The 55,644-nt window shown below is 65.9% G+C and carries 52 protein-coding genes, 1 tRNA gene and 2 pseudogenes (1 of these 55 only partly in view); 37 read left to right on the top strand and 18 right to left on the bottom strand.

Going from position 1 to position 55,644, the window contains the following annotated elements:
• Positions 1-110: 110 nt before the first annotated feature.
• Both HNP46_RS18205 and HNP46_RS18210 read right to left on the bottom strand, forming a co-directional pair.
• Positions 111-374 carry a hypothetical protein gene (locus HNP46_RS18205; RefSeq protein WP_260403200.1) on the bottom strand — a complete coding sequence of 88 codons (264 nt, stop codon included), beginning with the start codon at positions 372-374 and terminating at the stop codon, positions 111-113.
• 209 nt (positions 375-583) lie between these two features.
• Positions 584-671, bottom strand: a tRNA-Ser gene (locus HNP46_RS18210).
• Positions 672-805: 134 nt separating this feature from the next.
• Here HNP46_RS18210 and HNP46_RS18215 point away from each other — a divergent pair.
• The 7 genes from HNP46_RS18215 (at position 806) to HNP46_RS18245 (ending at position 5,055) form a co-directional block, all read left to right on the top strand.
• A complete protein-coding gene (locus HNP46_RS18215) occupies positions 806-1,471 on the top strand; it encodes a Bax inhibitor-1/YccA family protein (protein WP_184591584.1) in 666 nt (221 codons plus the stop codon).
• A gap of 113 nt (positions 1,472-1,584) precedes the next feature.
• Entirely contained in the window at positions 1,585-1,977 is a 393-nt protein-coding gene (tusD, locus tag HNP46_RS18220) for a sulfurtransferase complex subunit TusD (RefSeq protein ID WP_184591587.1), read from the top strand.
• A complete protein-coding gene (gene tusC, locus HNP46_RS18225) occupies positions 1,977-2,336 on the top strand; it encodes a sulfurtransferase complex subunit TusC (protein ID WP_184591589.1) in 360 nt (119 codons plus the stop codon). Before tusD ends, tusC begins: the two co-directional genes overlap by 1 nt.
• The gene (gene tusB / locus HNP46_RS18230; RefSeq protein ID WP_184591601.1) at positions 2,336-2,638 is read left to right on the top strand and encodes a sulfurtransferase complex subunit TusB; all 303 of its coding nucleotides are present in this window, start codon (positions 2,336-2,338) and stop codon (positions 2,636-2,638) included. Before tusC ends, tusB begins: the two co-directional genes overlap by 1 nt.
• Entirely contained in the window at positions 2,635-2,970 is a 336-nt protein-coding gene (locus tag HNP46_RS18235; protein WP_184591604.1) for a TusE/DsrC/DsvC family sulfur relay protein, read from the top strand. Before tusB ends, HNP46_RS18235 begins: the two co-directional genes overlap by 4 nt.
• A complete protein-coding gene (locus tag HNP46_RS18240) occupies positions 2,967-3,965 on the top strand; it encodes a glycosyl transferase family protein (protein WP_184591606.1) in 999 nt (332 codons plus the stop codon). Before HNP46_RS18235 ends, HNP46_RS18240 begins: the two co-directional genes overlap by 4 nt.
• 88 nt (positions 3,966-4,053) lie before the next feature.
• Positions 4,054-5,055: a glutathione S-transferase family protein gene (locus HNP46_RS18245; RefSeq protein ID WP_184591608.1), complete on the top strand. Its 1,002-nt coding sequence runs from the start codon at positions 4,054-4,056 to the stop codon at positions 5,053-5,055.
• A gap of 94 nt (positions 5,056-5,149) precedes the next feature.
• Here HNP46_RS18245 and HNP46_RS18250 read toward each other — a convergent pair whose 3' ends face one another.
• Positions 5,150-5,356 carry a hypothetical protein gene (locus HNP46_RS18250; RefSeq protein WP_184591610.1) on the bottom strand — a complete coding sequence of 69 codons (207 nt, stop codon included), beginning with the start codon at positions 5,354-5,356 and terminating at the stop codon, positions 5,150-5,152.
• A gap of 413 nt (positions 5,357-5,769) precedes the next feature.
• Between HNP46_RS18250 and paaA the strand changes: the two genes are divergently transcribed.
• From paaA to HNP46_RS36215, 14 genes and pseudogenes are all read left to right on the top strand, one after another.
• Positions 5,770-6,762, top strand: a complete 993-nt coding sequence (gene paaA, locus HNP46_RS18255; protein ID WP_184591612.1) for a 1,2-phenylacetyl-CoA epoxidase subunit PaaA — start codon at positions 5,770-5,772, stop codon at positions 6,760-6,762.
• A gap of 20 nt (positions 6,763-6,782) precedes the next feature.
• Positions 6,783-7,064 (top strand): 1,2-phenylacetyl-CoA epoxidase subunit PaaB, encoded by a 282-nt coding sequence (gene paaB, locus HNP46_RS18260; protein ID WP_017520939.1) that lies wholly within the window; start codon positions 6,783-6,785, stop codon positions 7,062-7,064.
• Between the two features lie 10 nt (positions 7,065-7,074).
• Positions 7,075-7,836: a 1,2-phenylacetyl-CoA epoxidase subunit PaaC gene (paaC, locus tag HNP46_RS18265; protein WP_184591615.1), complete on the top strand. Its 762-nt coding sequence runs from the start codon at positions 7,075-7,077 to the stop codon at positions 7,834-7,836.
• Positions 7,823-8,356 carry a 1,2-phenylacetyl-CoA epoxidase subunit PaaD gene (gene paaD / locus HNP46_RS18270; RefSeq protein WP_184591617.1) on the top strand — a complete coding sequence of 178 codons (534 nt, stop codon included), beginning with the start codon at positions 7,823-7,825 and terminating at the stop codon, positions 8,354-8,356. Before paaC ends, paaD begins: the two co-directional genes overlap by 14 nt.
• A gap of 25 nt (positions 8,357-8,381) precedes the next feature.
• Positions 8,382-9,458: a 1,2-phenylacetyl-CoA epoxidase subunit PaaE gene (gene paaE, locus HNP46_RS18275; RefSeq protein ID WP_184591619.1), complete on the top strand. Its 1,077-nt coding sequence runs from the start codon at positions 8,382-8,384 to the stop codon at positions 9,456-9,458.
• Positions 9,459-9,773: 315 nt separating this feature from the next.
• Entirely contained in the window at positions 9,774-11,825 is a 2,052-nt protein-coding gene (gene paaZ / locus HNP46_RS18280; RefSeq protein WP_184591621.1) for a phenylacetic acid degradation bifunctional protein PaaZ, read from the top strand.
• A gap of 912 nt (positions 11,826-12,737) precedes the next feature.
• Positions 12,738-13,460, top strand: a pseudogene (locus HNP46_RS35890) (amino acid permease); the annotation flags it as partial.
• Between the two features lie 136 nt (positions 13,461-13,596).
• Positions 13,597-14,076, top strand: coding sequence for an amino acid permease (locus HNP46_RS35895; protein WP_311771821.1), 480 nt, complete (start codon positions 13,597-13,599; stop codon positions 14,074-14,076).
• Entirely contained in the window at positions 14,069-15,343 is a 1,275-nt protein-coding gene (locus HNP46_RS18290; protein WP_184591623.1) for an aspartate aminotransferase family protein, read from the top strand. The genes HNP46_RS35895 and HNP46_RS18290 overlap by 8 nt, the downstream gene beginning before the upstream one ends.
• Positions 15,344-15,352: 9 nt before the next feature.
• Positions 15,353-16,387, top strand: a complete 1,035-nt coding sequence (locus HNP46_RS18295) for a phosphotransferase enzyme family protein (protein WP_184591625.1) — start codon at positions 15,353-15,355, stop codon at positions 16,385-16,387.
• 92 nt (positions 16,388-16,479) lie between these two features.
• Positions 16,480-17,427 carry a helix-turn-helix domain-containing protein gene (locus HNP46_RS18300; RefSeq protein WP_184591627.1) on the top strand — a complete coding sequence of 316 codons (948 nt, stop codon included), beginning with the start codon at positions 16,480-16,482 and terminating at the stop codon, positions 17,425-17,427.
• A 277-nt stretch (positions 17,428-17,704) separates the two neighbouring features.
• Entirely contained in the window at positions 17,705-19,042 is a 1,338-nt protein-coding gene (locus HNP46_RS18305) for a hypothetical protein (protein WP_184591629.1), read from the top strand.
• Between the two features lie 1,123 nt (positions 19,043-20,165).
• Positions 20,166-20,330 (top strand): annotated as a pseudogene (locus HNP46_RS36210) (HAMP domain-containing protein); the annotation flags it as partial.
• A gap of 129 nt (positions 20,331-20,459) precedes the next feature.
• Positions 20,460-21,188 carry a methyl-accepting chemotaxis protein gene (locus HNP46_RS36215; protein WP_409372444.1) on the top strand — a complete coding sequence of 243 codons (729 nt, stop codon included), beginning with the start codon at positions 20,460-20,462 and terminating at the stop codon, positions 21,186-21,188.
• Position 21,189: 1 nt separating this feature from the next.
• Here the strand turns inward: HNP46_RS36215 and HNP46_RS18315 are convergent, their stop codons facing one another.
• Positions 21,190-21,432, bottom strand: a complete 243-nt coding sequence (locus tag HNP46_RS18315) for a DUF2790 domain-containing protein (RefSeq protein WP_184591634.1) — start codon at positions 21,430-21,432, stop codon at positions 21,190-21,192.
• A gap of 260 nt (positions 21,433-21,692) precedes the next feature.
• On the opposite strand from HNP46_RS18315, the gene HNP46_RS18320 reads away from it, so the two are divergent.
• Positions 21,693-22,655, top strand: a complete 963-nt coding sequence (locus HNP46_RS18320; RefSeq protein ID WP_184591636.1) for a GlxA family transcriptional regulator — start codon at positions 21,693-21,695, stop codon at positions 22,653-22,655.
• 552 nt (positions 22,656-23,207) lie between these two features.
• On the opposite strand, the gene catA is transcribed toward HNP46_RS18320, so the two are convergent.
• Together catA and hpaC are read right to left on the bottom strand one after the other, a co-directional pair.
• Positions 23,208-24,140 (bottom strand): catechol 1,2-dioxygenase, encoded by a 933-nt coding sequence (gene catA, locus HNP46_RS18325; protein WP_184591638.1) that lies wholly within the window; start codon positions 24,138-24,140, stop codon positions 23,208-23,210.
• Positions 24,141-24,174: 34 nt separating this feature from the next.
• A complete protein-coding gene (hpaC, locus tag HNP46_RS18330) occupies positions 24,175-24,696 on the bottom strand; it encodes a 4-hydroxyphenylacetate 3-monooxygenase, reductase component (protein ID WP_184591640.1) in 522 nt (173 codons plus the stop codon).
• 266 nt (positions 24,697-24,962) lie between these two features.
• Here hpaC and HNP46_RS18335 point away from each other — a divergent pair, with 266 nt between their 5' ends.
• The gene (locus tag HNP46_RS18335; protein ID WP_184591643.1) at positions 24,963-25,589 is read left to right on the top strand and encodes a response regulator transcription factor; all 627 of its coding nucleotides are present in this window, start codon (positions 24,963-24,965) and stop codon (positions 25,587-25,589) included.
• Between the two features lie 21 nt (positions 25,590-25,610).
• Here HNP46_RS18335 and HNP46_RS18340 read toward each other — a convergent pair whose 3' ends face one another.
• Positions 25,611-26,600: an asparaginase gene (locus HNP46_RS18340; protein WP_184591645.1), complete on the bottom strand. Its 990-nt coding sequence runs from the start codon at positions 26,598-26,600 to the stop codon at positions 25,611-25,613.
• A 90-nt stretch (positions 26,601-26,690) separates the two neighbouring features.
• Positions 26,691-28,133, bottom strand: coding sequence for an alanine/glycine:cation symporter family protein (locus HNP46_RS18345; protein WP_184591647.1), 1,443 nt, complete (start codon positions 28,131-28,133; stop codon positions 26,691-26,693).
• A gap of 169 nt (positions 28,134-28,302) precedes the next feature.
• On the opposite strand from HNP46_RS18345, the gene HNP46_RS18350 reads away from it, so the two are divergent.
• Positions 28,303-29,121 (top strand): helix-turn-helix domain-containing protein, encoded by an 819-nt coding sequence (locus HNP46_RS18350; RefSeq protein WP_184591649.1) that lies wholly within the window; start codon positions 28,303-28,305, stop codon positions 29,119-29,121.
• A gap of 107 nt (positions 29,122-29,228) precedes the next feature.
• Here the strand turns inward: HNP46_RS18350 and HNP46_RS18355 are convergent, their stop codons facing one another.
• The gene (locus HNP46_RS18355; RefSeq protein ID WP_184591651.1) at positions 29,229-30,113 is read right to left on the bottom strand and encodes a DMT family transporter; all 885 of its coding nucleotides are present in this window, start codon (positions 30,111-30,113) and stop codon (positions 29,229-29,231) included.
• A 546-nt stretch (positions 30,114-30,659) separates the two neighbouring features.
• Here HNP46_RS18355 and HNP46_RS18360 point away from each other — a divergent pair.
• Positions 30,660-31,910 carry an OprD family porin gene (locus tag HNP46_RS18360; protein WP_184591653.1) on the top strand — a complete coding sequence of 417 codons (1,251 nt, stop codon included), beginning with the start codon at positions 30,660-30,662 and terminating at the stop codon, positions 31,908-31,910.
• 301 nt (positions 31,911-32,211) lie between these two features.
• Here the strand turns inward: HNP46_RS18360 and HNP46_RS18365 are convergent, their stop codons facing one another.
• Positions 32,212-33,441, bottom strand: a complete 1,230-nt coding sequence (locus HNP46_RS18365; protein ID WP_184591655.1) for a PilT/PilU family type 4a pilus ATPase — start codon at positions 33,439-33,441, stop codon at positions 32,212-32,214.
• 188 nt (positions 33,442-33,629) lie between these two features.
• Here HNP46_RS18365 and HNP46_RS18370 point away from each other — a divergent pair, with 188 nt between their 5' ends.
• From HNP46_RS18370 to HNP46_RS18390, 5 genes are all read left to right on the top strand, one after another.
• A complete protein-coding gene (locus HNP46_RS18370) occupies positions 33,630-33,908 on the top strand; it encodes a peptidylprolyl isomerase (protein WP_184591657.1) in 279 nt (92 codons plus the stop codon).
• Between the two features lie 6 nt (positions 33,909-33,914).
• Entirely contained in the window at positions 33,915-34,277 is a 363-nt protein-coding gene (locus tag HNP46_RS18375) for an MmcQ/YjbR family DNA-binding protein (RefSeq protein WP_184591659.1), read from the top strand.
• Complete coding sequence (locus tag HNP46_RS18380; protein WP_184591661.1) at positions 34,277-34,831, top strand: putative glycolipid-binding domain-containing protein; 555 nt, start codon at positions 34,277-34,279, stop codon at positions 34,829-34,831. The genes HNP46_RS18375 and HNP46_RS18380 overlap by 1 nt, the downstream gene beginning before the upstream one ends.
• A 320-nt stretch (positions 34,832-35,151) precedes the next feature.
• Complete coding sequence (locus tag HNP46_RS18385; RefSeq protein ID WP_184591663.1) at positions 35,152-36,324, top strand: MFS transporter; 1,173 nt, start codon at positions 35,152-35,154, stop codon at positions 36,322-36,324.
• Positions 36,325-36,615: 291 nt separating this feature from the next.
• On the top strand, positions 36,616-37,893 hold the full coding sequence (locus tag HNP46_RS18390; protein ID WP_184591665.1) for an OprD family porin: 1,278 nt from the start codon (positions 36,616-36,618) through the stop codon (positions 37,891-37,893).
• A gap of 71 nt (positions 37,894-37,964) precedes the next feature.
• Here the strand turns inward: HNP46_RS18390 and HNP46_RS18395 are convergent, their stop codons facing one another.
• Positions 37,965-38,246: a hypothetical protein gene (locus HNP46_RS18395; protein WP_184591667.1), complete on the bottom strand. Its 282-nt coding sequence runs from the start codon at positions 38,244-38,246 to the stop codon at positions 37,965-37,967.
• A gap of 155 nt (positions 38,247-38,401) precedes the next feature.
• Positions 38,402-39,352, bottom strand: a complete 951-nt coding sequence (locus tag HNP46_RS18400) for a phospholipase D family protein (RefSeq protein ID WP_184591669.1) — start codon at positions 39,350-39,352, stop codon at positions 38,402-38,404.
• 235 nt (positions 39,353-39,587) lie between these two features.
• On the opposite strand from HNP46_RS18400, the gene HNP46_RS18405 reads away from it, so the two are divergent.
• A complete protein-coding gene (locus HNP46_RS18405) occupies positions 39,588-41,177 on the top strand; it encodes an ABC-F family ATPase (protein WP_221455031.1) in 1,590 nt (529 codons plus the stop codon).
• Between the two features lie 242 nt (positions 41,178-41,419).
• On the opposite strand, the gene HNP46_RS18410 is transcribed toward HNP46_RS18405, so the two are convergent.
• Complete coding sequence (locus tag HNP46_RS18410) at positions 41,420-41,881, bottom strand: Lrp/AsnC family transcriptional regulator (RefSeq protein WP_015477328.1); 462 nt, start codon at positions 41,879-41,881, stop codon at positions 41,420-41,422.
• A 272-nt stretch (positions 41,882-42,153) separates the two neighbouring features.
• Here HNP46_RS18410 and HNP46_RS18415 point away from each other — a divergent pair, with 272 nt between their 5' ends.
• From HNP46_RS18415 to HNP46_RS18440, 6 genes are all read left to right on the top strand, one after another.
• Positions 42,154-43,386, top strand: a complete 1,233-nt coding sequence (locus HNP46_RS18415) for a 3-methyl-2-oxobutanoate dehydrogenase (2-methylpropanoyl-transferring) subunit alpha (RefSeq protein ID WP_184591673.1) — start codon at positions 42,154-42,156, stop codon at positions 43,384-43,386.
• Positions 43,383-44,435 carry an alpha-ketoacid dehydrogenase subunit beta gene (locus HNP46_RS18420; RefSeq protein ID WP_017518320.1) on the top strand — a complete coding sequence of 351 codons (1,053 nt, stop codon included), beginning with the start codon at positions 43,383-43,385 and terminating at the stop codon, positions 44,433-44,435. Before HNP46_RS18415 ends, HNP46_RS18420 begins: the two co-directional genes overlap by 4 nt.
• The gene (locus tag HNP46_RS18425) at positions 44,436-45,722 is read left to right on the top strand and encodes a dihydrolipoamide acetyltransferase family protein (RefSeq protein WP_184591675.1); all 1,287 of its coding nucleotides are present in this window, start codon (positions 44,436-44,438) and stop codon (positions 45,720-45,722) included. It abuts the gene before it with no gap.
• Positions 45,723-45,737: 15 nt separating this feature from the next.
• On the top strand, positions 45,738-47,144 hold the full coding sequence (gene lpdA / locus HNP46_RS18430) for a dihydrolipoyl dehydrogenase (protein ID WP_184591677.1): 1,407 nt from the start codon (positions 45,738-45,740) through the stop codon (positions 47,142-47,144).
• Between the two features lie 466 nt (positions 47,145-47,610).
• Complete coding sequence (gene aroQ / locus HNP46_RS18435) at positions 47,611-48,051, top strand: type II 3-dehydroquinate dehydratase (protein ID WP_184591679.1); 441 nt, start codon at positions 47,611-47,613, stop codon at positions 48,049-48,051.
• A gap of 5 nt (positions 48,052-48,056) precedes the next feature.
• Positions 48,057-48,905, top strand: a complete 849-nt coding sequence (locus HNP46_RS18440) for a shikimate dehydrogenase (RefSeq protein ID WP_184591682.1) — start codon at positions 48,057-48,059, stop codon at positions 48,903-48,905.
• Positions 48,906-49,011: 106 nt separating this feature from the next.
• On the opposite strand, the gene HNP46_RS18445 is transcribed toward HNP46_RS18440, so the two are convergent.
• From HNP46_RS18445 to HNP46_RS18465, 5 genes are all read right to left on the bottom strand, one after another.
• Positions 49,012-49,413: a DUF2501 domain-containing protein gene (locus HNP46_RS18445; RefSeq protein ID WP_184591686.1), complete on the bottom strand. Its 402-nt coding sequence runs from the start codon at positions 49,411-49,413 to the stop codon at positions 49,012-49,014.
• A gap of 70 nt (positions 49,414-49,483) precedes the next feature.
• Positions 49,484-50,572 (bottom strand): glycerophosphodiester phosphodiesterase, encoded by a 1,089-nt coding sequence (locus HNP46_RS18450; RefSeq protein ID WP_184591689.1) that lies wholly within the window; start codon positions 50,570-50,572, stop codon positions 49,484-49,486.
• Between the two features lie 221 nt (positions 50,573-50,793).
• A complete protein-coding gene (gene katG, locus HNP46_RS18455; protein ID WP_184591697.1) occupies positions 50,794-52,986 on the bottom strand; it encodes a catalase/peroxidase HPI in 2,193 nt (730 codons plus the stop codon).
• Positions 52,987-53,405: 419 nt separating this feature from the next.
• A complete protein-coding gene (locus HNP46_RS18460) occupies positions 53,406-55,259 on the bottom strand; it encodes an amidohydrolase (protein WP_184591700.1) in 1,854 nt (617 codons plus the stop codon).
• A gap of 11 nt (positions 55,260-55,270) precedes the next feature.
• Positions 55,271-55,644 carry the end of an alpha/beta fold hydrolase gene (locus tag HNP46_RS18465; RefSeq protein WP_184591703.1) on the bottom strand. 445 nt of this gene lie beyond the right edge of the window, so the window shows 374 of its 819 coding nt (coding positions 446-819); its start codon lies beyond the right edge, outside the window — the gene reads right to left on this strand; its stop codon occupies positions 55,271-55,273.

Raw genomic sequence — 55,644 nt, forward strand, 5'->3', positions numbered from 1 at the left:
AATGATCGGAAGAAAAGAAGGACTTTGTTTGCACGGTTCCCGAAATCAGCGTCGGCCATTCGAGACCGCCATCTGTTGCGAACCCGCCAGACTTTGTCCGCCCTGGCGACTCAGGCCTCGATGGCATCCAGCAGGACCCAGGGCTTGTAGCCCTCGGCACGCGCGGCCTTTTCCGCCTCCAGGATCGCCTCGGTACGGCTCAGCGAGCGCGAGCGGTGCTCGAAGCGAAAGGCCGGGCCGCTGTTGCCCCGTACGCTCAGGACGACCAGATAGCCGCGCATGGGGTTGCTGGCTTCCCGCACACTTTTTACTTTTTTGGGAGCGACACCCAGCGCTTCGCGCATCTGCCGCTCGAGATCTTCGACTTGGTTCATTAAGAGTTTTCCGGGTAGTAGGACGAAAAGTCTAACTGAGAGGATCAACGCCCTACAGAATCATCCATCGGGATGAGTGACATTTCGTGGACTTGTTCAAATTGCGCCGTCATCGGTTAACCGGCCGCCGCCAACTTGGCGACTTTGCCCGCAGCCTTGCCGCAGAAACGCGAAAGCCCCGCATTGCGGGGCTTTCAACGTTGTAATAGTGGCGGAAGCGTAGAGATTCGAACTCTAGGACAGTTGCCCGTCGACGGTTTTCAAGACCGTTGCCTTAAACCACTCGGCCACGCTTCCACATGAGCGGGCGGCAATAGTACCGGATCGCAACACACTGTCAAACTCTGATGATTCAGCACGCTTTTCCCTCTGTTATGATGCGTCCCACTACGGCCATGGATCCGTATCCCGCTTAACAGGAGTGTCTCGACATGCAAGAACGGCAATATCTCGACTCCACAGCCGTGGAGCAGAAAGAGGTCAGCGGTGTCCTGCGCAATACCTACGGCCTGCTGGCACTGACCCTCGCCTTCAGCGGCGTGGTCGCCTACGCCTCGCAGCAGCTGCGCCTGCCCTACCTCGGGCCGATCGTTACCCTGCTGGGCTTCTACGGTCTGTTCTTCCTCACCGTGAAGCTGCGCAACAGCGGCTGGGGTCTGATCAGCACCTTCGCCCTGACCGGTTTCATGGGCTACAGCCTCGGCCCGATCCTGAACATGTACCTGGGCATGGCCAATGGCGCGAGCGTGATCTCGTCGGCCTTCTTCATGACCGCCCTGGTGTTCTTCGGCCTGTCCGCCTACGTGCTGACCACCCGCAAGGACATGAGCTTCCTGTCCGGCTTCATCACCGCAGGCTTCTTCGTCCTGCTGGGCGCCGTACTGGTCTCGCTGTTCTTCCAGATCAGCGGCCTGCAACTGGCCATCAGCGCCGGTTTCGTGCTGTTCTCCTCGGCGATGATCCTGTTCCAGACCAGCGCGATCATCCACGGTGGCGAGCGCAACTACATCATGGCCACCATCAGCCTGTATGTGTCGATCTACAACCTGTTCATCAGCTTGCTGCAGATCTTCGGCATCATGAGCAGCGACGACTGATCGCCGCACTCTCCGGAAAAGCCCGTTTCGACGGGCTTTTTTCATTTCCGGCGGGGCAAAGAAGGCACGGTGCCGTATCATTTGCGCGATACACCGCCGCTCGAAGCCCAATCATGAAGTTCGTCATCGCCCTTTTCTCACAGCCGCACTCCCCGGCCGCCCGACGCGCCCTGCGCTTCGCCGAGGCGGTGCTGGCCGGCGGCCATGAAATCTCCCGGCTGTTCTTCTACCAGGATGGCGTGCACAGCGCCTCGGCCAATGCCGTCTCCGGCCAGGACGAACTGGATGTCGCCGCCGCCTGGACGCGCTTCGTCAGCGACAACCGGCTGGACGGCGTGGTCTGCATCGCCGCCGCCCTGCGCCGCGGCGTACTGAACGCGGAAGAAGCCAACCGCTACGCGCGCCCGGCCGCCAACCTTGTCGCGCCCTGGGAGCTTTCCGGTCTCGGACAGCTGCATGAGGCCGTGCAACTGGCGGACCGCCTCGTCTGCTTTGGAGGCGATTGATGGCCAAGTCCCTGCTCATCATCAGCCGCCAGGCGCCCTGGGCCGGCCCCGCTGCGCGCGAGGCGCTGGATATCGCCCTCGCCGGCGGCGCCTTCGATCTGCCGATTTCGCTGCTGTTCCTCGATGATGGCGTGTTCCAGCTCGCCCCCGGCCAACGCCCGGCCAGCATCGAACAAAAGGACCTGCAGGCCAATCTGCAAGCACTGCCGCTGTTCGGCGTGGAGTCGCTCTATGCCAGCGCCCTCAGCCTTGCCGAGCGAGGCCTGGACGCCGCCAGCCTGACCCTGCCGGCCCAGGCACTGGACACCGCGGCCCTGCGCAGCCTGCTGCAAACCCACGACCAGGTGATCACGATCTGATGGCTACTCTCCACCTGCTCTCGCACTCCCCGTTCAACGATGGCCGTTTCGAAAGTTGCCTGCTCCTGCTCGGAGATGACGACGGCATCCTGCTGTCCGGCGATGCCACCCATGCCCTGCAGCCCGGCAGCACTCCCGCCCAGGCACTGCTGGCACTGTCCGCCGGCAACGCCCTGTTCGCCCTGCAGGAAGACCTGCAGGCACGCGGGCTGGACGATCTCCCCAGCCGCGTGGTCGCCGTGGACTATCCCGGCTTCGTCGACCTCTGCACCCGCTTCGACAAGGTGAACGCCTGGCTATGAACACTCTACTGGTCAACGGCCAGGCCCTGCCGCTGGACAAGGACGGCTACCTGGTCGAGCTCAGCGACTGGAGCGATGCCGCCGCCGAAGCCCTGGCGTACAACGAAGGCATCCACCTGACTCCCGAACACTGGGAAATCCTCCTGCTGCTGCGCGAGTTTCATGGCGAATTCCAGCTGTCGCCGGCCAACCGCCCGCTGATCAAGTACGTGGCCCAGAAGCTGGGCGCGGAAAAAGGCAGCAGCCTGCACCTCAACCTCCTGTTCAAGGGCACCCCGGCCAAGCTTGCCGCCAAGCTCGCCGGCCTGCCGAAGCCGACCAATTGCCTATGACCGCCGCCCCGCTCGTCCTGCAGACACCCGCCGAACATCCCTTCGCCCAGTTCGTCCGCATCCTCGGCAAGGGCAAGCGCGGCGCCCGCGGTCTGACCCGTGAGGAGGCGCGCGAAGCACTGGGCATGATCCTCGACGACAAGGTCGAGGAAGCCCAGCTCGGCGCTTTCCTGATGCTGCTGCGGCACAAGGAGGAAAGCGCGGAAGAACTGGCCGGCTTCACCGAAGCGGTGCGCCAGCGCCTGCAGGCGCCGAAGATTGCCGTGGACCTGGACTGGCCCAGCTACGCCGGCAAGAAGCGCCACCTGCCCTGGTACCTGCTGGCCGCCAAATGCCTGGGCGGCAGTGGCACGCGCATCCTGCTGCACGGCGGCGGCGCGCATACCGCCGGCCGGGTGTACAGCGAACAGTTGCTGGAACAACTCGGCTTGCCGCTGTGCCGTGACTGGAACTCGGTCAGTGCTGCAATGGATGCCAAGGGCATAGCCTTTGCCCCGCTGGTGGACTGGATGCCGCGCCTGCAGCACATGATCGACCTGCGCAACACCCTGGGCCTGCGCTCCCCCATGCACTCGGCCGTGCGCCTGCTCAACCCGCTGGGCGCCACCTGCGTGCTGCAGAGCATCTTCCACCCCGGCTACCAGGAAGTGCACCGCGAAGGCAGCCGCCTGCTCGGCGATTACGCCATCGTCATCAAGGGCGAAGGCGGCGAGATCGAGATGAATCCGGATGCCACCTCGCATCTCTACGGCTGCCGCTCTGGCGAGGCCTGGGACGAGGAGTGGCCGGCGCTGTCGCCGCTGCGTCACGTCAAGCCGGAAACGCTGGAGCCGGCGCATCTGGTCGCCTTCTGGCGGGGCGAGATCGAGGACGCCTACGGCGCGCTGGCGGTCCGCGCCACCCTGGCGCTCGCCCTGCGCGCCACAGGGCTGCAGCGAGAGGAGGCTTTCGCAGAGGCTGATAGACGCTGGGCTGCGCGGGATAGATCGATTTAATCGATATCTGGAATCCTGTTTTTGCGCTAAACAATCGAGCTGCAGCCGATAGACTGATCCCATCTCCCCCGTTTTCTGGAGCAATCAGATGGGACAGTTGATCGATGGCCGCTGGCATGACCAGTGGTATGACACCAGCAAGGACGGCCGCTTCCAGCGCGAGAACGCCCAGCGCCGCAGCTGGATCACCGCCGATGGCCAGCCCGGCCCCACCGGCGAAGGCGGCTTCCGTGCCGAAGCCGGTCGCTATCACCTCTACGTGTCGCTGGCCTGCCCCTGGGCCCATCGCACGCTGATCTACCGCCAGCTCAAGGGCCTGGAAACGCTGATCGACGTTTCAGTGGTCAGTTGGCTGATGCTGGAAAACGGCTGGACCTTCGACGAGGCGCTCGGCTCCACAGGCGACAAGCTCGATGGCCTGACCTTCCTGCATCAGCGCTACACCCGGGACGATGCGAATTACACCGGCCGCGTAACCGTGCCGGTGCTGTGGGACAAGCACGAGCAGCGCATCGTCAGCAACGAATCGGCGGAGATCATCCGCATGTTCAATAGCGCCTTCGACGGCATCACCGGCAATACCCTGGATCTCTATCCGGAGCCGCTGCGCGCACAGATCGATGAGCTGAACGAGCGCATCTACCCGGCGGTGAACAACGGTGTCTACCGCGCCGGCTTCGCGACGACGCAGGACGCCTACGAAGAGGCCTTCAAGACCCTGTTCAACGAGCTGGACTGGCTGGAAGAACGCCTGGGCCAGCAGCGCTACCTGGCAGGCGAGTACCTGACCGAAGCCGACGTGCGCCTGTTCACCACGCTGATCCGCTTCGACGCGGTCTACCACGGCCACTTCAAGTGCAACCTGCGGCGCCTGGCGGGCTATCCGAACCTGTCCGGCTGGCTGCGCGAGCTGTATCAGCTGGAGGGCGTTGCCGGAACCGTGGACTTCCAGCACATCAAGAACCACTACTACGCCAGCCACCGCACCATCAACCCGACCGGCATCGTGCCGCTGGGCCCGCAGCAGGGCTTCAGCGGGCCACATGGGCGCGATCACCTGCCGGGCAAGGGCATCGCTCGCAAAGCGTAATCCCGGCGCAGGGGCGGACCTGTAGTGGTCCGCCCGCCGCGGGCACCGCCATGGCAGCTGGTAGCCGAATGCCGGCGATGTTGCTGGTAGCAGGTCACTGCGTTTCGTATAGATAGATAGCTGCCGCGCGAACGCCCTGGCAGTCGGCACCCACGCACAACGCTCCCGCCCCTTCAATCGGGCGACCACAAGCTTGCTCGCAGCACTTTTCGAGCGAAGAAAGCCGTGGTTTTTTTGGCGTGCCGCGCTCTTCCTGAGCCCCGTCCACGGCACGCTTCATCTGCGCCAGTTGTTTTTCCAACTCGCTGATCCGCTGAGCATCATCCCTGGAGCTCCGCCCGCGATCGCTCCCCGCCTGCTCCGAAGCCAGCCCACCGCGACGCCTCTCGCCTCAAAACCGCAGCAACGATTGATTCATAAAAACACGTTTCTGTATCACTTATCAGTCTTCCTGATACGCAGTGACGATACTTGGCGGCTCTGCAGCAACAGCCAAACCTCCCCTACACCACTCGCGTTATCGCCGAATTTGTATGCTCAATCTAGAAATACTCGGTTTTCCCGAGCCGTCCGCGACCGCCGAAATCCCGCCAAGCGATACCGAATCCAATTACGACACATCATTTAGTGTTAGACATTCATTTCTGTATCATTTAAAAAGACAGCCATGGCCAAGGCCGTCCCACGAACAAGACAAAAGGCTGGAGACACAGCATGTACGCACAACTGGTTGAGACCGGCGTGAAGCGCATCAAGGCGCTGGATGAGATGTCGCCGGAAGAACGCGCCTTCCAGGAAAAGATCGACGCCGAGGTGAAGATCGAGGCGAAGAACTGGATGCCCGACGCCTACCGCCAGACGCTGATCCGGCAGATTTCCCAGCACGCCCACTCGGAGATCGTCGGCATGCTGCCCGAAGGCAACTGGGTGACCCGCGCGCCGACCTTGAAGCGCAAGCTGCAGCTGATGGCGAAGATCCAGGACGAAGCCGGCCATGGCCTGTACCTCTACAGCGCCATGGAAACCCTGGGCGCCGACCGTGACACCGAGATCGCCAAGCTGCATTCGGGCAAGGCCAAGTACTCGAGCATCTTCAACTACCCGACGCTGAACTGGGCCGACATGGGTGCAGTGGGCTGGCTGGTGGATGGCGCCGCCATCGTCAACCAGGTAGTGCTCCAGCGCACCTCCTACGGCCCCTACTCCCGCGCAATGATCCGCATCTGCAAGGAAGAGAGCTTCCACCAGCGCCAGGGCTACGAAATCCTCCTGACCATGATGCGCCACGGCACCCAGGCGCAGAAGGACATGGTCCAGGACGCTATCAATCGCCTGTGGTGGCCGTCGCTGATGATGTTCGGCCCGAGCGACGCCGACTCTCCCAACAGCGCCCAGTCCATGGCCTGGAAGATCAAGCGGCAGAGCAACGACGAGCTGCGCCAGCGCTTCGTCGACCAGACTGTGCCGCAGCTGGAACTGCTCGGCTGCACCGCCCCGGACCCGCACCTGAAGTGGAACGAGGAACGCGGTCACTACGACTTCGGCGACATCCAGTGGGAAGAATTCTACGAAGTGCTCAAGGGCAACGGCCCGTGCAACACCGAGCGCGTCGCCACCCGCCGCAAAGCCATCGAAGACGGCGCCTGGGTCCGCGAAGCCGCGGTCGCCTACGCCCGCAAACAACAACAGAAGAAAGACGCCGCCTGAGCCGCGAGGAGAGAAAAGTCATGTCCGAGTGGACTTTGTTCGAAGTATTCGTGCGTAGCAAACACGGCCTGAACCACAAGCATGTCGGCAGCGTCCACGCCGCCGACGCCGCGATGGCCATCGAGAACGCCCGCGAGCTGTACACCCGCCGCAACGAAGGCGTGAGCCTGTGGGTGGTGCCCTCCGCGCTGATCACCGCCTCCTCCCCCGACGAGAAGGACCCGCTGTTCGACCCGTCCCAGGACAAGGTCTACCGCCACGCCAGCTTCTACGAGCTGCCGCCCGAAGTCGGCCACATGTGAGACGCGTGCGATGAACCCGAACAACGACAAGATCGAATACCTGCTGCGCCTCGCCGACAGCGCCCTGATCCAGGGCCAGCGCCTGTGCGAATGGTGCGGCCATGCCCCGGCGCTGGAAGAAGAACTGGCGCTGATGAACGTCGGCCTCGACCTCGTGGGCCAGGCGCGCAACTGGTACGAGTACGCCGTGGAACTGCTGGACGACGGCCGCGACGCCGACGCCCTGGCCTTCCGCCGCGACGAGCGGGCCTTCCGCAACCTGCTGCTGGTGGAGCAGCCCAACGGCGACTTCGCCGTGACCATCACCAAGCAGTTCCTCTATGACGCGTGGCACTTCCATGTGCTGCATGCCCTGAGCAGTTCCAGCGACGAGCGCATCTCCGCCATCGCCGCCAAGGGTCTGAAGGAGGTCACCTACCACCTGCGCCGCTCCGGTGAGTGGATGCAGCGCCTGGGCGACGGCACCGAGGAAAGCCGCGCGCGCATGCTCGCGGCGATCCCGCAGGTGTGGCGCTTCACCCTCGAACTTTGCAACGCGGATGACATCGAGCAGCGCCTGTTCGAGGCCGGGGTCGCACCGAACCCGACCGAGCTGGCCAATGCCTGGAAGTCCAAGGTCGCCGACATCTTCGCCGCCGCGACCCTGCCGCTGCCCGAACCCGCGGTGAACTTCTACCTCAGCGGCCGCCGCGGCCTGCACACCGAGCACCTGGGCATCCTCCTGGCCGAGATGCAGTTCCTCCAGCGGGCCTACCCCGATGCGACCTGGTGAGCTGATTACCAGCGACCGCGGCGCACGCGCCGGCACGGCTGACGACCTCAGCCGCGCCTGGCACGTGCTCGGCGCGGTGATGGACCCGGAAGTGCCGGTGGTCAGCGTCGTCGAGCTGGGCATCGTGCGCGGGCTCGACTGGCAGGACGGGCACCTGCACGTGGTGGTCACCCCCACCTACTCCGGCTGCCCGGCCACCGAGGTCATCGAGCAGGACATCCAGCACGCCCTGGAGCACGCCGGCTTCGCCGCGCCGCAACTGGAGCGCCGGCTGAATCCGGCCTGGACCACCGACTGGATCAGCGACAGCGGTCGCGAGGCGCTGCGCGTCTACGGCATCGCCCCGCCGGCCGGCAGCACCAGCAAGCGCAGCCTGCTCGGCGAAAGCCCGGAAGTCTGCTGCCCGCAGTGCGGCAGCGCGCACACCGAGCTGCTCAGCGAGTTCGGCTCCACCGCCTGCAAGGCCCTGTACCGCTGCGTCGATTGCCGCGAGCCGTTCGACTACTTCAAGTGCATCTGAGCGGCACCGCCGCCGGAGAAGAACAATGAGCAAGTTCCACAGCCTGAAAATCAAGGAAGTGCGCACGGAAACCCGTGACGCCGTGTCCATCGCCTTCGACGTCCCGGCGGACCTGGCCGACAGCTTCCGCTTCCAGCACGGCCAGCACCTGGTCATGCGCACCCAGCTGGGTGGCGAGGAAGTGCGCCGCTCCTACTCCATCTGCAGCGGCGTCAACGATGGCGAGCTGCGCGTGGCGATCAAGCGCGTACCGGGCGGGCGTTTCTCCGCCTACGCCAACGAGGCGCTGAAGGTCGGCGCCAGCCTGGAAGTCATGCCGCCGGCCGGCCACTTCAATGTCGAACTGGACCCGGCGCGCCACGGCAACTACCTGGCGGTCGCCGCCGGCAGCGGCATCACGCCGATCCTGTCGATCGTCAAGACCACCCTGGAAACCGAGCCGCACAGCCGCGTCACCCTGCTCTACGGCAATCGTTCGAGCAATGCCGCGATGTTCCGCGAGCAGCTCGAAGACCTGAAGAACCGCTACCTGCAGCGCCTCAACCTGATCTTCGTGTTCAGCCGCGAGCAGCAGGACGTGGACCTCTACAACGGCCGCATCGACGCCGACAAGTGCGGCCAGCTGTTCAGCCGCTGGCTCGACGTGAAGAGCCTCGACGCCGCCTTCATCTGCGGCCCGCAGGCAATGACCGAGACCGTGCGCGACCAGCTCAAGGGCAACGGCATGCCGGCCGAGCGCATCCACTTCGAACTGTTCGCCGCCGCTGGCAGCGAGAGCAAGCGCGAAGCCCGCCAGGCCGCCGCCGCGGTCGACAGCGCGAAGAGCCGGATCACCGTGATCAGCGATGGCCGCGAGCTGTCCTTCGAGCTGGCCCGCAACAGCGTCAGCGTGCTCGACGCCGGCAACGAACAGGGCGCCGAACTACCCTACTCCTGCAAGGCCGGCGTGTGCTCGACCTGCAAGTGCAAGGTGGTCTCCGGCGAGGTGGAGATGGACAGCAACTTCGCCCTGGAAGACTACGAAGTGGCGGCCGGCTACGTGCTCAGCTGCCAGGCGTACCCGATCAGCGACAGCGTGGTGCTGGACTTCGACCAGCTCTGATTTTCGGCTCTTCGTAGGAGCGAGCTTGCTCGCGAACCGCCCCCTGCCGAATCCGGCATGAAGCGGAACCCTGATCGCGGACGGAGTCCGCTCCTACGCGGGGTTCGACATTGGGTAGGAGCGGACTCCGTCCGCGATCGGCCCCGCCCCACGACAGATCGTTCCCGTGTCACCGCCAACTCCTCACAAAGGTATTGGCGGCCCTAATCCGGCGGTCTCGTTCCGCCACTGATCAACGTGCCGCCGACGCCCACCCGGCGCGGCGGTCACCGGCAGCAGCCGGCACCCTTGCGTAGCGATCCGGAGGAAAACAACATGGCCCAAGAGCCAATCCTGCAAAGTTTCATCGGCGGCCGCTGGGTCGGCCAGCACGGCGCCCAGGCGCTGCGTAGCGCGCTCAACGGCCAGACCGTGGCACGCACCCACGAAGAGGCGCTGGACTTCGCCGAAGCCGTGGCCCATGCCCGCGAGCAGGGCCTGAAAGAACTGATGTCCATGGACTTCCAGCAGCGCGCCCAGCGCCTGAAAGCCCTGGCGCTGTACCTGACCGAGCGCAAGGAACAGCTCTACGAGATTTCCCGCCACAGCGGCGCCACCCGCGCCGACAGCTGGATCGACATCGAAGGCGGTGCCGGCACCCTGTTCGCCTACGCCGGCGTCGGCGGTCGCGAGCTGCCCTCGGGCAACGTCGTCCACGAAGGCCCGGCCATCCCCCTGGGGAAGACCGGCAAGTTCGCCGGCAGCCACATCCTGGTGCCGCGCGGCGGCATCGCCGTGCACATCAACGCCTTCAACTTCCCCATCTGGGGAATGCTGGAGAAGTTCGCGCCGAGCTTCCTCGCCGGCATGCCGTGCATCGTCAAACCGGCCACCGCCACCAGCTACATCACCGAAGCCGCGGTGCGCGTGATGCACGAATCCGGCCTGCTGCCGGCCGGCAGCCTGCAACTGATCATCGGCGGCACCGGCGACCTGCTGGACCGCCTGCAGGGCCAGGACGTGGTGACCTTCACCGGCTCCGCCGACACCGCCGCCAAGCTGCGCGTGAACCCCAACCTGATCCGCAACTCGGTGCCGTTCAACGCCGAGGCAGACTCGCTGAACTGCGCCATCCTTGCCCCGGACGTGACCCCGGACGACGAAGAATTCGATCTCTTCGTCAAGGAAGTGGCCCGTGAGATGACCGCCAAGGCCGGGCAGAAATGCACCGCCATCCGCCGCGCCATCGTTCCTGCCAAACACATCGACGCCGTGGCCGAGCGCCTGCGTGAGCGCCTGGCCAAGGTGGTGGTCGGTGACCCGTCGGTGGAAGGCGTGAAGATGGGCGCCCTGGCCTCCCATGCCCAGCAGTCCGACGTCGCCGAACGCGTCGAAGCGCTGCTGAAGTCCAGCGAACTGGTCTTCGGCGCCAAGGATGGTTTCGCCCCGCGTGGCGATGGTGTCAGCGAAGGCGCGTTCTTCGCCCCGACCCTGCTGCGCAGCCGCGACCCGCATGCCGAAGGCGGCGCCCACGACATCGAGGCCTTCGGCCCGGTGAGCACCCTGATGGCCTACGACGACATCGACGAAGCCATCGCCCTCGCCGCCCGCGGCAAAGGCAGCCTGGTGGCCAGCCTGATCACCCGCGACCCACAAGTGGCCGCCAAGGTCGTTCCGGCCATGGGCGCGCTGCACGGCCGCCTGCATATCCTCGACCGCGAATCCGCCGCCGAATCCACCGGCCACGGCTCGCCGCTGCCGGTGCTCAAGCACGGCGGCCCGGGCCGCGCCGGTGGCGGTGAAGAACTGGGCGGCCTGCGCGCGGTGAAGCACTACCTGCAGCGCACCGCCGTGCAGGGTTCGCCGAGCATGCTGATGGCCGTCACAGGCGAATACGTGCGCGGCGCCAAGGTCTACGAGACCGAAGTGCATCCGTTCCGCCGCTACTTCGACGAGCTGAAGATTGGCGAGTCGCTGCTGACCCACCGCCGCACCGTCACCGAAGCCGACCTGGTCAACTTCGGTTGCCTGTCCGGCGACCACTTCTACATGCACTTCGACGAACTGGCTGCCAAGGACTCGCAGTTCGGCAAGCGCATCGCCCACGGCTACTTCGTGCTCTCGGCGGCCGCCGGCCTGTTCGTCTCCCCCGGCGTCGGCCCGGTGCTGGCCAACTACGGCCTGGACACCCTGCGCTTCATCAACCCGGTGGGCATCGGCGACACCATCCAGGCGCGCCTGACCTGCAAGCGCAAGATCGACCAGGGCAAGAAGAGCCCCAAGGGCGAGCCGCAGGGCGTAGTGGCCTGGGACGTAGAGGTCACCAACCAGCTCGGCGAGCTGGTGGCCAGCTACGACATCCTCACCCTGGTGCTCAAGCGCGCGTGATGCGCTGAGCGCTGCGACTCCGGTGTGATTATTCGACCGGCCTTCGGGCCGGTTTTTTTATGCCCGCCGGTACCTGTAGGTGCGGGCCTCGCCCGCGATCCGCCGGCAGGGCCGGCGCCCGCTGGCCGGTTCCGATTTATCCGGTTGCGTAGGAGCGGACTTTGTCCGCGATGTTCTTGCTTGTAGTTGGGTGTTCCAGCGTCGCTTCGGCGTGCGCTGAGAGATTTTGTTTCGCCCCCTCGGGCGACCTACTTTGGAAAGACCCAAAGTAGGCAAAGGTCTCGCCCCTGCCATCCGGCTTTTCGCTTCGCGAAAAGTACCCTCGGTTCCTCGGAGTTCCAGGGGCCCGAACTAGGCGTCCCCCTCGACGGGCCATCCCTGGCCCGACAACGCTCTCGCGACATCCATGTCGCTCGGCCCCTGGAACTCCGATCACCTTCGGCCTCCTGAAAGGGGCACTCCGGCGCGTGCGGATGTTTCACTGGAAGACTTCAAAAGCCAGAGCCAGAGCCGGCGGCAACGTCAACGGCAATCTGCGAACGTAGGGCGCATAACCCGGAACGGGTTATGCGCCGATGCAACAACGGCGGATAACGCTGGCGCGTTATGCACCCTACGAACCTTGCCGGAAAACCTCGTCCGTAGGATGGCGTGGAGCGCAGCGATACCCATGCTGCCCGCACGCCAAATCTCCACCTGACGTCTTTGCGCATTTCTGATATCGCCCCACCCCCGCCCTTCGTACCTTCTCCCTGCCCGCCGCACCTGACGGCGGGCGCGTGCAACCCCCATAAAACAACAAGAAGGGCCGCTCCATGACTCCATTCCCATACCTCCCTTGCCCGTCGCCCACCGGCGCCCGCGGCTGACTGCCGTCCACTCCCCATCACTCACAGGCAAGGGACAACCACCATGCTCAAACAAGGCGTACTCCGCTGGCCCCAGATCGCCGGGCTCGGCATTTCACTGGTCATCGCCGGGCAGTTCTCCGGCTGGAACTACGGGTTGGCCAGCAGCGGCTGGGCCAACATGCTCGTCGCCACCCTGCTGATGGCCGTGCTCTGCGGCGGCCTGGCGCTGTGCGTGTGCGAACTTTCCACCGCGCGGCCCCATGCCGGCGGCGTATTCGCATACGCCCAACTGGCCTTCGGGCCCTTCGTCGGTTATCTGGTCGGCGCCGCCTGCGCGCTGGCGTTGACCATCGGCACCGGCGCGGCCGCCAACTTCCTCGCCGCCTACATGGAGTCGGTGTTCGGCTTCGGCGGCTGGCCAGTGCGCATCGGCCTGTTCGCAGTGATCATCGGCATCCATATCATCGGCGTCGGCGAGGCCCTCGGGCTGACCCTCCTGGCCGGCGCCGTGGCGGCCATCGCCCTGCTGGCCTTCGGCGGCGCCATGCTGCCCCACGTGCACTGGGAAAACCTGCTGGCTACAACCAGCAGCACGCTGCCCGGGGCCGGCAGCGCCCTGCCGGGCGTGAGCGTGGCCGGCGTGTTCGCCTGCGTGCCCTTCGCCATCTGGATGTTCATCTGCCTCGAACAGGTCGCCTCCGCCGCCGAGGAAGCCGCCGAGCCGGGCCGCAGCATGCCGCGCGGGATCATCGCCGCCGTCGGCACCCTGTTGCTGACCGCCCTGACCGTGGTGATCAGCGCGCCCGGCGCCGCCGGTGTGGAAGTGGTCGGCAACGCCGGCGATCCGCTGTACGCCGCCATGACCCACCGGGCTCTACGGCGAGCGCGACTGGCTGCCTCTGCTGGTCGGTTCCGGCGCCGTGTGCGGTCTGCTGGCAACCTTCTTCTCGGTGGTGTTCTCCGCTTCCCGCCAGCTGTTCGCCCTGGCCCGCGACGGTTTCTTCCCCGCCGCGCTGGCCCGCACCAACCGCCGTGGCGCGCCCTACGTCGCGCTGCTGGTGCTGACCGTGATCGGCCTGCCGCTGACCCTGGTACCGCCGGAAAAACTCCTGCTGTGCATCGTCCTGCTGCTGGGCAGCTGCCATCTGGTGCTGTTCGCCGCCTACCTGCGCCTGCACCGCAGCCAGCCGGGCCTGGCCCGTCCGTTCCGCCTGCGCGGCGGTCCGGTGATCGCCAGCGTCGGCATGCTGCTGACCCTGGTGGTGATCGCCGCCTGCTTCCAGCTCGAAGTGGCCATGCTCAGCGCCCTGGCGCTGGTGGTCGCCGTCCTCATCCTCAACTACCTGCTGCGCGCCGCCACCCGCGCCGGCAAGCCCCTGGAGAATGCCGAGAATGTCTGAAGCCACCCTGCTGCAACGCCGCCACCGGGTCATGGGCGACGCCTCGCCGCTGTTCTATGACGAACCGCTGGAACTGGTGAAAGGCGAAGGCGTCTGGCTCATCGACGCCGCCGGCAAGCGCTACCTGGACTGCTACAACAACGTGCCCTGCGTCGGCCACTGCCATCCGCAGGTGGTGGCGGCCATGGCCGAGCAGGCAGCAACGCTGAACATCCACACCCGCTACCTCAACGAGCGCGTGGTGCGCTACGCCGAGAGCCTCACCGCGACCTTCGCCGAGCCCCTGGACAGCCTGATGTTCACCTGCACCGGCAGCGAGGCCAACGAGCTGGCCCTGCGCATGGCGCGCTTCGCCACCGGCAACCAGGGCGTGATCGTCAGCGACTACAACTACCACGGCAACACCACCAGCCTGGCGGCGGTGACCACCGCCCTGCCCAGCTCCGAGCCGTTCTCGGCCCACGCGCGGGCGGTGCCGATCCCTTGCCTCTACCAGGCCGACGGCACGCCCGAGCAGGTCGCCGAGCGTTACGTGGCCAAGGTTGCCGCAGCCATTGCCGAGCTGCAGGCCGCCGGCGTCGGCCTCGCCGCCATGCTCATCGACACCCTGTTCGCCAACGAAGGTATCCCGCGCCTGCCGGCCGGCTACCTGGAGCGTGTGGCGAAGCTGGTGCGCGAGGCCGGCGGCCTGCTGATCACCGACGAGGTGCAGTCGGGCTTCGCCCGCACCGGCGACCACATGTGGGGCCACCAGTCGCATCCGCTGGTGCCGGACATCGTCACCCTCGGCAAACCCATGGGCAACGGCTTCCCCCTGGCCGGCGTGGTCACCAGTCGCGAGCGGGTGGAGACTTTCGGCCGCAGCAACATGTACTTCAACACCTTCGGCGGCTCGCCGGTGGCTGCGGCGGTCGGCCAGGCGGTGCTCGACGTGATCACTGAGCAGGACCTGCAAGGCAACGCCCGGCGCCAGGGCGCAAAGCTCAGCGCCGAGCTGCAGCGCCTCGCCGAGCGCCATTCGATCATCGGTGACGTGCGTGGCCAGGGCCTGTTCTTCGCCGTGGAGCTGGTGCGCGACCGTACCAGCCGCGAGCCGGCCGGCCTGGAAGCGCGGCGCATCGTCAATGCGATGCGCCAGCGCGGCGTGCTGATCAGCAAGATCGGCGGCGCCGACAACATCCTCAAGATCCGCCCGCCGCTGGTGTTCGAGGCCGAGCATGGCGAGCTGTTCATCGACACCCTGGACCAGGTCCTGGGCGAACTCTGAGGAGCCGACATGAACGACTTTTCCAAGGCTTGTTTCGCCGAGCTCGATCACGACCAGCAGATCGCCTGCCTGCGCGAGCTGGCGCTGGACGCCCTGCAGCACTGGGACGGCGATTTCGTCGGCCTGGAGCTGCTCAAGTACCGCGAAAACGCGGTGTTCTGCGCCACCCGCAGCGACGGCACCCGCAGCGCCCTGCGCGTGCACCGCGGCGGCTACCACAGCGAAGCCGCGCTGCGCTCGGAGCTGACCTGGATGGAACAACTGGCCGCCGGCGGCATCGGCGTGCCGAGCATCATCCGCACCCGCAGCGGCGAACACCTGGCCGAGGTGCGCAGCGCCGCGCTGGCAGAATCGCGCTTCGTCGACATGCTCGGCTGGCTCGGCGGCAGCACCCTGGGCTCCGCCGAACAGGGCCTGAGCGCCGACGGCGACATCGAGGCGCTGTTCCAGCAGGCCGGCGCCGTGGCCGCGCGTATCCACCTGAATTCGGCGCAATGGCGCCAGCCCAACGAGTTCACCCGGCACGCCTGGGACGAAGAAGGCCTGGTGGGCGCCAACCCGTTCTGGGGGCACTTCTGGGAGCTGGACCTGCTCAGCGTCGAGCAACGCGAGTTGCTGCAACTGGCCCGCCAGGAGGCGCGTCTGGACCTGCGCCACTACGGTCGCAACCTGGGCAACTTCGGCATGATCCACGCCGACCTGGTGCCGGAGAACCTGCTGCTCGAAGGCGGCGAACTGCAGCTGATCGACTTCGACGACGCCGGCTTCGGCTGGCACATGTTCGAGCTGGCCACCGCACTGTACTTCTGCCTGGACGACCCGCGCCTGGCGCGAATCCAGGCGGCGCTGCTGGCCGGCTACGACTCGGTCAAACCGTTGTCCGCCGCCGACCTTGCCGCGTTGCCGCTGTTCCTCGCCCTGCGCGGCACCACGTACCTGGGCTGGGTGCATACCCGGCGCAACAGCGAGACCGCTCGGGAACTGGCACCCATGCTGATCGAGCGCGCCTGTACACTGGCCGCCGCCTACCTCGCCGGCCGCTGAATCTGGCAGAGCGCCGCAACACCCTGGCGCGCAGGCACAACCCTGCGCGCCAGCACTGACCGATACTCGGCGCACAACCGAGGTGAACCGCAATGACCGGCATCGCCCGCCACCAGGCAACCGACTCCGATGAACTGGCCTGCGCCCTCGCCGGCTGGAGCCAGGACTACACCCAGCTCGGCCATGGCCGCCTGCAGGCGGAGCTGCTGCATGTGCAACTGCCCGATGCCTCGCTGATCTACGAACACTCCAACCTGCACCTGCACGAAAACATGGCGCCGCCCGCCGGCCACCTGGTGATCGGCATTCCCCTGCGCGCCAGTGCCGATTCGCGCTTCAACGGCCAGGCCCTGCACGACGACACCCTGCTGGTGCTCGAAGGCGGCCGCGAGCTGGAAATCTGCGCCGCCGGGGAAATCCACATGCTCGGCCTGACCTTCAGCCAGCCGCAGCTGGAACGCCTGCTCGGCGCCGAGGAGCGCGAACTGTTCGAGCGCGCGCTGGTGCAACGGCGGCTGCAGCTTTCACCGACCGGCGCGGGCGACCTGCGCCGCAGCCTGTGCGACGCCCTGGCCGCCTTCGAAGGCGAACCCTGGCGGGTGGACGATCCGCAGCAGGCCGGCCACGCCGTCGCGCTGGTGCTCAGCCATGTGTTGCAGGCGCTGGAGGAAATCCTTCCCGGCCACGACCGCGAGGGCGCGCCACGCTCGCTGCAGCAACATCGCCGGCTGGTGCTGGCGGCGATCGAGCGGATGCAGGCCGATCTTGCCGAGCCGCTGTCGCTGCTGGAGTTGAGTCAGAGCCTGAATACCAGCCAGCGCACTTTGCAGTACTGCTTCCGGCAGATCTGCCAGAGCACGCCGCAGCAGTTCTTCCTCAGCCTGCGCCTGGCCGAGGCACGCCGCCGGCTCAAGCAGGAGCCGCAGCAGAGCATCACCAATCTGGCGCTGGATTTGGGGTTTGCCAGTTCCAGCCATTTCTCGACCTTGTACAAGCGGCTGTATGCGGAGCAGCCATCGGTGATTTCAAGAGCCCGTTGAGGCTACTGGAAGACGCTCGCACACCCTCTCCCTGAAGGGAGAGGGGACTAGTCCGTGCAGGATGACACCACGTCATCAGCCGGCACGATCGGCTCCCTCTCCCTTCAGGGAGAGGGTCGTTCAGCCCGTACGAATCCTACAAACCGCCTCCCACCCCATCTGGCAACCACACCCAATCACTTGGCAGGGACACGCAACGGCACAGGGCCATCCCTTCCTTAGCATCGGCAGAAGTCACATCCCCTCAATCGACAATAACGAAACGGATGCCTTCGCCATGACCCACGCCGCCGTGCTGCGCCCCACCCTGCTCGCCCTGCTCATCGCCGGGGCCAGTTCCGCCAGCGCCTACGAGCTGTACGCCACCGACGACACCCACCTGAATGCCGATCTCTCGGCGACCTTCGGGCTGTTCCACAGCCAGGAGCGCTACAACATGACCGGCACCCTGGATGAGGGCTCGTCGTCCTGGCAGGAAGGCTTCATCAAGTACGGTCTGAGCGGCGACCAGAAGCTGGGCGGCGCGGGCACCGCCTACGGGGCCTTCAACCTGATCAGCTCCGGCACCTGGGACGACGGCGACGCCGCCGGCTTCAGCGACGGTTCCGAGCGCACCACCAAGATCGAAGACGCCTACTCTGGCTGGCGCTCGGGCGGCCTGTTCCCGGTGCTGGGCGATGACGGCATCGACCTGTCCTTCGGCCGCCAGAACATCGTGGTCGGCGACGGCTTCCTGATCGACGGCGATGCCCTGAACATGGGCAAGGGCCTGGCCGACGGCGAATACAACCGTGGCGGCGCCTACTACCTGGCCGGCCGTCGCGCCTTCGACGAAACCGCCGTGCTGCGCATCGGCGGCAAGGAAGGCTGGCGTGGCGACCTGATGCGCCTGAAGTCCGACAACCGCGCCCAGGCCAACACCGAGCTGTATGCCGCGACCCTGGAGCACGTGACCCCGGAAGCCACCTTCGGCCTGACCTACATCGACGTCACCGATGTCGACGAGCGCTACGCCTCGCCGATCCAGCTCGACCGCAAGGACATGAAGGTCTACAGCCTGCGCGGCACCGGCAACGCCGGCGTGGAGAACCTGTTCCTCTCCGGCGAATACGCCTGGCAGGACAAGCGCGATGCGCAGTACAGCGATGACAAGGAAAATGCCTGGTATCTCGAAGCCGGCTGGACCTTCTCCGACATCGCCTGGAAGCCCTACGTAAGCTACCGCTTCAGCCGCTTCTCCGAAGGCTACGACACCCTCTTCTACGGCTTCAGCCGCGGCTTCGGCACCTGGTTCCAGGGCGAGGTGGCGGGCAACTATGCCGGCCCGTTCAACAGCAACACCCGCGTGCACAACATCGGCGCCAAGGTCACTCCGCTGGAAAACCTCTCCATCGGCGCGCAGTTCTTCGACTTCCACACCCTGGACACCGACCTGGGCAATACCGACGGCCGCGAGCTGGACCTCTACGCCGAATGGGCGATCAACGAGCACCTGGTGATCATCCCGCTGGTGGGCCTGTATCAGCCGAAGAAGAGCGCGGCCGAAGGCGGTACCCAGATCGGCAACGACAACAGCAACCTCTACAGCCAGTTGATGTTCTCCACCACCTTCTGATCGACCCGAAAGCGAGCCCGCCATGCCCAGCCTCCTGACTTCCATCCAGGGCCGAATCACCTGGCTGGCGGGCCTCTGCCTGATCCTCGTCGCCAGCGTGCTGATCGGCCTTTCGCTGTACCAGGCGCGGCAGGACAGCCGCACCATCCAGCACGACAGCGGCGAACTGTTCGCCGTTGCCGCGCGGCACAACCTGGAAACCCAGGGCCAGGTGCAGGCCCTGCTGATCCGCGAACGACTGCAGAACAACCTGCTGCTCGGCGAGGGTCTGCTGCGCAGCGTGCAGACCCTGCGCGCGCAACATCAGCAAGGCGTTCTCGACCCCGCCGCGCTGCGTACCGCGCTCAATCGCACCATGGCCGATACCCTCGGCGCGCACCCGGAGCTGCTCGGCCTGTTCCTGGTGTTCCAGCCCGGAGCACTCGACGCAGCCGACGGACAGTTCGCCGCCCGCGAAGAGCTGGGCAGCAACGAGACCGGCCGCTTTGCCCTCTACCTGCTGCAGAACGGCAAGGACACCCAGCGGGTGATCGGCACCGAGCAGGTCCTTGGCGACACCACGCCCGGCCCCAGCGGCCAGCCGTACAACGCCTTCTTCACCTGCTCCACCGCGCACGCCCGCCCCTGCGTGCTTGATCCGTATTTCGACGACGCCTCGGGTCAGCGCCGACTGGTCACCAGCGTCACCCTGCCCTTGCTGGAGAACGGCAAAGCCATCGCCGCCGTGGGCTTCGATATCGACCTGGCAGCGCTTCAACAAAGCAGCGCGGAAGGCAGCCGCAGCCTGTTCGATGGCCAGGGTCGCATCCGCATCCTCAGCCCCAACGGCCTCATCGCCAGCGACAGCGGCGATGCGTCGAAGCTGGGGCAGAAGTTCGAGGACACGGCCATGCTCGCCGAGATTGCCGCCGGGCGTTCGCAGTCCTTCGATGACGGCGAGTCCATCAGCGTGCTGCACAGCCTGGCGCCAGTGCCGGACGCCGCGCCCTGGGGCATCCTGCTCAGCGTGCCGCGCTCGGTGATGCTCGCCCCGGCGGAACGCCTCAAGGGCACGCTCGATGACCTGCGCTGGAACAGCACCGTGCTGGAGATCGGCTTCGGCATCGCCGCCGGGCTGCTCGGCATGCTGCTGGTGGCACTCACCGCGCTCGGTATCAGCCGGCCGATCCTGCGCCTGGCGCGCATGCTGGAGGACATCGCCGATGGCGAAGGCGACCTCACCCGCCGTCTCGACTACCCGCGCCGCGATGAACTGGGCCGCCTGGCCACCGCCTTCAACCGCTTCCTCGACAAGCTGCAACCGAGCATCGCCGCCGTGCAGTCGTCGACCCGCGAAGCCCACGCAACTGCCGACCGCTCGGCGCAGATCGCCCGGCAAACCAGCGACGGCATGCAGCAGCAGTTCCGCGAAATCGACATGGTGGCCACGGCGCTGCAGGAGATGTCCGCCACCGCCCAGGATTCCGCCCGCAGCGCCGCCCGCGCCGCCGATGCCGCGCGCTCGGCGGAACAGGCCTGCGACGACGGCTTCCGCACCCTCGATGCCACCAACAGCGGCATCGATCAGTTGGCAGCCGGGATGAACCAGGCCATGGTCGAGTTGCAGCAACTGGCGGCGAGCAACGAGCAGATCGGCTCGATCCTCGAAGTCATCTGCGGCATCGCCGCGCAGACCAACCTGCTGGCTCTCAACGCCGCCATCGAAGCAGCGCGTGCCGGGGATGCCGGGCGCAGTTTCGCCGTGGTCGCCGATGAAGTGCGCGGGCTGGCCCGGCGTACCCAGGAGTCGGTGGAAGAGATTCGCGAGGTCATCGAGAACCTGCAGGCGCGCGGCCAGTCGGTGACCAGCGCCATGCAGGGCAGCTTCGCCCAGGCCCAGGGCAACGTCGATCAGGCGCGCCAGGCCATCGATGCGCTGCGCAGGATCGGCGAAGCAGTGAACCTGATCAGCGAGATGAACCTGCAGATTGCCAGCGCGGCGGAGGAACAGAGCAGCGTCGCCGAGGAGATCAACCGCAACATCGCCGGCATCCGCGACGTCACCCAGAGCATTTCCGACCAGGCACAGCAGGCCGCCAGCGCCAGTCGTTCACTGAACGACCTGGCCAGCCGGCAGCAGGGATTGGTGGAGCAGTTCCGCGCCTGACTCAGATGTCGCTGCAGCGCGGGGTCTGGCGCAGGTACTTGACGGTGTGCTGCTGGCCTCGGGAGTCCAGGTAGACCATGGTGGCCTGGCTGACTTCGCAGCGCTCGTTGGGTTGCGAGATGCTCAGCACCTTGGCGACGTCGAGCGGCATGCCGTAGTGGTACACGGCGGCATCGTCGGCGAAGGCGGTGAAGGACAGCAGCAAGGCGGGGATGGCGAAGAGTGCGCTCAGGGTCGATTTCATGGCAGGAACCTCAGGGATCACGCGGGTCGCGTCGATCGTGGCCCACTGCCATAAATCTAGCCGATGGGACCTTTCCCACACAGAGCGACTTCGACAATGCATTTCTGCAGAAGCCGCAACAATGCTGCCTTGCGGGCTTCCCGTGCGTGTGATTGTCTCGCTCGCTGTCGCCTGATTGGCAGCATCCGCACCCTCGAAGCGTTTGCAGCCAGAGCGATCCGCCGCAAGAATGAACGCCATCGATCGGATCGGGAGACGCCATGAAACGCGTAGCCATGCTGCTGTTCCCCGGCGTGCAGGCGCTGGATGTTTCCGGGCCGCTGGACGTGTTCGCCGAGGCCAATGCCTTCGTGCCCGCCGGCCAGGGTTACCAGGTGGTAACGCTGGCGAACCCGCCCTTCCCCTTGCGCGCTTCCAATGGGCAATGGCTCGGCGCTGACTTCAGCCTCGAACAGGGTGATGGCGCGGCCGATATCCTGCTGGTGCCGGGCGGGCCGCAACTCCCGGAAGAATCACCCACGCCTGAGCTGCTCGACTGGCTGCGCAGTGCCTGCGCCCAGGCACCACGCTATGGCTCGATCTGCACCGGCGCCTTCCTGCTCGGCCATGCCGGATTGCTCGATGGCAAGCGCGTGACGACCCACTGGAGCGATGCGCGGCGCCTCGCCGAACTGTTCCCGCAGGCGCTGGTGGAACCTGACCGGATCCATGTGCACGACGGCGCGCTGTGGACCTCGGCGGGCGTGACCGCCGGCATCGACCTGGCGCTGGCACTGGTCGCCGAAGACCACGGCGCGGCGGTGGCGCTGTCGGTGGCAAAGCGTTTGCTGGTGGTCGCGCAGCGTCAGGGCGGGCAGTCGCAATTCAGCCCCTTCCTCCAGGCGCCGGCCGACGAGACTTCGCCGGTGGCGCGCATCCAGCGCTATGTGCAGGAACACCTTGATCAACCCCTGGGCGTACCACAACTGGCCGCCGAAGTAGCGATGAGCCCGCGCAGCTTTGCCCGCACCTTCGTTCGCGAGGCGGGTGTGACACCGGCGGAATTCGTCCAGCGCGCCCGCATCGACGCCGCCCGCGGATTGCTCGAAGGCAGCGATCTGGCGTTGAAGGTCATCGCCTGGCGCTGCGGCTTCGGCAGCCCGGCGCGCCTGCGCCTGGTGTTCGCCCAGCGCCTGGGCGTGACGCCGACGCAGTATCGCGAGCAGTTCCGCCGCGGGGGCTGAGCACCTGGCATGCCTCGCCGTAGGATGGCGTGGAGCGCAGCGATACCGATCGATTCGGCGCACCGGATTCTCGCGAGCACGGTTGGAGGCAGGAGCGGCGGCGAAACGATCGCGGACGAAGTCCGCTCCTACGATCCTGGCGAAAAAGGTGCCGAGGGCGTAGGAGCGGACTCCGTCCGTGATGGCTCCCCGGCCCCGCCGGGGTCTGAGGTGCTCTGCGTAGGATGGCGTGGAGCGGAGCGATACCCATCGGCCCGTGCATCGACAGCATGGGTATCGCTGCGCTCCACCCATCCTACGTCGAGGTTACCGGCAGGGTCGGGAATCAGGCTTCCTGCAGCGCACGAGGCCTGCTCCTACGATCCAGGCGATAAAGGTGCCGGGGCGTAGGAGCGGACTCTGTCCGCGATGGCTCCCCGGCCCCGCCGGGGTCTGAGGTGCTCTGCGTAGGATGGCGTGGAGCGGAGCGATACCCATCGGCCCGTGCATTGACAGCATGGGTATCGCTGCGCTCCACCCATCCTACGTCGGGGTTACCGGTAGGGCCGGGAGTCAGGCTTCCTGCAGCGCGCGAGGACGGCTGCTGCGGTCCTCGGCGCTGGCACTGACCGCCTGCTGCAGCTGGAAATCGAACTCGATCTCGGCGAAGCGCCCTTCCACACCGCGCGCCTTCGCGGCAGTTGCGTCCTCGATGAAACGCACCTCGCCGATCAGCCCGTCGCGGGTGGCATAGGCAAAGTCGTCCCACAGGTATTGATCACCGGCGAGGTTGATCTGCGTGGTCAGATGGCGATGGCCCGGTGCAGAAATGAAGAAGTGGATATGCGCCGGACGCTGGCCGTGGCGACCCAGTTGATCGAGCAGTTCCTGGGTCGGGCCATCCGGCGGGCAGCCATAGCCGCTGGGCACGATGCTGCGGGCTTTGTAGCGGCCCTCAGCGTCGGTGACGATGCGCCGGCGCAGGTTGAACTCCGACTGGGTGCTGTCGAAGTACGAGTAAGTGCCGTTGGTGTTGGCGTGCCAGAGATCGACCACGGCACCGGCCAGCGGCTTGCCGTTGAGGTCGAACACACGGCCGGAGAGGAACATCACGGTGCCCGCATCTTTCCCGTCATCCATGCGCGCTTCGCCTTCGGACAGCGGCGCGCCGGCCACGTACAGCGGGCCTTCGATAGTACGCGGGGTGCCGCCACCGATGCCGGCCGCCGCGTCCTGCGCATCCAGTAGCAGGTCGAGATAGTGCTCGACGCCGAGGCCCGCGACCACCAGTCCGGCCTCCTGGCGAGCGCCGAGCCGGTTGAGGTAGTCCACCGCCTTCCAGAACTCATCGGGGGTGACGTGCATGTCCTCGATGAGCCTGGCGGTGTCCTGCAGGATGCGCAGGACGAGGTTCTTCACCCGTGGGTTGCCCTGGTCATTCAGCGCGCCGCTGGCTTCTTCGAAGAACTTCTGGATATCGGCAGTCTGGGAAATCTTCACGGTCACGGTGAATCACCTCGTTGTTGTTATTGGCAGGACATCAGCTGGCGCAGCGCACGGCCTCGCGCTCGACGCGGTGGAACACGCGGTTGAAGTACACCAGGCTGTCCTGGCGCTCGCGCACGGCGACCTTTTCCAGCTCGACGAACATCACCGTGTGGGAGCCGACTTCCTTGCAGTCGCTGATCCGCCCTTCCAGGCTCACCAGCGCCTGGCGCAGCACCGGCAGGCCGGCGTAGCCGTCGTCCCAGAGGTCACAGGTGAAGCGTTCTTCCATGGACACCTTGGTCATCCCGGCGAAGTGCTTGGCCAGTTCTTCCTGCTCGCCGCACAGCACGTTGACGCACAGGTGGCCGTTGCTGCGGAACACGTCGTGGGTGGCGCTGCCGCGGTTGACGCAGACCAGCACGGTGGGTGGCGAATCGGTGACCGAGCACACCGCGCTGGCGGTGATCCCGCAGCGGCCTTCCGGGCCGTTGGTGGTGATGATGTTCACCGCCGCCGGCAGCTGCGCCATGGCGTTGCGGAAGTCGATCTGGGTCTGGCTGAGGGTGTTGGCCATTGTTTCGCCCCTTGTGCTGGAGTGGCCGGCACGCCCGGCCTTTCTTGTATGGGGCCAGCGTAGGGCAGCGCGGGGGCGCGCCATATTCAGACGATCACCACGCCAGAGGGTGGTGGCCGCTAGTCATCTAGGTGGTTTCTTTATCGTCAGCCCCGGCGACTATGGGTATGCTCCGGGTCATGCCATTGCGACGACCGGGGCGAACATCCGGCGGACGCGGCCTACGTGCAGCTCTACAACGATAAAAAAGAAAGTGGCAACGCCTGATGGATGCTAGAAAACCCGTGGTCTACATCGTCGACGACGACAAGGACCTGCGCACCTCCCTCGCCTGGCTGCTCGACTCGGTCAGCATTCAATCGCTGTGCTACGGCGGCGCCGAAGAGTTCCTGCGCGAATACGATCCCCGCCTTCCCGCCTGCCTGGTGCTCGACGTGCGCATGCCCGAGACCAGCGGCTTCCAGTTGCAGGAAATGCTCAACGACAGGGGCATCGCCCTGCCGACCATCTTCGTCACCGCCCACGGCGATATCCCGATGTCGGTGAAGGCGATGAAGAACGGCGCGCTGGACTTCGTCGAGAAACCCTACAACCCGCAGCAGATGCTCGACCGCATCCAGGCCGCGCTGAAAAGCGCAGTGCAGGTGCACGCCGGCCAGGAGCAGAAGCAGAACCTGCAGCACAAGCTCGACCTGCTCACCGGGCGCGAACGGGAAATCCTGATGATGGTGGTGGACGGCAAGGCCAGCAAGGTCATCGCCCGCGAGCTGAATATCAGCGTCAAGACGGTCGACGTGCACCGCACCAAGATCAAGGAAAAGATGGGTGTCAGCAGTATCGCCATGCTGGTGCGCGAGGTGCTCAACGTACCGCTGGAAGAATCACGCCCCTGAGCGGGGCGTGTTCCTCATCGCTTAACCGACGCGCTCGCCGCACAAGTCGAGGGCGAACAGGCGCTCCACCTCCGCCGGCGGCAGGCCGCAACCCAGCAGGCTGAACAGCTTGCCCAGCGCCGCTTCGCGGGTCATGCCGCCGCCGGAGACCAGGCCGGCATCGCGCAGGCGGCTACCGGCGGCATAGATGTCGAAGACCACATGACCTTGCGGGCACTGGCTGATCGCCGCCAGCACCACACCACGGGCGTGGGCTTCGCGCAGCGCCGCCAGCAGTTCCTCGTTGTCCGAGGGGCCGGTGCCACTGCCATAGCATTCCAGCAACAGGGCCTGCACGCCGCTGCCCAGCAGCGCACGCAGGTGCTCGGCGCGCAGGCCGGGGAACAGCGGCAGCACCGCGAGGTTCACCGCCTGGCGCGGCTGACGATAAGTCAGTTCGACAGGGAGCGCTTCGGCGCGCTCGCCCTGGCGCTCGCGCGGCAGCACGGCGAAAGCATCGAAGGCTTCACTGCGCAGCTTGGTGACGCGGGCGCCATGCATCAGCTCGCCATTGAAGAACAGCCAGACACCCGGCTCGACGCCGGCTTGCAGAGCATTCAACGCGCCCAACAGGTTGCCCGGCGCATCGCTGTCCGGCGCGCCCATGGGCTGCATGGAGCCGGTCAGCACGACCGGGACGTCCAGGCCGAGCAGCAGGAACGACAGCGCAGCGGCGCTGTAGGCCAGGGTATCGGTGCCGTGCAGGACCAGCACGCCATCCTGGCCGCGCTGCTCCACTCCCTCGACGATCGCGTCGCGCATCGCCAGCCAGTTGGCCTGGGTCATGTTGGCGCTGTCGAGCAGCGGTTGCAGCTCGACGAAGGACCAGTCGAGACGGATGTCGCCCTGGCCCTGCAGTTGTTCGCGCATGCGAGCTTCGAAACCGCCAGCCGGGGCCAGGCCTTCGGCGGTCTGCAGCATGCCGATGGTGCCGCCGGTATAGAGGACGAAGAGGTTCTTCACTCGACGCATGCCAGTGCTCTTGTAGGAAAGTTCACAGGATAAACCGCGAGGCCGGGAGAAGTCCCGGCCTCGCGTGTCAGACCTTGGTCCGAGGAAGGATCAGCCCTGGGCGGACAGGCTGCCGTGGGCTGGAGCGGTGGCATTGATCTTGTGCGCGTCGCGCCAGGCATCGTGGTCGATGTCCAGGTCGGCGAACTTGCTGGCGTCGAACACCGGGCGCTCGATGCCGGCGCGGCGCTGCTCGTCGTAGTCGCGCATCACCCGCAGGCCGGTCTTGATCAGCATGGCCAGGGCCACCAGGTTGACGAAGGCCAGGCAGGTCATGGTGATGTCGGCGAAGGCGAACACGGTGCCCAGGTTCTGCATCGAGCCCCAGAGGATCAGGCCCAGGACCAGCACGCGGAAGGCGATCAGCGCGCTGCGGCTACGGCCGACGATGAACTGCAGGGCGTTCTCGCCGAGGTAGTAGTTGTAGGTGATGCAGGTGAACACGAACAGCGACAGTGCGACGCTGACGAAGATGCGGCCCCAGTCACCGACCACCGCGGCCAGCGAGTTCTGCGTCAGGGTGATGCCGTCGCCTTCGAAGCCGGGGGTGTAGAAGCCCGAGAGCAGGATCAGCAGCGCGGTGCAGGTGCAGATGACGAAGGTGTCGAGGAACACGCTGAACGCCTGGACCACGCCCTGGGACGCCGGGTGACGCACGGCGGCGACGGCAGCCACGTTCGGCGCACTGCCCAGGCCCGCTTCGTTGGCGAACACGCCACGCTTCACGCCCATCACGATGGCCGCGCCGAGCAGGCCGGCGAACGCCGGTTCCAGGCCGAAGGCGCTCTTCACGATGGTGGTCAGCATGCCCGGCACCAGCTCGATCTGGGTGACGATCACGTACAGGGTCACGGCGATGTAGGCCAGGGTCTTGACCGGTACCAGCAGGTCCGACACGGCAGCGATGCGCTGGATGCCGCCGAAGAACACCACGGCCAGCAGCACGGCCAGGGCGATGCCCGAGTACAGCACGGGGATGTCGAAGGCGTTCTGCAGCGAGTGGGTCACGGTGAAGGCTTGCAGGCCGTTGAAGGCGAAGCCGTAGGTCACCAGCAGCAGGACCGCGAAGGTCATGGCCATCCAGCGCAGCTTCAGGCCGTGCTGGATGTAGTAGGCCGGGCCGCCACGGTACAGGCCGTTGCCGTCGCTGCGCTTGTAGACCTGGGCCAAAGTGCACTCGAAGAAGCTGCTGGACATGCCCACCAGCGCGGTGACCCACATCCAGAACACGGCGCCCGGACCACCCAGGGTCACGGCGATGCCGACACCGGCGATGTTACCGGCGCCCACGCGACCGGCCAGGGACAGCATCAGCGCCTGGAACGAGCTCAGCTGGCCGGACTGGCCGCGGATCGATTCCTTGAACACGCCGAACATGTGGCCGAAGTGACGGAACTGGACGAAACGGGAGCGGATGGTGAAATACGCGCCGAGTCCTACGATGAGGACGATGAGGACTTTCCCGGAGAGGAAATCGTTGATCGCGTCGAGCATGTGCTGGGGCCTCGATTGTTATTGTGGGGAGCACGGACCTGGGGCTGGCCCGTTCACTGGGGGCGCATGGTTGCGCTCGAAGCCTCTGGAAACAATTTCGCGGCTTGCTACGAATTGATGCTACCTGACGCTATACTGGCGTCACTCGCATCACCCGGATCTGGCACGAATGTCCGATAACCTCGGCCCCAACCTCAAGCTGCTCTGCGCCCACTACCGCTCTATCTCGGAGGTTTGCCGCAAGCTTTCGATCAACCGCGCGCAGTTCAACAAGTACCTGGGCGGCCAGAGCCAACCCACGGCGTACAACCTCAAACGCATCGGCGATTTCTTCGGCGTCGAGGACTACGAGCTGCAATTGCCCCCGGATCAGTTCGCCCGACTGATCGGTGCCCGCGGCATGTCCACCAGCACCGTGCAACGGGATGACCCGGTGCTGGAAATGCTCCGCCCCCTGCGCGAGCACGCCGGCAACCTGTCGCGCTACTGCGGCTACTACTTCGAGTATTCCAACTGCATGTCGGTGCCCGGCTCGATCCTGCTGTCGCTGGTGCACCTGTACGAGCAGGACGGCAACTTCCTCTTCGAGCGCCAGGAACGCCAGGAGCGCTCCAGCAGCACCGATGTGCAGGCCGAGGACTGGGTGCGCTGCCGCTACCTGGGCGCGGCCTTCCAGCTGCAGGACCGGGTGTTCCTGATGGACTACGAGTCGCTCACCGTCAACGAGATGAGCCAGACCATCCTCATCCCCAGCTTCAAGAGCCGCATCACCCGCCTCAACGGCCTGAAGACCGGCGTCTCCAGCGGCGACCGCCGCACCCCGGCGTGCACCCGGGTGGTCTGGGAATACCTGGGCACGGAGATCAACCGCATCAGCGCCTACCGCCAGGTGAAGCTGTACCAGCCGGACGACCCACGCATCGACGATGACGTGCGCGAACGCCTGGCCGCCGGGCCGATCCGCCATGGGTTGTTCGAGATCGAATGACGGGCAGAACATTGTAGGAGCGAGCTTGCTCGCGAATCCGCCCAGCTCCCGAGCCGCCGGCAAATCCCTTCGCGAGCAAGCTCGCTCCTACAGGAAGAGCAACACGTCTATCGCTTGCGGCTCTGCAACCACGCCGCCGCCAGCCCGCTGCCGCAGATCACCGCGATCCCCAGCAGCGCCGACGGCTCCGGCGTATGGCCGAAGATCAGGAAGCCCAGCAGCCCGGCAAAGACGATCTGGCAATAGCTGAACGGCGCCAATAACGCGGGCGCCGCGTGGCGGAAGGCCTGGGTGAGGAACAGGTGCGCGGTCATCCCGCAGGTGCCCAGGGCCAGCATCATCAGGCCGTGGACCAGCCCCGGCCATTGCCAGAAGAACGGCACCAGCGCGCTGACGATCAGGGTGTTGCACAGCCCGGCGAAGAAGTTGCTGGTGGTCGGGCTGTCCACCTGGCTGAGCTTGCGGGTCAGCAGCTGGTAGAAACTGAAGCACAGCGCCGAGCCGAACGGCAGCAGCACCGCCGGGGTGAACAGGTCGCCCCCGGGATGGACGATGATCAGCACGCCGACGAAGCCGACGAGCACCGCCGCCCACTGTCCCAGCGTCACCCGCTCGCCCAGCAAGGGCACCGACAGCGCCGTCACCAGCAGCGGCGCAAGGAAGTTCACCGAAGTCGCCTCGGCCAGCGGGATGTACTGCAGGCCGGTGGTGAACAGGAAGCTGGTGCCCAGCAGGCACAGTGCGCGCGCCGTCTGCAGGAACGGATGGCGGGTGCGCAGCACGGCGAGGCCGGCGCGCGGCAGGAAGATGCCCGCCATCAGCAGCGTGTGCACCACATAGCGCGCCCACACCACCATGACGATCGGGTAGATGCTCGCCAGGTACTTGGACAGCGCGTCGTGGCTGGAGAACAGGAAGGTCGCCAGAACGATGAGCAGGATGCCCTTGAAGGGCTGGTGGACGCCGGACAACGGCGATTGGCTGGTACTCATCGACTCACGGATTCAATGGGCAGAAGCGGCTGGCACTCGGCAGCAACACAGCCTAGCAGGACACAGCGGAGAAAGAATCCGCCAGGCCAGACCGGGAGCAACGCGCGGGTCCGCGGGAAGGCCGGGCGATACGCATCCCGCTCGGCGTTGTTCCCGGCATGCTACGCGCAATACCGACCGCTGAATGTTCCATTTGGTTAATTCACGTTCGAACAGCGAACACTTACGCCTCCATTCAATTGCGACAGCCCGCAACGGAGCACCACTATGACCTCAGCCGCCGCCTCGATGCGGCGTCAACAACTATAAGACCCGCCACTAATAAGAAAGGCCCGTTCACATGCCCACGCTCTCCCCGGCACGCCTGCGCGCGTGCATTGCCCCGCGCATCACGTTCAGCGTTCTTCTGTGCATTCCTGTCGCGTCTGGCTGATCGCCTGATCCACGCCCACTGACCGCCGTCCGCCTCCATCCGCCGCTCCCCAGAGAGCCGCGCGGAGGTTTCCGCTCGCCCCGAACAACGACAAGAATGCCGAGGGAACACCCATGCTCCGTCACCTGCCCCACCTCACCATCAGCGCCTGCCTGCTGCCTGCCCTGCCCTTGCTGGCCAATGCCGAGGAAGGCGGCTTCCTCGAAGACGCCAAGGCCAGCCTGCTGCTGCGCAACTTCTACCTGAACCGCAACTACGTCGGCGCAGCCCGCCAGGACAAGGCCGAGGAATGGACCCAGAGCTTCATTCTCGATGCCCGCTCCGGCTTTACCCAGGGCACCGTCGGCCTGGGCCTGGACGTGCTCGGGCTCTACAGCCTGAAGCTCGACGGCGGCAAGGGCACTGCCGGCACGCAGTTGCTGCCGACCCACGACGACGGTCGCCCTGCCGACGATTTCGGCCGCCTGGCGGTCGCCGGCAAGGCCAAGGTGTCGAAGACCGAGCTGAAGGCCGGTGAATGGATGGTGGTGCTGCCGATCCTGCGCTCGGACGACGGCCGCTCGCTGCCGCAGACCTTCCAGGGCGCCCAGCTCACCTCGAAGGAAATCGACGGCCTGACCCTCTACGGCGGCCAGTTCCGCCAGAACAGCCCGCGCAATGACGCCAGCATGGAGGACCTGTCGCTGTTCAACCGCCCGGCCTTCACTTCCGCCCGCTTCAACTTCGCCGGCGGCGAATACCGCTTCAACGGCGAGCGCACCCTGCTCGGCCTGTGGAATGCGCAGTTGAAGGACATCTACCAGCAGCAGTACTTGCAACTGCAGCACAGCCAGCCGCTGGGCGACTGGGCGCTCGGTGCGAATATCGGCTACTTCTGGGGCAAGGAGGACGGCAGCGCCAAGGCTGGCGACCTGGACAACCGCACCTTCTCCGGGCTGTTCTCCGCCAAGTACGGCGCGAGCACCTTCTACCTGGGCCTGCAGAAGGTCATGGGCAAGGACGAATGGTTCCGCGTCAACGGCACCAGCGGCGGCACCCTGGCCAACGACAGCTACAACGCCAGCTACGAGAGTGCCAGGGAGCGCTCCTGGCAACTGCGCCATGACTACGACTTCGCGGCCTTCGGCATCCCCGGCCTGACCCTGATGAACCGCTACATCCAGGGCCGCAATGTGCACAACGTCAGCACCGACGACGGCCGCGAATGGGGCCGCGAGAGCGAGCTGGCCTACACGGTGCAGAGCGGCACGTTCAGGACGCTGAACGTCAAATGGCGCAACTCCACCCTGCGCCGGGACTGGGGCAGCACCAACAGCTTCGACGAGAATCGGCTGATCATCAGCTACCCGTTGCCACTGCTGTAGCCACCGTCGATTGCCAACCGTAGGGCGCATAACCTGGAACAGGTTATCCGCCAGCCCATAGTCGGCGCATAACGCTGGCGCGTTATGCGCCCTACGAAACGGTTGTTGCTGTGGGGCCGGCAATCCGCCGATCTCACCGACAACCGTAGGAGCGGCGGTGAATTCCCCGTAGGAGCGAGCTTGCTCGCGAACCGTGAGCAGCGCTCACGTCTGCATGCCGGAGCACAACGGCGCAGCCCAGAATCCAGCCCCAATAAAAAAGCCCCGACATGCCGGGGCTTTTTTGCGCTCAACTGGAGGACTATTGGCCAGCGGGCTTCTCGGCGTCTTCCGCCTCGATCTCTTCCAGCGCCAGTTCCAGGCCCCAGCTGGAGGCCTCCACCGGCTGGGTAGCCGCTGGCGGCGCAACCGGTGCCGGAGCCGCGGGCTTGGCCGCCGCGGGGGTGGCGGTGCTGCCGACGCTGCCCGGATTGTCCTTGTAGAGCTTGAGCTTGAGCCGCAGGTTGTTCGCCGAGTCAGCGTTCTTCACCGCCTCTTCCTCGCTGATCGCCCCCTCCACCGCCAGGTCGAACAGCGCCTGGTCGAAGGTCTGCATGCCCAGGGCGCGGGACTTGTCCATGATCTCCTTGATCAGGCTGAACTCGCCGCGCTTGATGATATCGCTGATGGTGGCGGTGCCCAGCAACACCTCCACCGCGGCGCGGCGCTTGCCGTCCTGGGTGCGCACCAGGCGCTGGGAGACGAATGCCTTGAGGTTGTTGCCCAGGTCGTTGAGCAGTTGCGGCCGGCGCTCTTCCGGGAAGAAGTTGATGATGCGGTCCAGCGCCTGGTTCGCGTTGTTCGCATGCAGCGTGGAGATCGCCAGGTGGCCGGTGTCGGCGAAGGCCAGGGCGTGCTCCATGGTCTCGCGGTCGCGAATCTCGCCGATCAGGATCACGTCCGGCGCCTGGCGCAGGGTGTTCTTCAGCGCGGCATGGAAGCTGCGGGTGTCCACGCCCACTTCGCGCTGGTTGATGATCGACTTGCGGTGCCGGTGCACGTACTCGATGGGGTCTTCGATGGTGATGATGTGGCCGCCGCTGTTGCGGTTGCGGTGATCGATCAGCGCCGCCAGGGAGGTGGACTTGCCCGAGCCGGTACCGCCGACGAAGAGCACCAGGCCACGCTTCTCCATGACCACCTTGAGCAGCACTTCCGGCAGCTTCAGGTCCTCGAACAACGGGATGTCCAGCTTGATGTTGCGCGCCACGATTGACACTTCATTGCGCTGCTTGAACAGGTTGATACGGAAGCGGCCGACACCGGGCACGGAAATCGCCAGATTCATCTCCAGCTCGCGGTCGAATTCCGCGCGCTGCTCCTCGTCCATCAGGCCGTAACCGATGCGGGCGACGTCGCCGGCCTTCATCGGTTCGTTGGTCAGCGGCTTGAGCACCCCGTTGAACTTGGCGCAGGGCGGCGCGCCGGTGGAGAGGTAAAGATCCGAACCGTCCTGGGTGGCCAGGATCTTGAGCATCGCTTGGATATCCATTGAACTGCATCCGTACGCAAGGTGGCGGCAGACGCTGTCTGTCAGCAGCGTCTTTAGAATAAGAATTTGCTCATTGACTCTAGGGAGCCCTCCTACACCAGACAATGCAACCCATCGGAAAATGCGACCTGATTCACTGCTCCCGTACAATGCCGCGCCAAACGCTTTCTCTTTTCAAGGAAACCAACATGCCCGTCGCCATGGCTCGCCATATCCTGGTCAAGACCGCCGCCGAAGCCGAGCAGATCAAGCAGCGCCTGGCCAAGGGCGAGGATTTCGCCGCCCTGGCGCGCAAGCATTCCACCTGCGCTTCGGGCAAGCGCGGCGGTGACCTGGGCGAGGTGCGCCCCGGCCAGATGGTGCGCAGCATCGACCAGGTGATCTTCAGGAAGCCGGTCGGCGTGGTCCACGGACCGGTAAAAAGCCAATTCGGCTACCATCTGGTCTACGTCTATTTTCGGGATTGAACGGCTATGACGCCGCAACAGATCGCCCGCTTCTGCCTGGAACTGCCCGGCGCCCGCGAAGACATCAAATGGGGCAGCAACCGGGTGTTCTCGGTGGCCGGCAACAAGATGTTCGCCATTCTCGACTTTCTCGACAGCGGCAATGGCGGCCTGGCCTTCAAGGTCGGCCCGGAACTGTTCCTGGGTTACGTCGACCGCCCCGGCATCCGCCCAGCGCCTTACCTGGCGCGGGCCTTCTGGATTTCCATGCAGCAGCCCTACCCCATGGCTGACGCCGAACTGCGCGAAGCGCTGACCCGCTCGCACCAGTTGGTGGTCGCCCGCCTGCCCAAGCGCCAACGCCTGGGCCTCGTGCTGGACGCGCCCTGATGCGCACGCTGGACTGGGAAGGCCTCTGGCACGCACCGGCAGCCAGCTGGGAGTCGCTGCAACTGGACGAGCATCGCGCCGAGAGCCAGTTGCGAGCGATCGACGAAGCCGGTGGACCGTCCTATCAACTCGACTACCAACTGGAGTGGGATGCGCAATGGCGACTGCGCAAGGCGCACTTCACCGTGGAGAGCGCTCGCGGCCTGCATCAACTGCAGCTGCTCAGCGATGGTGAAGGTCGTTGGCGGACTGCCGAAGGTGAGAACCTGACGGAGCTGGATGGCTGCCTGGACATCGACCTCTGGCCATCGCCCTTCACCAACACCTTCCCCATCCGCCGCCTGGGGCTCGCAGACGGCGAGCGCCACGAACTGACGGTGGTCTACCTGGAAGCGCCGCAGCTCAAGCCGGTGCGGATGCGCCAGGGCTATACCCGCATCGACGCACATCATTATCTGTACGAGAACCTCGAAGGCACCGACTTCAAGGCGCGGCTGACGGTGGATGACCAGGGGCTGGTGGTCGATTACCCAACCCTCTTCCGCCGGGTCTGACCTATAGAAACGCGCCGACTCCGGCGTAACCGGTTTCGTAGGAGCGGACCTTGTCCGCGAAATCCGACCGGCGCGCCCTGAACCATTTGGCGGAAAGCGAACCACTTCGCGGACAAGGTCCGCTCCTACATATGAGACACCAGCGGCGTAGGGCGCATAACCTGGAACAGGTTATCCGCCTCCCAGACGGCGGCGGATAACGCTGACTCGTTATTCGCCCTGCCGGCTGCCTCTCGGCAAAGGTAGTTCGTTAGCTAGCTTTCCTACAGGCAAACCACGGTCCATCATGTAGGGCCACTCGCCGTACCGAACCGCCGCAGATGTCCGCCCAGACCGCCCCCTCCACGTCCACCACCCTGCAGGTGGTGTCCGTTGTCCTGTTTACCTTCATCGCCTACCTGACCATCGGCATCCCGCTGGCCGTGTTGCCCGGCTACGTGCACAGCGACCTGGGCTTCGGCTCTGTGATGGCGGGCCTGGTGATCAGTATCCAGTACCTCGCCACCCTGCTCACCCGCCCCTACGCCGGCAAGGTGATCGACACCCTCGGCCCCAAGCGCGCGGTGCTCTACGGCATGCTCGGCTGCGCCGGCAGCGGCGCACTGATGCTCGGTTCCTGGGCGATGCAGGGTCTGCCGTGGCTCAGCCTCGGCCTGCTGATGGTCGCGCGGCTGGTGCTGGGCACCTCGGAAAGCCTGGTGGGCAGCGCCTCGATTGCCTGGGGTATCGATCGCGTCGGTGCGGCGAACACCGCCAAGGTGATTTCCTGGAACGGTATCGCCAGCTATGGCGCCCTGGCCATCGGCGCGCCGCTGGGCGTGCTGATGGTCGGCCAGCTCGGGTTGGCCAGCCTGGGTGGCAGCGTGGTCCTGCTGGCCGCGCTGGGTTTTGCCCTGGCCTGGCCGAAACGCGCGGCGGCGCTGGTGCATGGCGAGCGCATGCCCTTCCACCACGTGCTGGGCCGTGTCTTCCCCCACGGCATGGGCCTGGCGCTGGGCGGCATCGGTTTCGGCACCATCGCCACCTTCATCACCCTGTACTACGCCAGCCTCGGCTGGAAGGACGCCGTCTACTGTTTGACTGCTTTCGGCGGCTGCTTCATCGGCGCGCGCCTGCTGTTCGCCAATGCCATCAACCGCCATGGCGGCTTCCGCGTGGCCATTGCCTGCCTGTCGGTGGAAAGCCTCGGCCTGCTGCTGTTGTGGAACGCCCCGACACCCTGGATCGCCCTGGCCGGCGCGGCGCTGACCGGCTTCGGTTTCTCCCTGGTATTCCCCGCACTGGGCGTGGAAGCCGTCGGCCTGGTGCCCGCTTCCAACCGCGGCGCCGCGCTGGGTGCCTACTCGCTGTTCATCGACGTATCCCTGGGCGTCACCGGGCCGCTGATGGGCGCGGTGGCCAGCGGCTTCGGCTTCGGTTCGATCTTTCTCTGTGCCGCACTGGCGGCATTCAGCGGATTGATCCTCAGCCTCTGGCTGTACCAGCGCTCCTGATATCCGCCTGCACGCCCTGCGCGGCAATCCGTCGCGACGGCGGCCATTGCCGTCGAGCCGCCGCGATCCGGCGGCCAACGCCGCTGATCAGATCAGCATGACAGGAGCGTGACAGGGACTGGACGAAAAAGTTCGATCCTCTGTTATCATCCCGCGGCGCCGGGGCGACCACGCCCCGAATACAACCAAAAGAACATGCCAGCACAGAACTCCACCTACCCCGTTCACGCACTTCGGGGCGGAGAGCTTTTTTCTTTCTGTTCGCTGGCGCTGCACCGTTAAGGAATCAAGATGCTGAACCACCGGATCAGTCTGCTCGCACTGGGGATCCTCGCTTCGACCGCCGCCATGGCCGAAGACCAGTCCACCGCCAAGGGCTTCGTCGAAGACAGCCACCTGGACCTGTTCTTCCGCAACGCCTACATGAACCGTGACTACAAGCACGGTCGTGACGACAAGGCCGAGTGGGGCCAGGCCGCCACCGCCACCTTCACCTCCGGCTTCACCCAGGGCACCGTCGGCTTCGGCGTTGACGCGTTCGGCATGTACGCCCTGCGCCTGGACGGCGGCAAGGGCAAGAGCGGCGCCGCCGGCATCGACTTCTTCAAGCAGGGCGACAGCGGCGAAGCCGCCAACGACCTGGCCCGCGCCGGTGGTGCGGTGAAGGCTCGCTTCTCCAACACCGTGATCAAGTACGGTGACCAGATGCCGGCCCTGCCGGTACTCAGCTACGACAACTCCCGCCTGCTGCCGGAAAGCTTCACCGGCACCCTGATCACCTCCAAGGAGATCGAAGGCCTGGAGCTGAACGTCGGCCGCTTCACTTCGGAAACCCGCAAGAGCGCCGAAGGGCGTGACAGCGGCGGCCTGAAGCGCATCGACGTGTTCGGCGGCAGCTACAAGTTCACCGACAACTTCAGCGGCTCGCTGTACGGCTACGAGAGCGAAGACGTCGCTCGCAAGCAGTACATGAACCTGAACTACGTCATCCCGGTGGCCGACAAGCAGTCCCTGACCCTGGACTTCAACGGCTACCGCACCCGCGTCAACGAAGACTTCGCTGCCGACCACGGCATCGACGGCACCAAGAACACCATCTGGAGCCTGTCGGCCGCCTACAACATCGGCGCGCACACCTTCATGGTCGCGCACCAGCGCAACAACGGCGACTCCGGCTACAACTACGGCTGGTACCAGAACCAGGGCGGCCTGGGCGATGGCGGCACCACCATCTGGCTGGCCAACTCCTACTGGTCGGACTTCAACGGCGAGGACGAGCGCTCCTGGCAGGGCAGCTACAGCCTGGACTTCTCCGAGTACGGCGTACCGGGCCTGAGCTACACAGTGGCCTATGTCTACGGCGACAACATCAAGACCGCCGAGACCAGCAACGGCAAAGAGCGCGAAATCTTCAACCAGCTGAAGTACGTGGTACCGAGCGGCCCGGCCAAGGACCTGTCGGTCAAGCTGCGCGGTTCCTGGCTGCGCGTGTCCAACGACGCCCGCTCCTACAACGACGACGGCAACGAAGTGCGCGTCTTCGTCGAGTACCCGGTCAACATCTTCTGATGACCTGACCCGGCTCGAAAAAACGCCCCGTGGCAGCGATGCCACGGGGCGTTTTTCATTGCCGGCGCTGGCTACTCCAGGCCACGTCGCCGTGACAACCCCGGCAGCGGCGGCAAGGCCATGCGCAGGATATGCAGGCACACCAGCAGGATCACCCCGCCCGCCAGCAGCGAACCGACGCGCTGGGCAGGTTCCAGGGTCTCATTGAGGGTATTGAGGAACAGCATGGCACTGCCGCCGAGCAGGCAGGCGAGCAGGAAAGTGCAGAGGATGTAGATCTTCAGCGTCAACAGACGCCAGTGCCAGCGCATGCGACGACGCGCGGGCACTTCATCGCGGGGAAGTTGCGGCATGTTCCCTTGCCTCCTGACCGGTTTCTGACGGGCTCACGCAACAGCGGAATGCGACGTCGAGATAGTGGCAGGATGCTAGCTATGAGAAATCAAAATGCCAAGGTGCGCAGCGCAGGATCACCCTGTTCCGGGCCGCACACCGATGAACGGCAGGCTCAGCGCACCACGCTGTTGATGTCATGGCGGTTGAGCGAGGTGCGCATTTCCTCGTACCACTCGGGGATCACGTCCTTGAGCCGCTCCTTGGCGTCTTCCAGCTTGAACGGCTGGGTGTAGCGCTTCTTGCGGTAGGAATAGATGTAGTAGGTGCCGTCGCGGTAGAGGATGCGGTCGAAGGTGTAGAAGCCGATGTGTGTGCCGTTGCAACGCGCGGTCAGCACCATGTCGCCCTCTTCGTAAGGCAGCACGCCCTCGGCGCATTCGTAGGTGAAGAACTCGCGCACGTCGTCCCAGTCCACGCCGTCGCTGCTGGCGTGCAGGAAGGCCTCGGCCTTCTCTTCGGAATCGTCGGAGTGGTCGCTGTACCAGATGAACAGCGGGATGCTCTGGTTGGTCTCGTCGCCCAGCCAGCTCTCGCCGTCCAGGTACTGCGCGCTGCGCGCCAGGCTGGCCTGCACACGACGATGGCTCTGGCGGTACTCCTCCAGTTGCTCGTCGAAGGCCGGGGCATCTTCACCCAGCACAACGCCTTCCATGCCCTTGATCTCCGTGGCGCGCGCCAGGTAATCGGCATACAGCGCCGCGTCCTGGATCACCGTGCAGGTATCGCGGGTCAGGCTCAGGCCGACCTCGGTGAAGTTGGCGCTGCCCAGGATCACCACGTCCGGCTCCACCAGGATCAGCTTCCAGTGCACGCTGTTCTGCGCACGGAAATCCACGTGCAGGGTGACGCCGGCGCCGCAGTCGCGGACGCAGAAATCGATGAAGTCCGGTGAGGTGAAGGAGTTGATGGTGCCCACCAGCAGGTCGAGGCGGTTGCCTTTCTCCACCAGGGTTTCGATCAGCGACTCGGTTTCACTGGCGGAGGCCGAGACGACGGTGATCAGCTTGCCGCTGAGCTGCTCCAGGTACTGCTTGAGCGATTTTTGAGCGTTAAGGATTTTCATACAGCCCCCACCAGAATTCTGAACACCGAATTCTGCTGCAGGACACTGGCGGGTTTCAACTGTCGGCTGTGCCATACGCCCATGAACCGGGCGCTGCAGCGGCAAAACATGCAAGGCGGGTCGCTGCTGTGGCATAATAGGCGGCTTTGTCAGGTCGCCTCCGAGCGCCGCCTTCCCTGCCCGCCCGCGCCGCTCGCGCCCGGCGCGCATCATGTTCCAGCCAAGGGTTACCCAGTTGATTTCAACCGCCAACATAACCATGCAGTTCGGCGCTAAACCGCTGTTCGAAAACGTCTCCGTCAAGTTCGGCAACGGCAACCGCTACGGCCTGATCGGCGCCAACGGTTGCGGCAAGTCCACCTTCATGAAGATTCTCGGCGGTGAACTGGAGCCATCCAGCGGCCAGGTGATGCTGGAGAACGGCGTGCGCCTGGGCAAGCTGCGCCAGGACCAGTTCGCCTACGAAGACTTCAGCGTGATCGACACCGTGATCATGGGCCACGAGGAACTGTGGAAGGTCAAGGCCGAGCGCGATCGCATCTACTCCCTGCCGGAGATGAGCGAGGAAGACGGCATGGCCGTGGCCGAGCTGGAAGTGCAGTTCGCCGAGTTCGACGGCTACACCGCCGAATCCCGTGCCGGTGAGCTGCTGCTGGGCCTGGGCATTCCGCTGGACCAGCACTTCGGCCCGATGAGCGCCGTCGCTCCGGGCTGGAAACTGCGCGTGCTGCTGGCCCAGGCGCTGTTCTCCGATCCGGACCTGCTGCTGCTCGACGAGCCGACCAACCACCTGGACATCAACACCATCCGCTGGCTGGAAAACATCATCACGGCGCGTAACAGCACCATGATCATCATTTCCCACGACCGTCACTTCCTGAACAGCGTCTGCACCCACATGGCCGACCTGGACTACGGTGAGCTGCGCCTGTTCCCGGGCAACTACGACGAGTACATGACCGCGGCCGAACAGGCCCGCGAGCGCCTGCTGTCGGACAACGCCAAGAAGAAAGCCCAGATCGCCGAGCTGCAGACCTTCGTCAGCCGCTTCTCGGCCAACGCCTCCAAGGCCAAGCAGGCCACCAGCCGCGCGCGCCAGATCGACAAGATCCAGCTGGAAGAGGTCAAGCCGTCCAGCCGCGTCAGCCCGTTCATCCGCTTCGAACAGCACAAGAAGCTGCACCGCCAGGCAGTGACCCTGGAGAAGATCAGCCAGGGCTTCGACGGTACCGCACTGTTCAAGAACCTGAGCATGCAGGTGGAAGCCGGCGAGCGCATCGCCATCATCGGCCCCAACGGCATCGGCAAGACCACCCTGCTGCGCACCCTGGTGGGCGACATGGCGCCCACCGCCGGTGAAGTGAAGTGGACCGACAGCGCCGACGTCGGCTACTTCGCCCAGGACCACGCCGAGGACTTCGAGGACGACTACAACCTGTTCGACTGGATGGCCCAGTGGACCCAGGGTGGCGAGCAGCTGGTGCGCGGCACCCTCGGCCGCATGCTGTTCTCCAACGACGACATCAAGAAGTCGGTGAAGGTGATCTCCGGTGGTGAACAGGGCCGCATGCTGTTCGGCAAGCTGATCCTCAAGCGCCCCAACGTGCTGGTGATGGACGAGCCGACCAACCACCTGGACATGGAATCCATCGAGGCGCTCAACCTCGCACTGGAGAACTATCCGGGCACGCTGATCTTCGTCAGCCACGACCGCGAGTTCGTGTCCTCCCTGGCCACCCGCATCATCGAGCTGTCGGAAAACGGCGTGACCGACTTCAGCGGCAGCTACGATGACTACCTGCGCAGCCAGGGCGTGATCGTTTGATCTCTCTCTGCGCGCAATGAAAAAGCCCCGCCAAGTGCGGGGCTTTTTCTTGGGTTCCCTGTCGCAGCGAGCTTGCCCGCGAACCAGGGCAGGCGCTGGGGCGGCAGCGAAACGATCGCGGGCGGAGTCCGCTCCTACGCTCCAGGCGAGAACGGTGCCGGCTGACGCAGGAGCGGACTCCGTCCGCGATGGCTCCCCGGCCACGCCCAGGCCAAGGCGTGCGCTCCAGGAAACGCCCCGATTCAGATCGGCGGAGCCGAACGCAGCATCACCGACTTCAGCGCGAAGGCCGACTTGATCCCCGCCACGCCGGGAATCTGCGTCAGGGTGTTGGTCAGGAACAGCTGGTACGCCGACAGGTCCTTCACCACCACCCGCAGCATGTAGTCGGCGTCGCCGGTCATCTGGAAGCAGCTCATCACCTGGGGCGCCTGGACGATGCGTTCTTCGAACCGGGCGAGGTAGTCGCCGGTCTGTTTTTCCAGGGACACCGAGACGAACACGCTCATGCCGCCGGACAGGCGTTCTTCATCGAGCCGCGCGAAATAGCCCTGGATGTACTGCTCTTCCTCCAGGCGGCGCACCCGGCGAAGGGTCGGGGTCAGCGACAGGCCGATGTTCTGCGCCAGGTCGCGCCAGGACAGGCGGCCGTCATCGGCCAGGGCGCGGAGGATTTTCAGGTCGGTGCGGTCAAGGTCAGCCATTTTCCGTCGTACTACTCAGTGCTGTTTTTATAGTTCAAACACACTAATCCTGAAGCTTACAGCTAGTCAATTTGGAGCAAAAAACCACTCGGTCACACCTATACTGAAACCACAACTACAACAACCGAGGACCTCACCATGAGTGATGTCACCCCCCGCCACGCGACCCCGCGCGGCACCCGCACCGTAGCCCTACCCGGCCGGGTGCGCCCGCCAGGCATGGCCGCTTCCGTCTGCTGATCCACACCCACGATCACAACTGGAGACCCGCCATGACCGATTACGCCCCACTCCGCCTGCACGTCCCCGAACCCACCGGGCGCCCGGGCTGCAAGACCGACTTCTCCTACCTGCACCTGTCGCCCGCCGGCGAGGTGCGCAAACCCGACATCGACGTGGAACCGGCACAGACCACCGACCTGGCCTTCAGCCTGGTGCGCGTGCTCGACGCGGACGGCAAGGCCGTCGGCCCCTGGGCCCCGGAGCTGAGTCACGAGCAGCTGCTGCGCGGCATGCGCCTGATGCTCAAGACACGCCTCTTCGACGCGCGCATGCTCACCGCCCAGCGCCAGAAGAAGATGTCCTTCTACATGCAGTGCCTGGGTGAAGAGGCCATCGCCACCGCCCACACCATGGCCCTGCGCGACGGCGACATGACCTTCCCGACCTACCGTCAGCAAGGCATCCTGATCACCCGCGATTACCCGCTGAAAGACATGATCTGCCAGCTGCTCTCCAACGAGCAGGACCCGCTCAAGGGCCGCCAGCTGCCGATCATGTACTCCAGCCGCGAGAAGGGTTTCTTCTCGATTTCCGGCAACCTCGCCACCCAGTTCATCCAGGCCGTCGGCTGGGGCATGGCCTCGGCGATCAAGGGCGATACGAAGATTTCCTCCGCCTGGATCGGCGACGGCGCCACCGCCGAATCCGACTTCCACACCGCCCTCACCTTCGCCCACGTCTACCGCGCGCCGGTGATCCTCAACGTGGTCAACAACCAGTGGGCGATCTCCACCTTCCAGGCCATCGCCGGCGGTGAAGGCACCACCTTCGCCAACCGTGGCGTGGGTTGCGGCATCGCCTCGCTACGGGTCGACGGCAACGACTTCCTCGCCGTCTACGCCGCCTCGCAGTGGGCCGCCGAGCGCGCCCGCCGTGGCCATGGCCCGAGCCTGATCGAGTGGGTCACCTATCGCGCCGGCCCGCACTCCACCTCGGACGATCCGTCCAAGTACCGTCCCGCCGACGATGCGGAGAACTTCCCCCTGGGCGACCCCATCGCCCGCCTCAAGCAGCACCTGATCGGCCTCGGCATCTGGTCCGAGGAGCAGCAGGAAGCGCTGAAGAAGGAGCTGGAAGCCGAAGTGATCGCCGCGCAGAAAGAGGCCGAGCGCCACGGCTCCCTGGTGGACGGCCACGTGTTCAGCGCCGCCAACCTGTTCGACGACGTCTACAAGGACCTGCCGGAACACCTGCGCCGGCAGCGCCAGGAGCTTGGGGTATGAATGCCATGAACCCGCAACACGAGAACGCCCAGGCGGTCACCAGCATGACCATGATCCAGGCGCTGCGCTCGGCCATGGACGTGATGCTCGAGCGCGACGACAACGTCGTGGTGTTCGGCCAGGACGTCGGCTACTTCGGCGGCGTGTTCCGCTGCACCGAGGGCCTGCAGAAGAAGTACGGCACCTCGCGGGTGTTCGATGCGCCGATCTCCGAGAGCGGCATCATCGGCGCCGCCGTCGGCATGGGCGCCTACGGTCTGCGCCCGGTGGTGGAAATCCAGTTCGCCGACTACGTCTACCCGGCCACCGACCAGTTGGTCTCGGAAGCCGCGCGCATCCGCTACCGCTCGGTCAACGACTTCACCGTGCCCATGGTGGTCCGCATGCCCTGCGGCGGCGGCATCTACGGCGGGCAGACCCACAGCCAGAGCCCGGAAGCGATGTTCACCCAGGTCTGCGGCCTGCGCACCGTCATGCCCTCCAACCCGTACGACGCCAAGGGCCTGCTGATCGCCTGCATCGAGAACGACGACCCGGTGATCTTCCTCGAACCCAAGCGCCTGTATAACGGCCCGTTCGACGGCCACCACGACCGCCCGGTGACGCCCTGGTCCAAGCACCCCGCCAGCCAGGTGCCGGAGGGTTACTACAGCGTGCCGCTGGACAAGGCGGCCATCGCCCGCCCCGGCTCCGAACTGACCGTGCTGACCTACGGCACCACCGTCTACGTGGCCCAGACCGCCGCCGAGGAAACCGGCATCGACGCCGAGATCATCGACCTGCGCAGCCTCTGGCCGCTGGACCTGGACACCATCGTCGAGTCGGTGAAGAAGACCGGCCGCTGCGTCATCGTCCACGAAGCCACCCGCACCTGCGGCTACGGCGCCGAGCTGATGTCACTGGTGCAGGAAAACTGCTTCCACCACCTCGAAGCGCCGATTGCCCGCGTCACCGGTTGGGACACGCCCTACCCGCACGCCCAGGAATGGGACTACTTCCCCGGCCCCGCCCGCGTCGGCGCGGCCTTCAAGCGCGCCATGGAGGTCTGAATGGGCACTCACGTCATCAAGATGCCGGACATCGGCGAAGGCATCGCCGAGGTCGAGCTGGTGGAGTGGCATGTCCAGGTCGGCGACGAGGTCCACGAGGACCAGCTGCTGGCGGAAGTCATGACCGACAAGGCCACGGTGGAAATCCCCTCGCCGGTAGCCGGCAAGATCCTCGCCCTGGGCGGCGTGCCCGGCCAGGTGATGGCCGTGGGCGGCGAGCTGATCCGTCTGGAAGTGGAAGGCCACGGCAACCATCGCGAAGCCGCACAGCCGAAAGCCCAGGAACAGGCCCCGCCGCCGAAGGCGGAAGCCAAGCCCGCCGCCGTCGCCGAAGCACCAAAACCCGCGCCGCGTGTCGAGAGCAAACCCGTTGCCCCGGCCGCACGCCCTGCCACGATTGCCGCCCCGCGCCGCGCGCCGGGTGAAAAACCGCTGGCCTCGCCGGCAGTGCGCCAGCGTGCCCGCGACCTGGGCGTGGAGCTGCAGTTCGTCCAGGGCAGCGGCCCGGCCGGGCGCATACTGCGCGAAGACCTGGAGCACTTCCTCGAACACGGCGGCGCGACCATCGCCTCCGGCTACGCCGCACGCCACGACGAGCACCAGATCCCGGTGATCGGCCTGCGCCGCAAGATCGCGCAGAAGATGGCCGAGGCCAAGCGGCGCATCCCGCACTTCAGCTACGTCGAGGAAATCGACGTCACCGACCTGGAAGACCTGCGCGTCCACCTCAACGCCAAGCACAGCGCGGCGCGCGGCAAGCTCACCCTGCTGCCCTTCATCGCCCGCGCCATGGTCGTCGCCCTGCGCGACTTCCCGCAGCTCAATGCGCGCTACGACGATGATGCCGACGTGATCACCCGCTACGGCGCCGTGCACCTGGGCGTCGCCACCCAGAGCGACAATGGCCTGATGGTGCCGGTGCTGCGCAACGCCGAATCGCGCGACCTGTGGGGCAATGCCGCGGAAGTGGCGCGTCTCGCCGAAGCCGCGCGCCACGGCAAGGCCAGCCGCGAGGAACTGTCCGGCTCGACCATCACCCTGAGCAGCCTCGGCGCCCTGGGCGGCATCGTCAGCACGCCGGTGATCAACTACCCGGAAGTGGCCATCGTCGGGGTCAACCGCATGGTCGAGCGGCCCATGGTGATCAACGGGCAGATCGTCGTGCGCAAGATGATGAACCTGTCCTCGTCCTTCGATCACCGCGTGGTCGACGGCATGGACGCAGCGGCCTTCATCCAGGCCGTGCGCGCCCTGCTCGAACATCCCGCCACCCTGTTCATCGATTGACCCAAGGCCGCTGACATGAAACAGAACCAGACTCTCGAAACCACCCTGCTGGTGATCGGTGGCGGCCCCGGCGGCTACGTCGCAGCCATCCGCGCCGGCCAGCTGGGCATCCGCACCGTGCTGGTGGAAGGCGCGGCCCTGGGCGGCACCTGCCTGAACATCGGCTGCATCCCGTCCAAGGCGCTGATCCACGCCGCCGAGGAATACCTCAAGGCCCGCGAGTTCGCCGGCAAGTCGCCGCTGGGCATCAGCGTGCAGGCGCCGAGCATCGACATCCAGCGCACCGTGGAATGGAAGGACGGCATCGTCGACCGCCTGACCACCGGCGTCGCCGCGCTGCTGAAGAAGCACGGCGTCACCGTGGTCAACGGCTGGGCGAAGATCGTCGACGGCAAGACCGTCGAGGTCGAGCTGGCCGAAGGCGGCACCCAGCACATTCATACCGAGCACCTGCTGCTGGCAGCCGGTTCGAAATCCGTCGAGCTGCCCTTCCTGCCGGTGGGCGGCAACGTGATTTCCTCCACCGAAGCCCTGGCGCCGAAGGCACTGCCCAAGCGCCTGGCGGTCGTCGGTGGCGGCTACATCGGCCTGGAGCTGGGCACCGCGTACCGCAAGCTGGGCGTCGAAGTCACGGTGGTGGAAGCGCAGCCGCGCATCCTGCCGACCTACGACGAGGAACTGACCAAACCGGTGGCCAACGCCCTGCGCAAGCTGGGCATCGAGCTGTACCTGGGCCACAGCGTGATGGGCCTGGAGCCGGACGGCAAAGGCCTGCGCGTGCAGGATGGCGCCGGCTCGCAGCGGGTGATCGAGACCGACCAGGTGCTGGTCGCCGTTGGCCGCCACCCCAACACCAGCGGCTGGGGACTGGAAACCCTGCGCCTGGACATGAATGGCCGCGCCGTGCAGATCGACGACCAGTGCCGCACCTCCATGCGCGATGTCTGGGCTATCGGCGACATCGCCGGCGAGCCCATGCTGGCCCACCGCGCCATGGCCCAGGGCGAGATGGTCGCGGAGATCATCGCCGGCAGGCGCCGCGCCTTCACCCCCACGGCGATCCCGGCGGTGTGCTTCACCGATCCGGAAGTGGTGGTGGTCGGTCTCTCCCCGGAGCAGGCCCAGGCCGCCGGCCATGAAGTGATCACCGCGAACTTCCCGTTCGCCGCCAACGGCCGTGCCATGACCCTGGAATCGGGCGACGGCTTCGTCCGCGTGGTGGCGCGTCAGGACAACCACCTGATCCTCGGCTGGCAGGCCGTGGGCAAGGCGGTGTCGGAGCTGTCCACGGCGTTCGTGCAGTCCCTGGAAATGGGCGCCTGCCTGGAAGACATCGCCGGCACCATCCACGCCCACCCGACCCTTGGCGAAGCGGTGCAGGAAGCTGCGCTGCGTGCGCTGGGGCATGCCTTGCATGTCTGAAGCCTGATCTCTCCAAAGGGAAAGGCCTCCCGGCTTCCCCCTCCTGACCCGCCGCTTGGCGGGTCTTTTTTTGCCGGCCGATCGTAGGGCGCATAACCCGGAACGGGTTATCCGCCGTTGCCCTGGCGGCGGATAACGCTGGCGCGTTATGCGCCCTACGTCCTTGATCGAATCCGTAGGAGCGGATTCATCCGCGATGTCTTCACAGCGAATGCCGATCGCGGACGGAGTCCGCTCCTACGCGCTGTGGTCGATCACCGCACGGATTGTGAATGTGCCAATGCAGCCAAAGGCGTCTATCAACGCACGGGTTCGCTGAGGATGCCTGCATGATGACCGCATCAACAGGTCCTAATCCGGCAAGATCCGCTGATCCCAAGCTACATTGCTTAAATTAACCATTTGGTACATTTTGCTCCGACAGGCCCTTCCTTTCCGGCCATACAAAAACAACGGAGCCAACCTCATGCCTCACTCCCTGCTCGTGCTCAACGGGCCGAACCTCAATCTGCTGGGCACCCGCGAGCCGGCCACCTACGGCCACGAAACCCTCGACGACCTCGCTGCGCTCTGCCAGCGCACCGGCGCCGAGAACGGCCTGGAAATCGACTTCCGCCAGACCAACCACGAAGGCCAGCTGATCGACTGGATCCACCAGGCGCGTGGCCGCTGTGTCGGCATCCTGATCAACCCGGCCGCCTGGACCCACACCTCAGTGGCCATCCGCGATGCGCTGGCCGCCGTGGAGCTGCCGGTGATCGAAGTGCACCTTTCCAACGTGCACCGACGCGAAGAATTCCGTCATCACTCTTTCGTCTCCGGGATCGCCGTTGGCGTGATCGCCGGGCTGGGCAGCGATGGCTACCGCGCCGGTATCCAGCACTTCGCCAAGCGGCTGCAGGAGTGAGTTCCATGAGCGAATACCGCACCGTGCTGGCCGGCCTGATCGGCGCCGGCATCCAGGCTTCGCGCACCCCGGCGCTGCACGAACGCGAAGGCGACGCCCAGGGGCTGCGCTATCTCTATCGACTGATCGACCTGGACACCCTCGGCGTCGATGCCGGCGCCCTGCCCGATCTGCTCGCCGCCGCCGAGCGCATGGGCTACACCGGGCTGAACATCACCTTTCCCTGCAAGCAGGCGGTGATGCCACTGTTGCACGAGCTATCCGACGAGGCGCGCGGCATCGGTGCGGTGAACACCGTGGTGCTGCGCGATGGCCGGCGCATCGGCCACAACACCGACTGCCTGGGCTTCGCCGAAGGCTTCCGGCGCAACCTCAGCGATGCGCCTAGGGCGTGCGTGGTGCAACTGGGCGCCGGCGGCGCAGGCGCGGCGGTGGCCCATGCGCTGCTCAGCGAAGGCGTGGCACAACTGACGATCTTCGACGTGGACCTGGCTCGCGCCCAGGCGCTGGTGGACAACCTCAACGCGCATTTCGGCGGCCAGCGTGCGTGGGCCGGCCATGATCTGGCCGGCGCGATTGCCGAGGCGGACGGGCTGGTCAACACCACCCCGGTGGGCATGGCCAAGCTGCCCGGCGCGCCGCTGCCGCTGGAGCTGCTGCACCCGCGCCTGTGGGTGGCGGAGATCATCTACTTCCCGTTGGAAACCGAACTGCTTCGGCACGCCCGCTGCCTCGGCTGCCGCACGCTGGATGGCGGCAACATGGCGGTGTTCCAGGCGGTGAAGGCGTTCGAGTTGTTCAGTGGCATGGAAGCGAACGCGCAGCGGATGCTGACGCATTTCAGCGCGATGTAAGCGGGTGTCATGGAGCGCTGCCCGGTGATGGGTATCGCTGCGCTCCAGCCCATCCTACTCAGCGGTCAGCCGGCAATGGTGGAGCGGCTGGCTGACCCGAGAAGGCTCAGAGCAGCGATTTGCCCTGGCTGAGTACCTTGTCGCAGACCTGTTTGGTGACCTTCTCCTTCAGGCCGCTGCCGGACAGGTCCAGGCTCTTGCCATCGCTGCCGGTGAGGATGCCCTTGGCGCCGTCCTTGTAGCCGCTGTCGCTGGTGGTGGTGTTGCCGGGCAGCTTGCCCAGCAGCTTGTCCTTCACCTGGGTCGCGGCGTCGGCATTGAGGTAGTTGTTCTTCGCGCAGTACTCCAGCAGCCCGGCGACGTTGCCGCTGCTGCTGGACGACACCGAGGACAGGTTGCCCAGGCCGCCCAGGCTGCCGGCAACGTCTCCCAGGGAGGCGGCATGGGCCAGCGACCAGGGCAACAGGCTGGCAGCGAAGACGGCGGGAAGCAGCTTGCGAGGATTCATGGGACTCTCCTTGAGCAAAGGTGCAGTGAAACGATCACTGCGAGTGTAGTCGCCACCCGCGCCAATCGACTCAATAGCCGACCGACTTGAGCACCTCGTCGACGTCCCGGCTCGGCGGCCGACCGAGGAAGGTCAGCAGATGGTCGGTACGGTTGGTGAAGAAGCCGTCCACCCCGGCCTGGGTGAGCTTGTCGAAGTCCACCGCGTCATCCACGGTGTAGGCATGGACGAACAGCCCGCGCTCGTGGGCGGCCTGGTTCATCCAGGGTTGCACCAGATCCATGTAGCTCTGGTCGCCGCGCGCCGTCAGGGTTGCCGACGGGCCGGTGCCCAGGGCGCCATGGGCCTTGGCCCAGTCCAGCCAGGCGAAGAATTCGTCCTTGGATTTCACTTCCTGGCGGGCGTAGAAGTCGGCTTTGAGCTTTTCGCCGGACTGGGCGAAGGGGGTCGGGCTCTTCGCCGCGATGTAGCCGTCTCCGGTCCACAGCAGCAGTATCTTCGGCACCTTCGGCATGCTCTTGTGCAGCAGTTCCAGGCTGCTCTTCTCGAAGGTCTGCAGGACGATCCTGCCCTGGGGCGCGCCGTCGGCGTCCAGCCAGCCGCGGTTTTCCAGGACCTTGCGCAGGTCCTCCTCGATACCGGGGAACTGCCCCGGCGCCTTGGTCTCCAGGTACAGGCCGGGCGTCTCGCCGCCGCCTTCGGCGATGTCGATCATCTCCTCGAGGGTGAGGATGCGCAGGCCCACGTACTTGGCGCGCGCCCGCTCGGGATAGGCCTGGTTGAACCAGCTGCCGGCGTCCAGGCGCTTGAGCTCGGCCAGGGTGAACTTGCTGATCGGGTCCTTCTCGCGGCCGGGGAAGACCTTGGCCACGTCGGTGGTGCGCTCCAGGGTGTCGTCGTGCAGGGCCACCAGCACGCCGTCTTTCGTACGCTGCAGGTCCGCTTCCAGGTAATCCGCGCCCAGATCGCGGGCGGCGAGATAGGCCGGAGCGGTCTCCTCCGGCGCGTCGTGGGAGGCGCCGCGGTGGGCGATCACCGTGGGCCAGGGCACGCCGGCTGCCGCGCTCAGGGCGCGGCCGGGAGACTCTTCGGCGGCAACGGCAAGGCTAGCGCAAGCCAGGGTGAGACTGCCCAGTACAGCGATGAGACGACGGCGCATAGGCGGAACCCCTTCGATCGATGACGGCCAAGCGGGCCAGTCTGGCGCAGCAGCGTGAAGCTTGTGCGACCAGGCGCGAAGAAAAGCGGCAACAGCACAGGAGCATAAGATCTTTCGAGCATAGGACCCTGCCCGTCCCGCGCAATTCCCTCGGTATTGCCCGCCATGAAAAAGCCCGCGGACGATCGCTCGTTCGCGGGCTCTGGCTCACCCCTGGCCGATCAGCGCGGCAGGTCGAAGCGGTCGAGGTTCATCACCTTGGTCCAGGCCTTGACGAAGTCACGCACGAACTTGCCTTCGCCGTCCGAGCAGCCGTAGACCTCCGACAGTGCGCGCAGCTGCGAGTTGGAGCCCAGCAGCAGGTCGATGCGGCTGCCGGTCCACTTCGCCTCACCGGTCTTGCGGTCACGCCCTTCGAACTGGTCGTTGTCCGCCGAGGTCGGCTTCCACACAGTGCCCATGTCCAGCAGGTTGACGAAGAAGTCGTTGCTCAGCGTACCCGGGCGCTCGGTGAGCACGCCGTTCTGCGAGCCGCCGGTGTTGGCGCCGAGCACGCGCAGGCCGCCGATCAGCACGGTGACTTCCGGCCCGGTCAGCGTCAGCAGCTGCGCCTTGTCGATCAGCAGCGCTTCGGCGGGCACGGCGAACTTGGCCTTCTGGAAGTTGCGGAAACCATCGGCCACCGGCTCCAGCATGCCTACCGAGTGCACGTCGGTCTGTTCCTGGCTGGCGTCCATGCGGCCGGGGGCAAACGGCACGCTCACCTGGTGACCGCCCTTGCGCGCCGCCTCTTCCACGCCGGCATCGCCAGCCAGGACGATCAGGTCGGCCAGGGAGATTTTCTTGCCGCCGGTGGCGGATGCGTTGAACTCGGACTGGATTTCACCCAGCACACCGAGCACCTTGGCCAGCTGTTCGGGCTGGTTCACCGGCCAATCCTTCTGCGGCGCCAGGCGGATGCGTGCGCCGTTGGCGCCGCCGCGCTTGTCCGAGCCGCGGAAGGTCGAGGCCGAGGCCCAGGCGGTGGAGACCAGCTCGGCAACCGACAGCCCCGAAGCCAGCACCTTGGCCTTGAGCGCGGCAATGTCCTGTTCGTCCACCAGCGGATGGTCGACCGCCGGGATCGGGTCCTGCCAGACCAGCTCCTCGGCCGGCACTTCCGGGCCCAGGTAGCGGGCGCGCGGGCCCATGTCGCGGTGGGTCAGCTTGAACCAGGCACGGGCGAAGGCGTCAGCGAAGGCGTCCGGGTCTTCGTAGAAGCGCCGGGCAATCTTCTCGTAGGCCGGGTCGACGCGCAGCGAGATGTCGGTGGTGAGCATCGACGGCGCGCGGCGCTTGGATTTGTCGTGGGCATCGGGAACGCTGTTGGCCCCCGCACCGTTCTTCGGCTGCCACTGGTGGGCGCCGGCCGGGCTCTTGGTCAGTTCCCATTCGTAGCCGAACAGGTTCCAGAAGAAGTTGTTGCTCCAGCGCGTGGGCGTGGACGTCCAGGTGACTTCCAGGCCGCTGGTGATGGCGTCGCCACCGGAGCCGCTGCCGAAGCTGCTGACCCAACCCAGGCCCTGGTTCTCCAGGCCGCCGGCTTCCGGGTCGGCGCCGACGTTGTCCGCCGGGCCGGCGCCGTGGGTCTTGCCGAAGGTGTGGCCGCCGGCGATCAGGGCGACGGTTTCCTCGTCGTCCATGGCCATGCGCGCGAAGGTCTCGCGGATGTCACGGGCGGCAGCCACCGGGTCGGGGTTGCCGTTGGGGCCTTCGGGGTTCACGTAGATCAGGCCCATCTGCACGGCGGCCAGGGGGTTCTCCAGGTCACGCTCGCCGGTGTAGCGCTTGTCGCCGCCCAGCCAGGTGGTCTCCTCGCCCCAGTACACGTCCATGTCCGGTTCCCAGACGTCCTCGCGGCCACCGGCGAAGCCGAACGTCTTGAAGCCCATGGATTCCAGGGCGACGTTGCCGGTGAGGACGATCAGGTCGGCCCAGGACAGCCTGGCGCCGTACTTCTGCTTGATCGGCCAGATCAGCCGGCGCGCCTTGTCCAGGCTGACGTTGTCCGGCCAGCTGTTGAGCGGCGCGAAGCGCTGCTGGCCACGCCCGGCGCCGCCCCGGCCATCGCCGATGCGGTAGGTGCCGGCGGCGTGCCAGGCCATGCGGATGAACAGTGGGCCGTAGTGACCGAAGTCGGCCGGCCACCAGTCCTGGGAATTGGTCATCACGGCGCGCAGGTCGGCCTTGACCGCTTCCAGATCGAGGGTCTTGAAGGCCTCGGCGTAGTTGAAGTCCGCACCCATGGGGTTGGACCTGGAAGAATGCTGGTGCAGCAGGTCCAGCCTCAGCTGGTTGGGCCACCAGTCACGGTTCGATGTGCCACCACCAGCGGTCTGGTGGAACGGGCAGCTACCTTTGCTTTCTTCACTCATTGCAGGCTCCTTGTGGGCGCCTATCGCTGGCGCCTTGTAATCGCACAACCCATCAGAAGATAGATCAAACGGGACGGGCTGCTATTGCAGTTTTCGATGGGCAGCAGCGGTAAAAGGCTATCGATGGGGAGACCGCCTGATGCGGGTTGGGGACGGGCAGTGCAGGAGCGAGCTTGCTCGCGAACCGGTCAGTCCGCTGCGGACGTGAAATCTATCGCGGACGGAGTCCGCTCCTACGGCCCAGGGAGGCGCCAGTGCGTGCCGCGCCTCCGTCCGCGATGGATATCCCCCCTCTTCGCGGGCCAATCGGCCGCAGAACGTAGGATGGGTGGAGCGCAGCGATACCCATGCTGTCGGTGTTGCCACCATTGATGGGTATCGCTGCGCTCCACACCATCCTACGGTGAGCATTCCCTGGGTCAGAAGGCGAAGCAGGAACAGCCGAAAGCGCCCCAGAAGCCTTGGAAATCGCTCACCGGCACGCTCGACTGGCGCGCACGCTCATGGCTGTGGCCATGCACGCCGCAGGAGCCGACGCACTGGTGCACGACCTGCTGCAACGGCGCCTGCGGGCGCCAGTGGCCGGGGACCATGGCCACCGGCGACCACTCCGGCACCACCGGGATGCTCGGCGGGGCCAGCTTGTCGAACTCGCGGTCGCCGTGGACGATCTTGCCGCCGACCACGGTGAGCACAGACTCGATGGTCTTGATCGCCTCTTCCTCGACGCTGAAGAAATCCTCCGAGAGCACCGCCAGGTCCGCCAACTGGCCGGCCTTGAGCATGCCCTTCTTGCCCTGCTCGCTGGAGAACCAGGCGCTGCCGTGGGTGAACAGCTGGATCGCCACCTCGCGGGACAGGCCTTCCGGGTACAGGCTCAGGCCACCGACGGTCTTGCCGCTGACCATCCAGTACAGCGAGGTCCAGGGGTTGTAGCTGGACACGCGGGTAGCATCGGTGCCGGCCCCCACCGGCACACCTTCGGCCAGCATGCGCTTGATCGGCGGCGTGGCTTCGGCGGCCTGCTTGCCGTAGCGGTCGACGAAGTACTCGCCCTGGAAGGCCATGCGGTCCTGGATGGCGATGCCGCCGCCCAGGGCGCGGACGCGCTCGATGTTCTTCGGGGTGATGGTCTCGGCGTGGTCGAAGAACCACGGCAGGCCGTTGAACGGAATGTCGCGATCGACCTTCTCGAACACGTCGAGCATGCGCGAGATCGACTCGTCATAGGTGGCGTGCAGACGGAACGGCCAGCGCTGCTCCACCAGGTGGCGCACCACCGGCTCCAGCTCGGCTTCCATGGTGCCGGGCAGGTCCGGTCGCGGCTCGAGGAAGTCCTCGAAGTCGGCGGCCGAGAACACCAGCATCTCGCCGGCGCCGTTGTGGCGCAGGAAGTCGGTGCCCTGGCCGTAGGTCACGCTGGAGGTCCAGTTCTTGAAGTCCGCGAGCTCTTCCTTGGGCTTCTGGGTGAACAGGTTGTAGGCGATGCGTACGGTGAGCTGGTCGGCATCGGCCAGTTGCTGGATCACCTGGTAGTCGTCCGGGTAGTTCTGGAAGCCGCCGCCGGCGTCGATCACGCTGGTCAGGCCGAGGCGGTTCAGCTCGCGCATGAACTGGCGGGTCGAGTTGACCTGGTACTCCAGCGGCAGTTTCGGCCCCTTGGCCAGGGTCGCGTAGAGGATCATCGCGTTCGGCCGGGCGATCAGCATGCCGGTGGGCTCGCCGTTGCTGTCACGGACGATCTCGCCGCCGGGCGGGTTCGGCGTGTCCTTGGTGTAGCCCACCACACGCAGCGCGGCGCGGTTGAGCAGCGCGCGGTCATACAGGTGCAGGACGAACACCGGGGTGTCCGGCGCCGCCTTGTTCAGCTCCTCGATGGTCGGCAGGCGGCGCTCGGCGAACTGAAATTCGTTCCAGCCGCCGACCACCCGTACCCACTGCGGCGACGGCGTGCGCTGGGCCTGCAGGCGCAGCATCTCCAGCGCATCGGAGAGCGAGGGCACACCCTCCCAGCGCAGCTCCAGGTTGTAGTTCAACCCGCCACGGATCAGGTGCAGGTGCGAGTCGTTGAGGCCGGGGATGACGGTGCGGCGATTGAGGTCGACCAGCTTGGTCGAGGCGTCGCGGTAGGCCATCGCCTGGGCGTCGCTGCCGACGACCAGGAACCTGCCGTCGGCGATGGCCACGGCGGTGGCATGGGGGCGTTCCGGGTCGACGGTGTGCAGCTTGCCGTTGAACAGGATGAGGTCGGCGTTGCGCTCTGCGTTGTTCATGCTCGGGTACCTCAGCGTTGCAGGAAGGCCAGCAGGTCTTCGTTGAGTTGCTGCGTATGGGTGACGGCGAAGCCATGGGGCGCGCCGGCGTAGACCTTCAGCTGGGCGCCGGGAATCTGCTCTGCGGCGAGCTTGCCGGTGGTCTCGAACGGCACGATCTGGTCGTCATCGCCGTGGATCACCAGGGTCGGCACATCGACCCTGGCCAGGTCGGCGCGGAAATCCGTCTCGGAGAAAGCCGTCACGCAATCCACGGTGCCCTTGAGCGAGGCCAGCAGCGCGATGTTGAGGGTCTGGCTCAGCACGCCGTCGGAGACCTTCTGGCCGTGGTTGGTGCCGTAGAACGGCGCGGCGAAGTCGGCGATGAACTGCGCACGGTCCTGCA

This window comes from Pseudomonas nitroreducens (genome assembly GCF_014204515.1).
GTDB classification, from domain to species: Bacteria; Pseudomonadota; Gammaproteobacteria; order Pseudomonadales; family Pseudomonadaceae; genus Pseudomonas; species Pseudomonas nitritireducens_A.

What these genes read in the sequence shown, in the direction of transcription:
- lpdA (WP_184591677.1), top strand. Translation starts at nt 45,738, where the DNA reads ATGAAACAGAACCAGACTCTCGAAACCACCCTGCTGGTGATCGGTGGC.
- HNP46_RS18445 (WP_184591686.1), bottom strand. Translation starts at nt 49,413, where the DNA reads ATGAATCCTCGCAAGCTGCTTCCCGCCGTCTTCGCTGCCAGCCTGTTG.
- HNP46_RS18370 (WP_184591657.1), top strand. Translation starts at nt 33,630, where the DNA reads ATGCCCGTCGCCATGGCTCGCCATATCCTGGTCAAGACCGCCGCCGAA.
- aroQ (WP_184591679.1), top strand. Translation starts at nt 47,611, where the DNA reads ATGCCTCACTCCCTGCTCGTGCTCAACGGGCCGAACCTCAATCTGCTG.
- tusB (WP_184591601.1), top strand. Translation starts at nt 2,336, where the DNA reads ATGGCTACTCTCCACCTGCTCTCGCACTCCCCGTTCAACGATGGCCGT.
- HNP46_RS18410 (WP_015477328.1), bottom strand. Translation starts at nt 41,881, where the DNA reads ATGGCTGACCTTGACCGCACCGACCTGAAAATCCTCCGCGCCCTGGCC.
- HNP46_RS18395 (WP_184591667.1), bottom strand. Translation starts at nt 38,246, where the DNA reads ATGCCGCAACTTCCCCGCGATGAAGTGCCCGCGCGTCGTCGCATGCGC.
- paaD (WP_184591617.1), top strand. Translation starts at nt 7,823, where the DNA reads ATGCGACCTGGTGAGCTGATTACCAGCGACCGCGGCGCACGCGCCGGC.
- hpaC (WP_184591640.1), bottom strand. Translation starts at nt 24,696, where the DNA reads ATGGCCAACACCCTCAGCCAGACCCAGATCGACTTCCGCAACGCCATG.
- HNP46_RS18240 (WP_184591606.1), top strand. Translation starts at nt 2,967, where the DNA reads ATGACCGCCGCCCCGCTCGTCCTGCAGACACCCGCCGAACATCCCTTC.
- HNP46_RS18235 (WP_184591604.1), top strand. Translation starts at nt 2,635, where the DNA reads ATGAACACTCTACTGGTCAACGGCCAGGCCCTGCCGCTGGACAAGGAC.
- paaE (WP_184591619.1), top strand. Translation starts at nt 8,382, where the DNA reads ATGAGCAAGTTCCACAGCCTGAAAATCAAGGAAGTGCGCACGGAAACC.
- katG (WP_184591697.1), bottom strand. Translation starts at nt 52,986, where the DNA reads ATGAGTGAAGAAAGCAAAGGTAGCTGCCCGTTCCACCAGACCGCTGGT.
- HNP46_RS18320 (WP_184591636.1), top strand. Translation starts at nt 21,693, where the DNA reads ATGAAACGCGTAGCCATGCTGCTGTTCCCCGGCGTGCAGGCGCTGGAT.
- HNP46_RS18360 (WP_184591653.1), top strand. Translation starts at nt 30,660, where the DNA reads ATGCTCCGTCACCTGCCCCACCTCACCATCAGCGCCTGCCTGCTGCCT.
- HNP46_RS18420 (WP_017518320.1), top strand. Translation starts at nt 43,383, where the DNA reads ATGAATGCCATGAACCCGCAACACGAGAACGCCCAGGCGGTCACCAGC.
- HNP46_RS18385 (WP_184591663.1), top strand. Translation starts at nt 35,152, where the DNA reads ATGTCCGCCCAGACCGCCCCCTCCACGTCCACCACCCTGCAGGTGGTG.
- HNP46_RS18205 (WP_260403200.1), bottom strand. Translation starts at nt 374, where the DNA reads ATGAACCAAGTCGAAGATCTCGAGCGGCAGATGCGCGAAGCGCTGGGT.
- HNP46_RS18440 (WP_184591682.1), top strand. Translation starts at nt 48,057, where the DNA reads ATGAGCGAATACCGCACCGTGCTGGCCGGCCTGATCGGCGCCGGCATC.
- HNP46_RS18300 (WP_184591627.1), top strand. Translation starts at nt 16,480, where the DNA reads ATGACCGGCATCGCCCGCCACCAGGCAACCGACTCCGATGAACTGGCC.
- HNP46_RS18245 (WP_184591608.1), top strand. Translation starts at nt 4,054, where the DNA reads ATGGGACAGTTGATCGATGGCCGCTGGCATGACCAGTGGTATGACACC.
- HNP46_RS18315 (WP_184591634.1), bottom strand. Translation starts at nt 21,432, where the DNA reads ATGAAATCGACCCTGAGCGCACTCTTCGCCATCCCCGCCTTGCTGCTG.
- HNP46_RS18295 (WP_184591625.1), top strand. Translation starts at nt 15,353, where the DNA reads ATGAACGACTTTTCCAAGGCTTGTTTCGCCGAGCTCGATCACGACCAG.
- HNP46_RS18345 (WP_184591647.1), bottom strand. Translation starts at nt 28,133, where the DNA reads ATGCTCGACGCGATCAACGATTTCCTCTCCGGGAAAGTCCTCATCGTC.
- HNP46_RS18390 (WP_184591665.1), top strand. Translation starts at nt 36,616, where the DNA reads ATGCTGAACCACCGGATCAGTCTGCTCGCACTGGGGATCCTCGCTTCG.
- HNP46_RS18355 (WP_184591651.1), bottom strand. Translation starts at nt 30,113, where the DNA reads ATGAGTACCAGCCAATCGCCGTTGTCCGGCGTCCACCAGCCCTTCAAG.
- HNP46_RS18340 (WP_184591645.1), bottom strand. Translation starts at nt 26,600, where the DNA reads ATGCGTCGAGTGAAGAACCTCTTCGTCCTCTATACCGGCGGCACCATC.
- paaA (WP_184591612.1), top strand. Translation starts at nt 5,770, where the DNA reads ATGTACGCACAACTGGTTGAGACCGGCGTGAAGCGCATCAAGGCGCTG.
- paaZ (WP_184591621.1), top strand. Translation starts at nt 9,774, where the DNA reads ATGGCCCAAGAGCCAATCCTGCAAAGTTTCATCGGCGGCCGCTGGGTC.
- HNP46_RS18350 (WP_184591649.1), top strand. Translation starts at nt 28,303, where the DNA reads ATGTCCGATAACCTCGGCCCCAACCTCAAGCTGCTCTGCGCCCACTAC.
- HNP46_RS18375 (WP_184591659.1), top strand. Translation starts at nt 33,915, where the DNA reads ATGACGCCGCAACAGATCGCCCGCTTCTGCCTGGAACTGCCCGGCGCC.
- HNP46_RS18415 (WP_184591673.1), top strand. Translation starts at nt 42,154, where the DNA reads ATGACCGATTACGCCCCACTCCGCCTGCACGTCCCCGAACCCACCGGG.
- tusD (WP_184591587.1), top strand. Translation starts at nt 1,585, where the DNA reads ATGAAGTTCGTCATCGCCCTTTTCTCACAGCCGCACTCCCCGGCCGCC.
- HNP46_RS18215 (WP_184591584.1), top strand. Translation starts at nt 806, where the DNA reads ATGCAAGAACGGCAATATCTCGACTCCACAGCCGTGGAGCAGAAAGAG.
- paaC (WP_184591615.1), top strand. Translation starts at nt 7,075, where the DNA reads ATGAACCCGAACAACGACAAGATCGAATACCTGCTGCGCCTCGCCGAC.
- HNP46_RS18380 (WP_184591661.1), top strand. Translation starts at nt 34,277, where the DNA reads ATGCGCACGCTGGACTGGGAAGGCCTCTGGCACGCACCGGCAGCCAGC.
- tusC (WP_184591589.1), top strand. Translation starts at nt 1,977, where the DNA reads ATGGCCAAGTCCCTGCTCATCATCAGCCGCCAGGCGCCCTGGGCCGGC.
- HNP46_RS18290 (WP_184591623.1), top strand. Translation starts at nt 14,069, where the DNA reads ATGTCTGAAGCCACCCTGCTGCAACGCCGCCACCGGGTCATGGGCGAC.
- HNP46_RS18305 (WP_184591629.1), top strand. Translation starts at nt 17,705, where the DNA reads ATGACCCACGCCGCCGTGCTGCGCCCCACCCTGCTCGCCCTGCTCATC.
- HNP46_RS36215 (WP_409372444.1), top strand. Translation starts at nt 20,460, where the DNA reads ATGGTGGCCACGGCGCTGCAGGAGATGTCCGCCACCGCCCAGGATTCC.
- HNP46_RS18400 (WP_184591669.1), bottom strand. Translation starts at nt 39,352, where the DNA reads ATGAAAATCCTTAACGCTCAAAAATCGCTCAAGCAGTACCTGGAGCAG.
- HNP46_RS18425 (WP_184591675.1), top strand. Translation starts at nt 44,436, where the DNA reads ATGGGCACTCACGTCATCAAGATGCCGGACATCGGCGAAGGCATCGCC.
- HNP46_RS18450 (WP_184591689.1), bottom strand. Translation starts at nt 50,572, where the DNA reads ATGCGCCGTCGTCTCATCGCTGTACTGGGCAGTCTCACCCTGGCTTGC.
- HNP46_RS18365 (WP_184591655.1), bottom strand. Translation starts at nt 33,441, where the DNA reads ATGGATATCCAAGCGATGCTCAAGATCCTGGCCACCCAGGACGGTTCG.
- paaB (WP_017520939.1), top strand. Translation starts at nt 6,783, where the DNA reads ATGTCCGAGTGGACTTTGTTCGAAGTATTCGTGCGTAGCAAACACGGC.
- HNP46_RS18460 (WP_184591700.1), bottom strand. Translation starts at nt 55,259, where the DNA reads ATGAACAACGCAGAGCGCAACGCCGACCTCATCCTGTTCAACGGCAAG.
- HNP46_RS18335 (WP_184591643.1), top strand. Translation starts at nt 24,963, where the DNA reads ATGGATGCTAGAAAACCCGTGGTCTACATCGTCGACGACGACAAGGAC.